The 56,503-nt window shown below is 67.9% G+C and carries 55 protein-coding genes (2 of these 55 running past the window's edge); 33 read left to right on the forward strand and 22 right to left on the reverse strand.

The genetic code is table 11. The annotated features are described in order from the left end of the window. Together J7500_RS07065 and J7500_RS07070 are read right to left on the reverse strand one after the other, a co-directional pair. Positions 1-2,966: the 5' portion of a TonB-dependent siderophore receptor gene (locus J7500_RS07065; protein ID WP_294060934.1), read on the reverse strand. It extends 28 nt beyond the left edge of the window; only the first 2,966 of its 2,994 coding nucleotides appear in the window; the start codon lies at positions 2,964-2,966; its stop codon lies beyond the left edge, outside the window. Between the two features lie 131 nt (positions 2,967-3,097). Further along, complete coding sequence (locus J7500_RS07070; protein WP_294060935.1) at positions 3,098-6,118, reverse strand: glycosyl hydrolase family 28-related protein; 3,021 nt, start codon at positions 6,116-6,118, stop codon at positions 3,098-3,100. Positions 6,119-6,329: 211 nt separating this feature from the next. On the opposite strand from J7500_RS07070, the gene J7500_RS07075 reads away from it, so the two are divergent. Continuing rightward, positions 6,330-6,827 carry a gluconokinase, GntK/IdnK-type gene (locus tag J7500_RS07075; protein WP_294061121.1) on the forward strand — a complete coding sequence of 166 codons (498 nt, stop codon included), beginning with the start codon at positions 6,330-6,332 and terminating at the stop codon, positions 6,825-6,827. On the opposite strand, the gene J7500_RS07080 is transcribed toward J7500_RS07075, so the two are convergent. Beyond that, positions 6,817-7,494 (reverse strand): FadR/GntR family transcriptional regulator, encoded by a 678-nt coding sequence (locus tag J7500_RS07080; RefSeq protein ID WP_294060936.1) that lies wholly within the window; start codon positions 7,492-7,494, stop codon positions 6,817-6,819. The two genes, J7500_RS07075 and J7500_RS07080, sit on opposite strands and share 11 nt — an antisense overlap. A 39-nt stretch (positions 7,495-7,533) precedes the next feature. Then, a complete protein-coding gene (locus J7500_RS07085; RefSeq protein WP_294060937.1) occupies positions 7,534-8,880 on the reverse strand; it encodes a gluconate:H+ symporter in 1,347 nt (448 codons plus the stop codon). 322 nt (positions 8,881-9,202) lie between these two features. On the opposite strand from J7500_RS07085, the gene J7500_RS07090 reads away from it, so the two are divergent. Next, the gene (locus J7500_RS07090) at positions 9,203-9,454 is read left to right on the forward strand and encodes a helix-turn-helix transcriptional regulator (protein WP_294060938.1); all 252 of its coding nucleotides are present in this window, start codon (positions 9,203-9,205) and stop codon (positions 9,452-9,454) included. A 7-nt stretch (positions 9,455-9,461) separates the two neighbouring features. Here the strand turns inward: J7500_RS07090 and J7500_RS07095 are convergent, their stop codons facing one another. Genes J7500_RS07095 through glmU form a run of 4 tightly spaced genes read right to left on the reverse strand, consistent with a single transcriptional unit; the run spans position 9,462 to position 13,723 of the window. Next, positions 9,462-10,178, reverse strand: a complete 717-nt coding sequence (locus tag J7500_RS07095; RefSeq protein ID WP_294061123.1) for an HPP family protein — start codon at positions 10,176-10,178, stop codon at positions 9,462-9,464. A gap of 35 nt (positions 10,179-10,213) precedes the next feature. Continuing rightward, a complete protein-coding gene (gene glmS / locus J7500_RS07100) occupies positions 10,214-12,037 on the reverse strand; it encodes a glutamine--fructose-6-phosphate transaminase (isomerizing) (RefSeq protein WP_294060939.1) in 1,824 nt (607 codons plus the stop codon). Between the two features lie 22 nt (positions 12,038-12,059). Next, positions 12,060-12,371 (reverse strand): hypothetical protein, encoded by a 312-nt coding sequence (locus J7500_RS07105; RefSeq protein WP_294060941.1) that lies wholly within the window; start codon positions 12,369-12,371, stop codon positions 12,060-12,062. After that, positions 12,368-13,723, reverse strand: a complete 1,356-nt coding sequence (glmU, locus tag J7500_RS07110; protein WP_294060942.1) for a bifunctional UDP-N-acetylglucosamine diphosphorylase/glucosamine-1-phosphate N-acetyltransferase GlmU — start codon at positions 13,721-13,723, stop codon at positions 12,368-12,370. Before glmU ends, J7500_RS07105 begins: the two co-directional genes overlap by 4 nt. Before the next feature lie 114 nt (positions 13,724-13,837). Between glmU and J7500_RS07115 the strand changes: the two genes are divergently transcribed. Together J7500_RS07115 and J7500_RS07120 are read left to right on the forward strand one after the other, a co-directional pair. Continuing rightward, on the forward strand, positions 13,838-14,515 hold the full coding sequence (locus J7500_RS07115) for an HAD-IA family hydrolase (RefSeq protein ID WP_294060943.1): 678 nt from the start codon (positions 13,838-13,840) through the stop codon (positions 14,513-14,515). Then, a complete protein-coding gene (locus tag J7500_RS07120) occupies positions 14,512-15,084 on the forward strand; it encodes a manganese efflux pump MntP family protein (RefSeq protein ID WP_294060945.1) in 573 nt (190 codons plus the stop codon). Before J7500_RS07115 ends, J7500_RS07120 begins: the two co-directional genes overlap by 4 nt. On the opposite strand, the gene J7500_RS07125 is transcribed toward J7500_RS07120, so the two are convergent. From J7500_RS07125 to J7500_RS07140, 4 genes are read right to left on the reverse strand one after another with little or no spacing between them, the layout of a single operon-like run. Continuing rightward, positions 15,085-16,092, reverse strand: coding sequence for a nucleotidyltransferase family protein (locus tag J7500_RS07125; protein WP_294060946.1), 1,008 nt, complete (start codon positions 16,090-16,092; stop codon positions 15,085-15,087). Further along, complete coding sequence (locus J7500_RS07130; protein WP_294060947.1) at positions 16,089-16,949, reverse strand: HprK-related kinase A; 861 nt, start codon at positions 16,947-16,949, stop codon at positions 16,089-16,091. The genes J7500_RS07125 and J7500_RS07130 overlap by 4 nt, the downstream gene beginning before the upstream one ends. After that, positions 16,937-17,215, reverse strand: coding sequence for an HPr-rel-A system PqqD family peptide chaperone (locus tag J7500_RS07135; RefSeq protein ID WP_294060948.1), 279 nt, complete (start codon positions 17,213-17,215; stop codon positions 16,937-16,939). The genes J7500_RS07130 and J7500_RS07135 overlap by 13 nt, the downstream gene beginning before the upstream one ends. 4 nt (positions 17,216-17,219) lie before the next feature. Then, positions 17,220-17,609 carry a hypothetical protein gene (locus J7500_RS07140; RefSeq protein ID WP_294060949.1) on the reverse strand — a complete coding sequence of 130 codons (390 nt, stop codon included), beginning with the start codon at positions 17,607-17,609 and terminating at the stop codon, positions 17,220-17,222. Positions 17,610-17,672: 63 nt separating this feature from the next. On the opposite strand from J7500_RS07140, the gene J7500_RS07145 reads away from it, so the two are divergent. From J7500_RS07145 to J7500_RS07195, 11 genes are all read left to right on the forward strand, one after another. After that, positions 17,673-18,872: an ATP-binding protein gene (locus J7500_RS07145; protein ID WP_294060950.1), complete on the forward strand. Its 1,200-nt coding sequence runs from the start codon at positions 17,673-17,675 to the stop codon at positions 18,870-18,872. Positions 18,873-18,957: 85 nt separating this feature from the next. Continuing rightward, positions 18,958-19,992 carry a PstS family phosphate ABC transporter substrate-binding protein gene (locus J7500_RS07150; RefSeq protein WP_294060952.1) on the forward strand — a complete coding sequence of 345 codons (1,035 nt, stop codon included), beginning with the start codon at positions 18,958-18,960 and terminating at the stop codon, positions 19,990-19,992. 16 nt (positions 19,993-20,008) lie between these two features. Beyond that, complete coding sequence (pstC, locus tag J7500_RS07155) at positions 20,009-21,385, forward strand: phosphate ABC transporter permease subunit PstC (RefSeq protein WP_294060954.1); 1,377 nt, start codon at positions 20,009-20,011, stop codon at positions 21,383-21,385. Further along, positions 21,378-22,646 carry a phosphate ABC transporter permease PstA gene (pstA, locus tag J7500_RS07160; protein WP_294060955.1) on the forward strand — a complete coding sequence of 423 codons (1,269 nt, stop codon included), beginning with the start codon at positions 21,378-21,380 and terminating at the stop codon, positions 22,644-22,646. Before pstC ends, pstA begins: the two co-directional genes overlap by 8 nt. Continuing rightward, a complete protein-coding gene (gene pstB / locus J7500_RS07165; protein ID WP_294060956.1) occupies positions 22,646-23,422 on the forward strand; it encodes a phosphate ABC transporter ATP-binding protein PstB in 777 nt (258 codons plus the stop codon). Before pstA ends, pstB begins: the two co-directional genes overlap by 1 nt. Continuing rightward, a complete protein-coding gene (phoU, locus tag J7500_RS07170) occupies positions 23,422-24,123 on the forward strand; it encodes a phosphate signaling complex protein PhoU (protein WP_294060957.1) in 702 nt (233 codons plus the stop codon). The genes pstB and phoU overlap by 1 nt, the downstream gene beginning before the upstream one ends. Before the next feature lie 9 nt (positions 24,124-24,132). After that, positions 24,133-24,825: a phosphate regulon transcriptional regulator PhoB gene (phoB, locus tag J7500_RS07175; protein ID WP_294060958.1), complete on the forward strand. Its 693-nt coding sequence runs from the start codon at positions 24,133-24,135 to the stop codon at positions 24,823-24,825. 85 nt (positions 24,826-24,910) lie between these two features. Further along, complete coding sequence (locus J7500_RS07180; protein WP_294060959.1) at positions 24,911-25,330, forward strand: hypothetical protein; 420 nt, start codon at positions 24,911-24,913, stop codon at positions 25,328-25,330. Between the two features lie 107 nt (positions 25,331-25,437). Continuing rightward, positions 25,438-25,782, forward strand: coding sequence for a hypothetical protein (locus J7500_RS07185; protein WP_294060960.1), 345 nt, complete (start codon positions 25,438-25,440; stop codon positions 25,780-25,782). 91 nt (positions 25,783-25,873) lie between these two features. Beyond that, positions 25,874-26,764 carry an SDR family NAD(P)-dependent oxidoreductase gene (locus J7500_RS07190; protein WP_294060961.1) on the forward strand — a complete coding sequence of 297 codons (891 nt, stop codon included), beginning with the start codon at positions 25,874-25,876 and terminating at the stop codon, positions 26,762-26,764. Positions 26,765-26,837: 73 nt separating this feature from the next. Next, positions 26,838-27,956: a hypothetical protein gene (locus J7500_RS07195; RefSeq protein ID WP_294060962.1), complete on the forward strand. Its 1,119-nt coding sequence runs from the start codon at positions 26,838-26,840 to the stop codon at positions 27,954-27,956. Positions 27,957-28,049: 93 nt separating this feature from the next. Here J7500_RS07195 and J7500_RS07200 read toward each other — a convergent pair whose 3' ends face one another. Both J7500_RS07200 and epsC read right to left on the reverse strand, forming a co-directional pair. After that, entirely contained in the window at positions 28,050-28,388 is a 339-nt protein-coding gene (locus tag J7500_RS07200) for a DUF2794 domain-containing protein (protein WP_294060964.1), read from the reverse strand. A 12-nt stretch (positions 28,389-28,400) separates the two neighbouring features. Next, positions 28,401-29,093, reverse strand: a complete 693-nt coding sequence (gene epsC / locus J7500_RS07205; RefSeq protein WP_294060965.1) for a serine O-acetyltransferase EpsC — start codon at positions 29,091-29,093, stop codon at positions 28,401-28,403. A 154-nt stretch (positions 29,094-29,247) separates the two neighbouring features. Between epsC and J7500_RS07210 the strand changes: the two genes are divergently transcribed. The 4 genes from J7500_RS07210 to J7500_RS07225 all read left to right on the forward strand — a co-directional run bounded on the left by J7500_RS07210 (position 29,248) and on the right by J7500_RS07225 (position 33,546). Beyond that, a complete protein-coding gene (locus J7500_RS07210; RefSeq protein WP_294060966.1) occupies positions 29,248-30,006 on the forward strand; it encodes a sulfite exporter TauE/SafE family protein in 759 nt (252 codons plus the stop codon). Between the two features lie 216 nt (positions 30,007-30,222). Further along, complete coding sequence (gene ahpC / locus J7500_RS07215; RefSeq protein WP_294060967.1) at positions 30,223-30,786, forward strand: alkyl hydroperoxide reductase subunit C; 564 nt, start codon at positions 30,223-30,225, stop codon at positions 30,784-30,786. Between the two features lie 190 nt (positions 30,787-30,976). Then, positions 30,977-32,551, forward strand: coding sequence for an alkyl hydroperoxide reductase subunit F (ahpF, locus tag J7500_RS07220; protein WP_294060969.1), 1,575 nt, complete (start codon positions 30,977-30,979; stop codon positions 32,549-32,551). Positions 32,552-32,646: 95 nt separating this feature from the next. Next, complete coding sequence (locus tag J7500_RS07225) at positions 32,647-33,546, forward strand: hydrogen peroxide-inducible genes activator (protein ID WP_294060970.1); 900 nt, start codon at positions 32,647-32,649, stop codon at positions 33,544-33,546. An 11-nt stretch (positions 33,547-33,557) separates the two neighbouring features. Here the strand turns inward: J7500_RS07225 and J7500_RS07230 are convergent, their stop codons facing one another. Genes J7500_RS07230 through pgsA form a run of 3 tightly spaced genes read right to left on the reverse strand, consistent with a single transcriptional unit; the run spans position 33,558 to position 34,809 of the window. Further along, positions 33,558-34,007 (reverse strand): molybdenum cofactor biosynthesis protein MoaE, encoded by a 450-nt coding sequence (locus tag J7500_RS07230; protein WP_294060971.1) that lies wholly within the window; start codon positions 34,005-34,007, stop codon positions 33,558-33,560. Continuing rightward, the gene (gene moaD / locus J7500_RS07235; RefSeq protein ID WP_294060972.1) at positions 34,004-34,255 is read right to left on the reverse strand and encodes a molybdopterin converting factor subunit 1; all 252 of its coding nucleotides are present in this window, start codon (positions 34,253-34,255) and stop codon (positions 34,004-34,006) included. Before moaD ends, J7500_RS07230 begins: the two co-directional genes overlap by 4 nt. After that, positions 34,255-34,809 (reverse strand): CDP-diacylglycerol--glycerol-3-phosphate 3-phosphatidyltransferase, encoded by a 555-nt coding sequence (gene pgsA, locus J7500_RS07240; RefSeq protein ID WP_294060973.1) that lies wholly within the window; start codon positions 34,807-34,809, stop codon positions 34,255-34,257. The genes moaD and pgsA overlap by 1 nt, the downstream gene beginning before the upstream one ends. A 129-nt stretch (positions 34,810-34,938) precedes the next feature. Between pgsA and J7500_RS07245 the strand changes: the two genes are divergently transcribed. Beyond that, complete coding sequence (locus tag J7500_RS07245) at positions 34,939-36,231, forward strand: MFS transporter (RefSeq protein WP_294060975.1); 1,293 nt, start codon at positions 34,939-34,941, stop codon at positions 36,229-36,231. On the opposite strand, the gene J7500_RS07250 is transcribed toward J7500_RS07245, so the two are convergent. Beyond that, complete coding sequence (locus tag J7500_RS07250; RefSeq protein WP_294060976.1) at positions 36,228-36,395, reverse strand: hypothetical protein; 168 nt, start codon at positions 36,393-36,395, stop codon at positions 36,228-36,230. The genes J7500_RS07245 and J7500_RS07250 overlap by 4 nt on opposite strands. Before the next feature lie 140 nt (positions 36,396-36,535). On the opposite strand from J7500_RS07250, the gene J7500_RS07255 reads away from it, so the two are divergent. Continuing rightward, positions 36,536-38,113 carry a family 43 glycosylhydrolase gene (locus tag J7500_RS07255; RefSeq protein ID WP_294060977.1) on the forward strand — a complete coding sequence of 526 codons (1,578 nt, stop codon included), beginning with the start codon at positions 36,536-36,538 and terminating at the stop codon, positions 38,111-38,113. Between the two features lie 40 nt (positions 38,114-38,153). Here J7500_RS07255 and J7500_RS07260 read toward each other — a convergent pair whose 3' ends face one another. Then, positions 38,154-39,164 (reverse strand): LacI family DNA-binding transcriptional regulator, encoded by a 1,011-nt coding sequence (locus tag J7500_RS07260; RefSeq protein WP_294060979.1) that lies wholly within the window; start codon positions 39,162-39,164, stop codon positions 38,154-38,156. Positions 39,165-39,225: 61 nt separating this feature from the next. Between J7500_RS07260 and J7500_RS07265 the strand changes: the two genes are divergently transcribed. From J7500_RS07265 to J7500_RS07275, 3 genes are read left to right on the forward strand one after another with little or no spacing between them, the layout of a single operon-like run. Further along, positions 39,226-40,065, forward strand: coding sequence for a kinase (locus J7500_RS07265; protein WP_294060980.1), 840 nt, complete (start codon positions 39,226-39,228; stop codon positions 40,063-40,065). Then, complete coding sequence (locus J7500_RS07270; protein ID WP_294060981.1) at positions 40,062-40,589, forward strand: molybdenum cofactor guanylyltransferase; 528 nt, start codon at positions 40,062-40,064, stop codon at positions 40,587-40,589. Before J7500_RS07265 ends, J7500_RS07270 begins: the two co-directional genes overlap by 4 nt. A 40-nt stretch (positions 40,590-40,629) precedes the next feature. Then, the gene (locus J7500_RS07275; RefSeq protein ID WP_294060983.1) at positions 40,630-41,604 is read left to right on the forward strand and encodes a quinone oxidoreductase; all 975 of its coding nucleotides are present in this window, start codon (positions 40,630-40,632) and stop codon (positions 41,602-41,604) included. A gap of 125 nt (positions 41,605-41,729) precedes the next feature. On the opposite strand, the gene J7500_RS07280 is transcribed toward J7500_RS07275, so the two are convergent. The 3 genes from J7500_RS07280 to rhmD are packed head-to-tail and all read right to left on the reverse strand — an operon-like array spanning position 41,730 to position 44,548. Continuing rightward, positions 41,730-42,479, reverse strand: coding sequence for an SDR family NAD(P)-dependent oxidoreductase (locus J7500_RS07280; RefSeq protein WP_294060984.1), 750 nt, complete (start codon positions 42,477-42,479; stop codon positions 41,730-41,732). Further along, positions 42,476-43,333, reverse strand: coding sequence for a fumarylacetoacetate hydrolase family protein (locus J7500_RS07285; protein ID WP_294060986.1), 858 nt, complete (start codon positions 43,331-43,333; stop codon positions 42,476-42,478). The genes J7500_RS07280 and J7500_RS07285 overlap by 4 nt, the downstream gene beginning before the upstream one ends. Before the next feature lie 18 nt (positions 43,334-43,351). Further along, positions 43,352-44,548: an L-rhamnonate dehydratase gene (rhmD, locus tag J7500_RS07290; protein WP_294060988.1), complete on the reverse strand. Its 1,197-nt coding sequence runs from the start codon at positions 44,546-44,548 to the stop codon at positions 43,352-43,354. 204 nt (positions 44,549-44,752) lie between these two features. Between rhmD and J7500_RS07295 the strand changes: the two genes are divergently transcribed. From J7500_RS07295 to J7500_RS07335, 9 genes are all read left to right on the forward strand, one after another. Beyond that, on the forward strand, positions 44,753-45,583 hold the full coding sequence (locus J7500_RS07295; protein ID WP_294060989.1) for an IclR family transcriptional regulator: 831 nt from the start codon (positions 44,753-44,755) through the stop codon (positions 45,581-45,583). 24 nt (positions 45,584-45,607) lie between these two features. Then, positions 45,608-46,372: an SDR family NAD(P)-dependent oxidoreductase gene (locus J7500_RS07300; RefSeq protein WP_294060990.1), complete on the forward strand. Its 765-nt coding sequence runs from the start codon at positions 45,608-45,610 to the stop codon at positions 46,370-46,372. After that, entirely contained in the window at positions 46,369-47,172 is an 804-nt protein-coding gene (locus tag J7500_RS07305; RefSeq protein ID WP_294060992.1) for a rhamnogalacturonan acetylesterase, read from the forward strand. Before J7500_RS07300 ends, J7500_RS07305 begins: the two co-directional genes overlap by 4 nt. Next, the gene (locus J7500_RS07310) at positions 47,169-47,930 is read left to right on the forward strand and encodes a (Fe-S)-binding protein (protein ID WP_294060993.1); all 762 of its coding nucleotides are present in this window, start codon (positions 47,169-47,171) and stop codon (positions 47,928-47,930) included. The genes J7500_RS07305 and J7500_RS07310 overlap by 4 nt, the downstream gene beginning before the upstream one ends. Then, a complete protein-coding gene (locus J7500_RS07315) occupies positions 47,927-49,318 on the forward strand; it encodes a lactate utilization protein B (RefSeq protein ID WP_294060994.1) in 1,392 nt (463 codons plus the stop codon). The genes J7500_RS07310 and J7500_RS07315 overlap by 4 nt, the downstream gene beginning before the upstream one ends. Continuing rightward, positions 49,315-49,923, forward strand: coding sequence for an LUD domain-containing protein (locus tag J7500_RS07320; protein ID WP_294060995.1), 609 nt, complete (start codon positions 49,315-49,317; stop codon positions 49,921-49,923). Before J7500_RS07315 ends, J7500_RS07320 begins: the two co-directional genes overlap by 4 nt. A 142-nt stretch (positions 49,924-50,065) precedes the next feature. Further along, positions 50,066-53,125 carry a TonB-dependent receptor gene (locus J7500_RS07325; RefSeq protein WP_294060996.1) on the forward strand — a complete coding sequence of 1,020 codons (3,060 nt, stop codon included), beginning with the start codon at positions 50,066-50,068 and terminating at the stop codon, positions 53,123-53,125. A gap of 61 nt (positions 53,126-53,186) precedes the next feature. After that, positions 53,187-54,740 carry an alpha-L-arabinofuranosidase C-terminal domain-containing protein gene (locus tag J7500_RS07330; RefSeq protein WP_294060997.1) on the forward strand — a complete coding sequence of 518 codons (1,554 nt, stop codon included), beginning with the start codon at positions 53,187-53,189 and terminating at the stop codon, positions 54,738-54,740. Positions 54,741-54,917: 177 nt separating this feature from the next. Next, positions 54,918-56,503: the 5' portion of a rhamnogalacturonan lyase gene (locus tag J7500_RS07335; RefSeq protein WP_294060998.1), read on the forward strand. 304 nt of this gene lie beyond the right edge of the window; only the first 1,586 of its 1,890 coding nucleotides appear in the window; the start codon lies at positions 54,918-54,920; its stop codon lies beyond the right edge, outside the window.

The raw sequence follows: 56,503 nt of genomic DNA on the forward strand, positions 1-56,503 counted from the left end.
TAGGTGCGACCGATCGTGTCGTAGAGCGCCGGATTGACGTCCAGGCCCGTGTTGGTCTGGGGCGACGGCACTGGATCGACGTTGAACAGATTGTCGATCTTGAAATAGGTCTTGATGCCGGTCGTCAGATTGTACGAGCCGCCGACGTCCACATAGAGGGCACCCTTCATCCGGTTGTAGTCGATCGTCGGGTGGTTGCCGGTCGAGACCGGGCAGGCCGACGTGCAGACGACATATTGGTTGCCGAAGACGCCGTTCGAGAACCAGCGCTCCTGGATGTTGAAGCCGAAGCGGTCGTTCTCGTAGCTCTGCATCGCCAGCACCTTCCAGTGCGGCGTGTTGCCGGTGTTGGCGCCGGCCTGATCGACTTCGTCCACCCCCGCGATGCCTGCGTCGACGAGGAACTCGCGAATGTGCGTGCCGAGCGCGCGGATCGTGAAGGTACCCGGCAGGCCCAGCGGCTGGCGCCACTGGTAGCTCGCCTCGATATCGAAGCCGCTGGTCTTCCACGAAGCGAGATTGAACGGCTGGACGTTGATGAAATTGCCGCCCTGCACCGGGCTGTTCAGCACGAAACCGCCGCAGAAGGCATCGTTGCCCTCGAAGCAGAAGCGCACGATCTGGTCCGCCGTCAGCGTCGAGACCACGCCGTCGAGCTTGATCGTGTAATAGTCGACCGAGAGGTTCAGCCCCGGCGCCCAGGACGGGTTGGCGAGGACGATGCCGACTTCGGTGTTGCGCGCGATCTCAGGCTTCAGATCGGGGTTGCCGATCGTGTTCTGGAAGGCCTGCACCGCGCCGCCGGGCGGGAACGGATTGGCGAAGTTGGGCAGCGTCGTCACGGTCGGCGCCGCGAACAGCTCCGACAGGTTGGGCGCACGCACGTCGCGCGAAGTCACCGCGCGCAGGCGAATGCCGTCGAGCGGCGTATCCCAGGTGCCGCCGATCTTCCACGCCCAGACCGTGCCCGACGTGCTGTAGTGCGTCACGCGCGCGGCTCCGTTGAGGTTCGCGCGGCCGAGGCCGTCGCCATCAAACAGCGGCAGGTTGAGCTCGGCGAAGCCTTCATACACGTCATAGGCGCCGCGGCCGTTCTTGTAGTTGCCCGCGGCCCAGTTGCTGCCCTGCGCCGCGTTGAGCAGCGGATCGGCCGGATAGGCTTCGCTGTTCGGGCTCAGGTCGCTGACGCCGGCACCATAGGGATCGGCGTTCACGCGGTAGAATTCGTGGCGATATTCGCCGCCGAACGCGAGCGTGAGCGGACCCGCCCAGAGGTTGAACAGGTCGCCCGAGAAATTGACGCTGGCGACGTCCTGCGTGAGCTTGGTGTGCTGGAACGGGCCATTAGGCGGCGTGACATAGGCGAGCGCCGCCGACGAAGGCGCGGCGCCGCCGAAGATGTTGATCGGCTGGCATCCCATCGCCCGCGCCTGCGGATCGGCGCAGACGATCGCACCGTTCAGCGTGACGGCGTTGGTCGCGGCGACATAGCGGTTCTGCAGGACGATATCGTTGACGTCGATATCGGAGATGGTGATGCCGTGGGTGTAATAGGCATCATAGTTCCAGTCGCCCCCGCCCACGTCGAACTGGCCCTTGAGCCCCGCGACGAAGCGATACTGGCGCCGATCGGTATAGACCTGGGGATCGGGGAAGTTGCCGTTGCTGGAGCCGAAACTGAAAGAAGTGATTCCTGCAGTGGCGCAGCGGTCGCGGACCAGCTGGGGCAGGAACGGGTTGGCGCACTGCACGGTGAGGCTCGGGCGGTTGTACCCCGGGCTCGGCTGGTTGTGCGTCTTCACCTGCGCGACGTTGACGGTCACGTAGAACTCGTTGTTCGGCGCGAAGTCGAAGCCGATCCGGCCGAAACCGTTGACGCGCTGGAGCGCCGAGACCAGCGACGCGCCCGAGCCGGGCGCGCCCGACAGGTCGCCGCCGACGCAGAAGCTGTTGCCGGGGAAACAGTTGCTCACCCGCCCGTTGCCGAGCGGCTGGCCGTTCGACCCATAGTTGAAGTTGAACGGCGCGCCATTCGCATCGAAGGCGATGCCCTGGAGCGGCCCGTTGTTGATCAGGCCGTAGAGCGCATATTGATAGGGCTGCGCATAGTCGCGGTAGTTGAACTGCGGCAGGCCGTTGTTGGTGACGCCGGTGTTGAGCAGCGTCGAGGCGCGGTACCAGTCGCGGTCGCCCGCGAGGTCGAGACCGAAATTGCCGGGGCCGACGCCCTGGTCATGGGCGTATTCGCCGCTGAGGATCACGTGCAGCGTGTCACCGGCGAAGGCGCCGCCCCAGGCGCCCTGCGCGAGGATCTGCGCATTGTCGCCATAGGTGCTGATGCCGCCCTGCAGATTGGCCTTGAAGCCCTTGAAGCGCGTGTCGGTGATGAAGTTCACCACGCCGCCGACCGCGTCCGAGCCGTAGGAGGCCGAGGCGCCGCCGTTGACGATGTCGACGCGCTTGACGAGCAGCTGCGGGAACAGGCTGATGTCGGGAACGCCCGTCACGTTCGCGCCGACGACGCGCTGGCCGTCGAGCAGCGTCAGCGTGCGGATCGGCTGGAGGCCGCGCAGCGAGAAGGAGCTGAGGCCCTGCTGGCCGCTCGAGGTGCTGAAGGTGCCCGTCGAGGTGCCGGTCGAGCCCTGGAGCGAGGGCAACTGCGCGATCGTGTTGAACAGGTTCGGCTGCGCGGCGGCGGTGATCTGCTCCTCGCCGAGGACCGTCGTCGGCGTCGGCGCAGTGAAGCCGCTGGCGATGATGCGCGAACCGGTGACGACGATTTCGCCTTCCTGCTGGGCAGTCGGCTGCGGAGCTGGCGGCTCCTGCAGCGACGCCGGCGCGGGGTCGGCCGCGGGCGCTGGCGCCGGTGCCGTCTGAGCGTGTGCGGTGCCGGCGAGCGCCATGGCTACCAGGGCCGTCAGGCTCACGCTGCAGCGCTGCCGAGGCAAAGCGAAAATCCCCTCCATCTCCTACCCTCTCCGTCGATTCTTTTCGGATTGACCGTCAGGCGCCGGCTTTTCGCTCTTTGCGCCACTGTCGGACGGTATCGCCCGGCCTGCCCGGCCGCACGTACGACAAAGGTCGTAGCGTCTCCCGATCAGGGCCGGGCGGCGTAGAGCGCGTGGTGCGTGAGGATGAACAGCGTGCGCCGATCGGGCCCGCCGAAGAGGATCTGGAGCGGCCGATCGGGCACGTCGATGCGGCCGATCGCCTTGCCGTCGCTGCCGTAGACGAACACCTGGCCGTTCGCGACGAAGACGCGGCCCTGGCCGTCGACCGCGACGCTCTCGCCGCCGCGATTGCCGAAGGGCTTGAGATCGGCCAGCGTGCCGCCGGCACCCACCGTGCCGCTGTAGGTGATGTTCTCCGAGCCATTGGTCACGAAGATCCGCTCGCCCGGCCGGCCGCTCACCAGCCCGTTGGCATTGAGACCGTTCGACCAGCGCCAGCCGGCATGGTCGATCGGACCCTGCTGCCAGACGCGGAAGGCGGGGAGCGCGATGCTGCCGTCGGGCGAGACATATTCCTGCGCCTTGGGCGTACCGACCTCGCGCGCGAACAGCTCGGCGAGCGTGGTGAACTCGTAGGTCTTGTGGTCGAGCTGGTCGCGGAACTCGCCGTTCTGCCACCAATTGACCGGAAGCAGCGTCCGCGCCCCGCTGCCGGCGCGCACCGGCGTCGGCTGGATCACGGTGAGCTGGTCGGGCGGGCCGGCCGGATCGAAGGAATAGACCGAACCCTTGGGCCCGAGCGACGACAGCACGAGCAGGTGGCCCGACGCATCGACCGCGAGGTTGACCGGATCGAGCGCCTGATCGCGAACCGTCTCCAGACCTTTGGCGTCGGTCCAGCGATGGATGCGCTGGAAGCGCCGGTCGATGAAATAGAGCGCGCCCTTCGCATCGACCGTGGCACCGGAGATCGACCAGAAACCGTCGGCGAGCTTGTCGACCGAAGTCAGGCTGGCGGAGGGCGGTGCGATGGTGCGGCCGGCCGCGCCGATGTCGAGCTGGGCGAACTCGCGCTCGCGGACCACCAGCTTGCGCGACACGTCCTCGATGGCATTGTCGAACGGATATTTGCTCGCGCGCAGGAAGGTGCCGCAGCCTTCGTCGTCGCAGCTCGCATAGCCGCTCTCGGCGTTCACATGCAGGTTGCGGAAGCGGATGTTCTCCGAATTGAACAGCTTCACGGCGCTGCGCTGGGGGGCATAGCTGCGCGTCACGCGATAGCCGTGGTAGTTGGCGAACAGCAGGTTGCGCGAGTTGCGGATCTCCAGCGACACGGCATTCGGGCCGTCGCCCACTTCCTGCTCGGTCTGGGGCGCGAGGAATTCCCAATTCTCGACATTGTCGAGGACGAACTCGTTGCGCGCGTGGTGCTCGACCGACACTTCGTAGATATGGCCCGGCGTGCGGGTGTTGGTGATGGTGAAGCCGGCCGAGGCGAAGGTGTTGGGGCTCCACACGTCGGTGAAGGTGCCGCCGCCACCATCGGTGACCCAGATGCTCGGATATTGCGCGTCCATGCGCCCGTCGGTCACCGGATCGCCGCTGTGCGCCGAGAGGATGCCGAGCGGCTTGCCATCGGCGGTGGGCGTGCCGCCGCCGCCCATGATCTTGACGTCCTCGACCAGGCTGTTCTCGCCCGATCGCCACAGCAATGCGGAGGCGCGCGGGTTCACGCGGCCCGTGAACAGGCCGAGCCCGGACAGGATGTTGTCGCCGCCGGCAGGAGTCTCGAGGATCGGCACCACGGGGCCCAGCCCGCGGTGGAGCGGATTGTCGTCGGGGATGTAGAGCTGCGTCATCGCCGGATGCAGCCCGACCAGCACCGTATCCGGGCGCAGCTTCAGTCGATCGGTGACCTTGTAGAAGCCGGTGGGGAAATAGAGGACGCGGTGTCCGTCGATCGCGCGCTGGAGCGCGGCGGTGTCGTCGGCCTTGCCGTCGCCGACGACGCCGAGGCTGCGGACGTCGACCCATTCGGCCATGTCGGGGAGCGCACGGATCGCGGGCGCGCGGCGCCGGGGCATCGCGGGCAGCGAGCGGATGTCCGCCACGGTCTTGTACTCGCCCGTCCGGCCCAGCTCGGGAACCGCCAGGCCGTAGGAGAAGGATGCGACCTGATACGCCCTGCCCTTGCCGTCGACGGTGCGCCCGGTGTCACGGAAGCGCGCGAAGACCGGGCTGTTGACCGCCAGCGCATTCTCGAAGCCGACCTGAGTGAAGACATTGTTCTCGTTCGAGATGACGACGCCCGCGCGGCTGACGTTCTCGAAGCGGACGTCCTTGCCCCAGAGCGAGTCGGAGTAGCCGCGGTCGATCTCGATCCCGACCGGCGTGTCGCGGATGGCGACGTTGACCAAGGTCAAGTCGACCTCATGCTCGCGGATCGCGGCGTCGCGCTGGCCTGCGAAGCTGGAGTCGATCAGCGTGAACTGCCACGCCGGCGAGGTCTTCTCGGTGACGATGCCGTAGCGCCCGCCCTGGAAGTGGACGTTCTCGATGACGTTGCCCGCCTGATAGACGCCGGCGAAGGCCGAGCCGAGGCGGAAGTCCATGTCGCGGAGGAAGGCGTGCTGGGCCATGCGGAAGCGCACGCCCGCCGCCGCAGGATTGCCCTCGCCGATCTCGATGTCGACGTTGCGCATCGACGAGTAGAAGGTGCCCGAATTGGCGTCGCGCACCACTTTGTCGCGCGGCACGACGGTGGGCACGGGCACCGGCACCTTGCCGACATTGTACTGATCGTCGCCGCCGAAGACGATCATCGTCGAGACGCCCTGCTGGAACCCCGGCGTGTTGGCGCCGAGCAGGATCACCGGGCGCGTGGGGCCGACGCCATAGACGCGGACGCCTGCCGGAACGACCAAAGTGCGCGTGATACGGTATCTGCCCGAGGGCAGGAAAACGAGCCCGTGGTGAGTCTTGCCGACGGCCTGGTCGAGCGCCTTCTGCAGCGCGTCGGTGTCGTCGGCCCTGCCGTCGCCCTTTGCCTGGACGGTCACGGCATCGGGCTCGGCGGGCGGGTGCGGGAAGACCGACGCGCCCTGCGCGAGAACCTGCGCCGGCGCGGTCACTGCCAGCACACCAACCAGAGCGCAGTGCATCCTCATCCAGCCCTCCACCGCCATCAATCAATCCTGATCGCTAACCGACCGTCCCGCCAGAGGCATCTGCTACCAAGGTCGTAGTTTCCAGCCCGCCGGCATCCATCCAAAGGTACGGCCGCATCGGCCCCGGCCATGCCCGACCGGCCTCACCAGTATCGAGGATGTCGCCTTGCCCCCTATTGTTCGTCCTGCGTCGCCGTTCGCCGTGATCGTCATGGGCGTGAGCGGCTGCGGCAAGTCGACGCTGGGCGCGTTGCTCGCCGAGGCGCTCGGTTGCCCCTTCCTCGAAGGCGACGATTTCCATTCGCGCGAGGCGATCGCCAAGATGCGGAGCGGACAGCCGCTGAGCGACGAGGACCGCTGGCCGTGGCTCGACCGGCTGGGCCAGGCGACCGCCCAGTCGATCGCCGAGCATGGCGCGGCGGTCGCCGCCTGCTCGGCGCTGCGGCTGCGCTACCGCGACCGGCTGCGCGCCACGATCGGGCGGCCGGTACAGCTGGTGCTGCTCGAGAACAGCCGCGAGCGGCTGCTCGAGCGGCTGACGGCGCGGCCCGGCCATTTCATGCCGGTGGGGCTGCTCGACAGCCAGCTCGCCACGCTCGAGCGCCCGCAGCCGAACGAAGCGGCGCTGACCCTGGTCACCGAAGAGGCACCCGGCCTGCTGCGCGACCAGGTGCTGGAACGACTGGAGACCGCCCCGCTCAGGGCATGAGGCGGCGGCGGCCCTCGCCGAGGTGCCAGCGCATCGCCAGCGCGGCGCGCTCCGGGTCCTGCATGCGGATCGAATCGACGATCTCCTCATGCTCGTGGAGCATCACCGCGATGACTTCGGGCGGGCGCGACCGCGAGATGTCGACGCCGGCGCGCATCACCTTCTCGACGTCGGACCAGAGCGCGTCGAAGGCATGGAGGAAGGCGGGGTTGCCGGTCGCCTCGGCGATGCAGCGGTGCAGCTCCATGTCCTCGTCGTGCGCCGGGGCGCTCGACAGCAGGGTTTCACGCAACCGCGCCATTGCGTGCTCGAGCCGGTCCATCTGCTCGGCAGTGCGGCGCAGCGCCGCGAGGCGCGCCGCCTCCGCCTCGAGGACGAAGCGGACCTCGTAGCTGCCGAGCGTGGTCGGCAGCTCGACGAGCGGCATGAAGGCGATCAGCCGCTCCGACGGGCGCCCCTTGACGAACGAGCCGGCGCCGCGCCGCGCCTCGGTGATTCCGTCCGAGGCAAGACGAACCAGCGCCTCGCGCACGATCGCGCGCGACACGCCGAACAATTCGGCGAGCTTGGACTCGGACGGAAGGCGCGCGCCCACTTCCAGGTCCTTCGTCTTGATGAACTCGACGATGCCCGCATAGGCCTGATCGGAAAGCCGCACGTGGTTCATCGGAGCAGTCTTCCTTCGTTCGGCATCGCCATCGCCGGGCTATAGTATGGAGCTGCCGAGAAGTACCAGCAGCAAGCCTATGACCGCGATCACGGTTTCCATGATCGACCATGTCTTGAACGTGCCGGGCATGTCGGTGCCCAGATAGCTCTTCACCAGCCAGAAGCCCGGATCGTTGACGTGCGAGAAGAACAGCGATCCCGCGCCGATCGCGAGCACCATCCATTCGGGCGCGACGCCCGAGGCGGCGGCGAGCCCCTTCATCATGCCCGCGGTGGTGATCGTCGCCACGGTCGCCGATCCGGTCGCGAGGCGGATGCACACCGAGACGCTCCAGGCGAGCAGCAGCGGCGAGATCGCGCCGCCGGCGGCGAGGCGCACCAGCATGTCCGAAAGGCCGGCGGAGACCAGCACCTGCTTGAGCGCGCCGCCCGCGCCGATCGCCAGCAGCACGCCCCCGGCGGGGAACATCGCCTCGTTCCAGATCGTGCGCTGGATGCCGGCATCGAGCATGCGGCGGCCGAACAGGAGCGGGAGCGCGGCGAGCGTCGCGACGAGCAGCGCGGAGACGGGGTGGCTCACCAGCCCGAGCCAATGCATCTTGGCCGCGAGATCGGGGGGAAGCAGCGCGACCGCCTGCCCCGCCGCGATCAGCACCACGGGCAGCAGGATCGCGGCGAGCGCGCGGCCGACGGGCGGCGTCGGTGCTTCGACCTTGGCAGGCTCGAGCAAGGGCGGGCTCAGCTTGACGCCGGGCGCTGTGAAGCGCGCCAGCAGCGGGCCGGCGATGATCGCGGTCGGGATGCCGACCAGCAGGCCATAGACGAGGGTCAGCCCCAGGTTTGCCCCGAGCGCGTCGACCGCGAGCAGAGGGCCCGGATGCGGCGGCACCAGCGCGTGGACGACCGACAGGCCGGCGAGCGCGGGCAACATGAGCTGGAGTTTCGCCGCGTCGCCATTGCGGCCGCTCGGCAGCGCGGCGGCTGCCGAGGCGACGATCGGGAGCAGCAGCACCAGCCCGGTCTCGAAGAACAGCGGAAGGCCGATGACGATCGCCGTGACCAGGCTCGCCCAGGGCGCACCCCTGGGCCCGGAGAGACGGAGCGCCGAACGCGCCAGCCCGCCGGCGCCGTCCGAGAGCTGGAGCATCGCGCCGAGCCCCAGGCCGAGCGCGACCACCAGGCCGGTGCCGCCGAGGATGGCCCCCGCGCCTTTCTCGACTGCCTTGGCGGTTTCCTCCATCGGCAGGCCGGCGAGCAGCCCGACGGCGAAGGCGCCGCAGAGCAGCCCGACGAAGGGGTGGAGCCGGCCCCGGATGATCAGCACGATCGAAAGGGCAATGCCGCAAATGGCTGCGGCGACGAGCCGGTAATCGGCCGGCGTCATCGCGCGATTCGCCTGGATACAGGGGCCGGATCATGGCCGCCCGAAAGCGCCTGCTGGAACTGAATGGTCCGCCCCCTCTCCCAAGGATGTCCGGTTTCGTGCGACCGAAACCTGTTGGACAGCTTTTATACGTCAACCACCGAAATGCCAAGGTTTTCGGAGTATGAGCGCCAGTTTGCCCCAAATTTGCGAAGAATCGGCTTGAACCTGTCTAACCAATTCCCCTATGGTACCGTTAACGAGTCCAGGGGCCGGCTTCGGTCGCGGCGCCCGAAAATGGATCGGCAAAAGAGGGAGAGGCACGATGCATCCAGTGGCGGACATGCATGACGATCTCGGCCAGCGCGAACGCAGGGCAGCCGAACCGGACCGGTCGGCGCCGCAGCTGACGCCCACGCAGATGCAGGTGCTGCGCTGCGTTCATTCCGGACTGTTGAACAAACAGATCGCCCATGAGCTGGGCATCGCCGAAGCGACGGTGAAGGTTCACATGACCGCGGTCATGCGCAAGCTCAACGTGCGCAACCGTACCCAGGCCGCGATCGCCGCCAGCCAGTTCCGGCTGGTCGCCTAGCGGAGCGTTACCGCCGCCCGCCCGTGGCCCTGCGCAGGGGCACGACCTTCTCCTGATCGGCCGCGCGGCGCTCGAGCGCATGGATCTCGGCGCGCGAGAGCAGCAGGTCGAGATCCTCGCGGCTGATGTCGAAACTGTCGGGCAGCTCGGCGAGCGCGCGGTCGATGTCCTCCAGGTGCAGCCCCGAAGCCTCGAGCGGCGGCCCCGCCGGAACCGCGACGTGCGGGTAGCTGTGGCCCGACATGCGGTGGAAGAACATGCCGAGCGAGACCAGCGCGATCGAATTGAGCGCCACCGGCGCGAAGGCGAAGGTCAGCCCCGCCATGTGGATGTCCTGCGTGCCGATCACCGCGGTCAGCGCCGCCGCGCCGCCGGGCGGGTGAAGGCAGCGGCACAGCGACATCGCGAGGATCGCCGCGCCCACCGCCACGCCGGCCGCGATGGTGTGATCGGGGATGTACCGGAACGCGAGCACCCCCATGAGCGCGGAGATCGTGTTCCCGCCGACCACCGACCACGGCTGGGCGAGCGGGCTCGACGGCACCGCGAACACCAGCACCGCCGATGCGCCGAGCGGGGCCACGATGATCGGCAGATTGTGCAGCGCCAGCGGAAACTGCGAGCAGACCACGATCGTGAGCGCCAGACAGACAGTCGCGCCGATGCAGGCGACGATACGATCGCCGAGGCGCGCGCCCGCGAGCACTGGACTGAAAACCCTGATGTTCATGATACCCCGGAACGGCCCGACGTCCGCCGCTATTCGACCGTCACCGATTTTGCGAGGTTGCGCGGCTGGTCGACGTCGGTGCCCTTCGCCACGGCCACATGATAGGCGAGCAGCTGCACCGGCACGGCATAGACCAAAGGCGCAATCAGCGGATGGACGCTGGGCATCTCGATGGTCGCGATCGCGTCCTCGCCTGCCTGGGCAAGGCCCTCGGCGTCGGAGATCAGCACCACGCGCGCGCCGCGGGCCTTGGCTTCCTGCATGTTCGACACGGTCTTGTCGAAGAGCGGGCCCGAGGGGGCGAGAACGATCAGCGGCACGCTGTCGTCGATCAGCGCGATCGGCCCGTGCTTCATCTCGCCCGAGGCATAACCTTCGGCGTGGATGTAGCTGATTTCCTTGAGCTTGAGCGCGCCTTCCAGCGCCAGCGGATAATCGGGGCCGCGGCCGAGATAGAGCACGTCGCGCGCCTGGGCGATCGTATGCGCCATCGCTTCGATCTCCGCATCGTGCGCGAGCGCGGCGTTGATGCCGGCGGGCGCCTCGATCAGGTGGCGGACGATCTCGCGCTCTTCGTCCTCGGCGAGCTTGCCCTTGGCGCGCGCGAGATTGACTGCGAGCGCGGCCATCACGGCGAGCTGGCACGTGAAGGCCTTCGTCGAAGCGACGCCGATCTCGGGGCCGGCATGGGTCGAGAGCAGCAGGTCGACTTCGCGCGCCATCGAGCTGGTCGGCACGTTGATGATGCCCGCGGTGGTGACGCCATTGGCCTTCATGTGGCGCAGCGCCGCGAGCGTGTCGGCGGTCTCGCCCGACTGGCTGACCACCACGCCCAGCGTGTTCGGCAGCAGTACGGGATCGCGATAACGGAACTCACTAGCGACATCGACTTCGACCGGCAGGCGGGCGAAGCGCTCGATCCAGTATTTGCCGATCATCCCGACATAGGAGGCGGTGCCGCAGGCGACGATCGCGACGCGCTCGATCTTCCTGAGGTCGAAGTCCATGTCCGGGAGCGCGACCTTCTGCTCGACCGGGCGGACATAGGACTGGAGAGTCTGGGCGACCACGACGGGCTGCTCGTAGATCTCCTTCTGCATGAAATGGCGGTGATTGCCCTTGTCGATCAGCGCAGCCGATGCGCCCGAATGGACGATCGGGCGCTCGACGGCATTGTTCTCTCGATCGAAGATCTCGATCTTCTCGCGCGTCACTACCGCCCAGTCGCCTTCCTCGAGATAGGCGATGCGCTGGGTGAGCGAGGCGAGCGCGTGCGCGTCGGAGCCGAGATAATTCTCGCCCTCGCCATAGCCGACGGTCAGCGGCGCGCCGAGGCGGCCGCAGATCAGCATGTCGGGCTGGTTGCGGAACAGGAAGGCGACCGCGAAGGCGCCGTGGAGCTGGGGCAGCACCGCGGCGACGGCTTCACGCGGGCCGTGTCCGCGCTCGAGCTCGCGCGCGACGAGGTGCGCGACGACTTCGGTGTCGGTCTGGCTGAGGAAAGTGCGCCCTTCGGCGATCAGCTCGTCGCGCAGCGGCTTGAAGTTCTCGATGATGCCGTTGTGGACGATCGAGACGTCGCCGACGATGTGCGGATGGGCATTGTCCTCGGTCGGCGCGCCGTGCGTCGCCCATCGCGTGTGGGCGATGCCGATCGTGCCGGGGAGCGGCTTCTCGGCCAGGCGCTTGCCAAGGTTCAGAAGCTTGCCCTCGGCACGGCGACGCTCGATCCGGCCGTCGTTCAGCGTGGCAATACCCGCCGAGTCATAGCCGCGATATTCGAGCCGCTTGAGCCCCTCGAACAAACGCCCGGCAACGTCCCCGTTCCCAACAATACCGACGATTCCGCACATCTGGATTCGATCCCCTGCCGCATCAGTGCGGAAATTTGGTGTCCACGAAAGTCCGAGTGAATTCGTGCGGATCGGGCTCATGCCCCTGCGCCGCGACGAACCGCACGCGTCCCTTTTCCCACACTTCCCGGATAGCGCCCTGCATCCCCTCGGGGAACTGCATCCGCGATTCGACCATCTCGCGCCAGCTGCCTTCGGCGCCGAGAGTCGCGCGCAGCTGCGGCTCCATCGACGTCAGCGTGGCTGCAGCACTCGAATCAAGATGCCCGATCGCGTCGAGCACATAGCTGTCGACCAATCTGAGGAACGGCTTTCCGGCATAACGATCGGTCACTTGGCTGCCTTTCTTGCCTGCATGCGTTCGCGGAAGCGCTTGGCCCAGCCGGGTTTGGCTTCCTGGCGGGCGCGCGTGAGCCCGAGCGCGTCGGCCTCGACGTCCTGCGTCACCACCGATCCCGCGCCGACGATCGCGCCGTCGCCGATCTTCACCGGAGCGACCAGCGCGCTGTTCGATCCGATGAAGGCGCCGGCGCCGATCTCGGTGCCATATTTGAAATAGCCGTCGTAATTGCAGGTGATCGTACCCGCGCCGATATTGGCGCCCGCCCCAACCTTCGCATCGCCCAAATAGGTGAGGTGGTTGGCCTTGGCGCCCTTGCCCAGCACCGCCTTCTTGATCTCGACGAAATTGCCGACCTTGGCGCCCTCTTCGAGCACCGCGCCGGGGCGCAGTCGCGCATAGGGTCCCACCGCAACGCCGCTGGCGATCCGCGCGCCCTCGATATGACTGAAGGCGTGGATCGTGACCTGGTCGGCGACTTCGACGCCCGGGCCGAACACGACATTGGGCTCCACCGTCACGTCGCGGCCGAGCACCGTGTCATAGGAGAACCACACCGTCTCGGGCGCGATCAGCGTGGCGCCGTCCGCCATAGCGCGGGTGCGGCGCGCCTGCTGCCACTCGGCCTCGAGCGCGGCGAGCTCGCCGCGGCTGTTGACGCCGGTGACCTCGTGCGCGTCGGTCTCGATCACCGCCGAATGGCGGCCCTGGCCGGCGGCGAGCATCACAATGTCGGGGAGGTAATATTCGCCCGCGGCATTGGCGTTGGTCACCTGCGCGAGCAGCCCGAACAAGTCCTTCGCGCCCACCGCCATCAGGCCCGAGTTGCACAGGGTCTCGGCGCGTTCCTCGGCGCTCGCGTCCTTGAACTCGACCATCTTGACGATATGCCCCTGCCCGTCCGCGATCACGCGGCCATAGGCGCCGGGATCGACCGGGCGGAAGCCGAGCACGACCGCGGCGGGATTGTCGGCGCCGTGCAGGCGCTCGAGCATCCGGCGCATCGTCGCAGTCGAGACCAGGGGCACGTCGCCGTAGAGGATCAGCACGTCGCCATCGAAGCCGGCGAGCGCCTCCTCGGCCATGCGCACGGCATGACCGGTGCCGAGCTGCTCCGCCTGGTGGACGGTCTCCGCTCCGTACGGGTGCACGGCCGCCTCGACTTGCTCGCGGCCGGCGCCCACGACTACGACGTTCCGCGCCGGCTCGAGCGCGGCGACGCTGTCGATCAGGTGCAGCAGCATCGGCCGGCCGGCGATCGGATGCAGCACCTTGTGCGTATCGGATTTCATCCGCGTGCCCTTGCCCGCGGCAAGGATGATCGCGGCTATCGGTCGGTCGGACACTCTGATGAACCCCTCGCCCGGCCGCCGCGCGACCGGGACAATCCAGCCCTGAAGCCCCGCCCTGCCACGATTGCCTTGCCAATTCCATAGGGTTGCTGGCACCGGGGCGCCGCAATGACCGGCTTTCCCTTCGACATCGTCGGATTCGACCTCGACGGCACTTTGTTCGACACCAGCGCGGACCTGGCCGCGGCGCTCAACCATGCGCTGGTGGGGCTCGGCCGTACGCCGCTGGCGGTCGAGGCAGTCAAACCGATGATCGGGCGCGGCGGGCGGCACATGCTCCAGCGCGGGCTGGAGGCGACCGGCGGGTTCGATCCCGAGGCGCTCGACCCGATCTATGACGAGATGATCGCCTTTTACGAGGCGAACATCGCGCGCCATACCCGCCCCTTCTCCGGGCTGATCGAAGCGCTCGACGCGCTGGCAGCGCGCGGGGTGAAGCTGGCGATCGTCACCAACAAGCAGGAGCGGCTCGCAGTGAAGCTGGTGGGCGAGCTCGGCCTGGCGGAGCGGTTCGACGCAGTGATCGGGGGCGACACGCTGGGGCCGGGCATGCTCAAGCCCTCGCCCGCGCTGCTCCACGAGATGGCGCGGCGCTGCGGCGGCGGGCGCGCGGCGTTCGTGGGGGATTCGATCTTCGACGTTCAGGCCGCCAAGGCGGCGGGGATGCCGGTGGTCGCGGTGAGCTTCGGCTTTCCGCTGCAGGGCGTGGACACGCTCGCCGCCGACGCTGTGATCGACGACTATAGCCAGCTCGTGCCTGCGCTCGAGCAACTGAGGACAGAATGATCGACTGGGCACATTTCCCCTATTTCTCTCTGGCCGCGCTCTCGATCGGTCTGGCGATGGATGCCTTCGCCGTCTCGGTCGCGCAGGGTGCCTGTTGCCGCCCGGGCATGGGCAACGCCGCGCGGATCGGGCTGGCCTTCGGCGTAGCGCAGGGGCTGATGCCGCTCGGCGGCTGGGCGCTGGGCACGACCTTCGACGAGACGATCCGCGACTTCGACCATTGGGTCGCTTTCGTGCTGCTGGCAGTGCTCGGCGCGAAGATGGTGCGCGAGGGGCTGCACGGCGACGGCGAGGCGCAGCCCTTGTTCGGCTGGGGGCTGTTGAGCGCGGCGGTGGCGACGAGCGTCGATGCTGCGGCGGCCGGAATCACGCTGCCGGTGCTCGGCGCGCCGGTGCTGCTCGCCTGCGCGACGATCGGACTGGTGACGGCCGCGCTCTGCTTCGCGGGCGTGCTGATCGGCGCAGTCTCGGGCGCGCGGATCGGGCGCAAGGCGGAGATCGCGGGCGGGCTGCTGCTGATCGCGATCGGTGCCAAGATCTGGGTGGAGCACCAGTTCTTCGGCGGCTGACTAGGCGGGGACGTGCCCCTTGCGCCATTTGGTCCAGAGGTGGCGCGCGAGCAGATGTGGCGGCATCCGCAGCCAGTGCGAGCGGATGTAGAAGGCCAGCCGGGTGAAGCGGCGCGTCGGCCGGCCCCAGCCGTCGCGTGCGAGCAGGCGGCGTCGGTAGAGCGGATCTGCGCTGTCCCACACCCGCCAGCGCTCGGGGATCGACGTTCCGTAGAGGTCGTTCGCCTGGCGTGCGGCGCGATGCACGGCGGACAGCAAGCCGTGACGCACTGCCCGCGCCTCCAGCCCCTCGATGCCGAACTCGCCGATCAGGCAGTGGATGTCCCACAGGTTGCGCATGCCGCCCGCAAGGTCGCCGTCGGCGAGGAGATGCGCGGCGGCGTGGCAGATCATGTCCGCCGGCGCGAGGATGCGCAGGCCATTCTCCAGCGCCACGCTGTCGGCCAGCAGCCCCTCGGCGTCGGGGGTGATCCGGGCGGTGAGCGGCAGGATCGTGTGGTGGACGTCGATCATCCGGTCACGCTCGCGGTGGATCAACGGCGGAAGCTCGTGCATCCAGCGCCGGTAATAGGCGTCGTCATAGGGATCGGGCTTCACCCATTCCCAACCCGCCGCGAGCAGCGCGGCCTCGGCCTCGTCGATACGCGCCCGGGGCACGAGGATGTCGAGGTCGCCGATCGAGCGGCCGGTGGCGGCGGCGAACCCGGCGGCGGCGTAGGCGGTGCCCTTGAGCAGGACCACCGGGATGTTCGTGCCCGCGAGCGCGCGGCGCGCCATCTCGGCTTCCCAGAGCGCTGCGACCCTGCCCTGCTCCACCGAGGCGCGCGCATCCTCCAGTACGCGCGTGGCGGCCGAGGGGATCGCGAGCCCTTGCACGCGGTGCGCGAGCGTGCCGATCAGCTGCTCGGCACGCGCCACGGCGAGCAGCGCGGTCCAGCCGGCGGAATCGAGCGCGAGCACCGAGGCGGGATCGCGCAGCGCACGGGCGAGGACGGCCGCGGGGTTCACAGTGCCCCCCACAGCCGCTCGACCTGCGCCAGCGCGGTTTCGGTATCGGGATAGTCGATCGCCTGCGCGGCGATGCTGCGCACAAGGCTGGTCAGCGCATCGAAGCCGCGCTCACCGAGCGCGACGTAATTGGTCGATGCCTGAGTGAGCCGAACGAAGCATTCGCTCGGCAGTACCGGGCGCTCGGCGGCCGCGAAGCCAAAGCTGGGGAACAGGATCAGCGCGGGCCGTGCGGGCTCGGCCATGGCGGCGACTGCGCGAGTGTCCGGGACGAGATGGCGGATTCGGCCCTTTGGCGTGCCTTCGAGCACTGGGCCGAAGCGCGCCTTGGGCAGTGCCTGCTCGACCACGGGAATCGCCTCGTTCTTGAGGCTCACCAGCCGCGGGAAGCCGTGGACCAGTCCGGTCGCCGGGTCGACCAGCGCGAATTCGTCACCCATCAGGCGCCAGCCGCGCGCCATCAGCAGCGCCGCAAGCGTCGACTTCCCTGCGCCCGACATGCCGGTCATCAGCAGCACGCGCCCGTCGCGCTCGACGGCCGAGGCGTGGAGCAGCAGATAGCGCCGCTGCCCCAGCGCCATCTGCAGGTTCATCCCCATCTCGGCCGCGAGCAGCCCCTGGGCGAGCGGCAGCGGCGCAGCGTCGGGGATGACGAAATCACCGCCGATATGCACCGACGGCCGCACCCAGCGCCGCCACGGCCGGGCGGCGAAGAGATGGAGGTTGAAATCGGGAATGCCGTCCTCGGGCGCAGGATAGTCGCGGTAGAGATCGCGGAGCACGGCGATCGGGCGGGCCCAGTCGCAGCCGATGCGGAAGCCGATGCTGCCGATGCGCAGGCTGGTCACATTGCGCATAGCCGCTCCACCAGCCCGGCGGCGGCCAGCTCGTCGAGCCGCACGGCCAGCGCGAGCGGATCGGGATCGGCGAGCTCGAACCGCTCGGCCAGCGCCGCCAGCAGTGCCTCGACCGAAAGCGGGCCCTGCCCCAGTGCCTCGAGTATCTCGGGCACCGGCGCGTCGACGACATGGGTGATGCCCGAGGCGCGGTGATAGACCAGAGTCAGCGCGTCGAGCGGCACGATGCGGAGCGTCGCCGGGGGCGCGGCGCGATAGAGCGTCACGGCTTCAGCCGCGCGGCATCTGCAGCGATGCGAAGCAGGTGAAGCCGCTCGTCCCCGACTGAAGGCGGCGGATGTAGTTGGTATAGGCCCGGCTGCTCTCGTAATCGGCGCCCGGCAGCGTGCCGCCTGCCATCGCGCGCTTCACGTCCTCGGCCTTGAACGGTGCCGCCGGCGGCGGAAAGGCGCCCGGCGTGCCCGCCGGCACGAGCTGGCCGTCGGCGGCGATATAGCTGCCGGCGCGGCCAGGATCGGGCACCGGGATCTCGCAGTGCATCACCGACGCGCTGGTCTGGGCGAGCGCAGGCCGGATCGAGACGATCGCCGACGCGCCCGCGGCGCCCAGCATCAATGCCCGGCGGCGGCTCGCCTGCGGTCCCTGATTTTCGTCGGCCATAACGGCACCTTCCTGCGGCCATGTGCCTTTCGCAATCGTAAATCGCCGCCTAAAGAGGGGCATATGCCTCTCTTCGGCACGCGTACCCTCCTTGCGCTCGGCGTCGCCGCGCTTGCGGCCATCGCCGCGCTGCTGATCACCGGCGACGTGCAGGCGTGCCTGGCGGTGCTGGTCTGCACCACCGCGGCGGTGCTGATCGCGGCCGGCGCCGGGGAGGCCGAACCCAGCCCGGCGGCCGCGCCCGCAGCCGGGCATTATGGCGAGCCACCCCTCGACGAGATCCTCGAAGCCGTGGCCGAGCCGCTGCTGGTGATCGGCGAAAACCATGTCGCCGCCGCGAACGGCGCGGCGCGCGAGCTGCTCGGTCAGCACATATTGGGCGAGGACGTGCGCGTCGCGATCCGCCACCCGGCCGCCGCCGAGCGGCTGATGAACCCGGGCGAAGGGGCGCCGGGCGCGCCGATCCACCTCGTCGGTCTGGGCACCCGCGACCAGCGCTGGGAGATGCGCGTGCGCGGGCTCGAGGACGGTCGGCAGATCGTCCATCTCGTCGACCGCACCGGCAGCTACGCGGCCGAGCGGATGCGCGTCGACTTCGTCGCCAACGCCAGCCACGAGCTGCGCACCCCGCTCGCTTCGCTGCTCGGCTATGTCGAGACGCTGCTCGACGACGCCGGCGACGATCCCGACACCCGTCGCCGCTTCCTCAAGATCATGAACGACGAGGCGCGGCGGATGCAGCGGCTGGTCGACGACCTGATTTCGCTCAGCCGGATCGAAGCCGAGAAATATCGCGCGCCCGATCAGTCGGTCGATCTCGCGCGACTGATCGAGGAAGTCAGGCTCGAACTTTCGGGAAGCGCGCGCGCCGCCGATCTGGTCACTCATGTAGCGGACGTGGCGCCGGTGCGCGGCGACCGCACCCAGCTCAGCCAGCTGCTCCACAACGTCATCGGCAATGCGATGAAATATGGGCGCGAGGGCACGCCGGTGACACTCGTGCTCGCCCCCGAGGGCGACTCGATGGTGCGGTTCGCGGTCTCCGACGAAGGCGAGGGCATTCCGCCCGCGCATCTTCCCCGCCTCACCGAGCGATTCTACCGTGTCGATTCGGGACGCAGCCGCTCGCTCGGCGGAACGGGACTCGGGCTGGCGATCGTCAAGCATGTGGTCGAGCGGCACCGCGGCCGGCTCGACATCGCGAGCACCGTCGGCAAGGGCACCACGGTCACGATCCTGCTCCCGGCGCAGCGCGTGTCATAAAAGCGCAACGGTCCTGTAACAGGGGCGGCTTGGCGGAGGGATAGCTCCTCCGCAACGAATCGCTCTGACTTACGAAGGAACTCCGATGCTGCGCAGCATTCTCCTGGTGACGGCCGCGGCCGCCGCGCTCGCCGGTTGCCAGGATACCGGCGCCTCGCGCGATCAGATCAAGATCGTCGGCTCCTCGACGGTCTATCCCTTCACCACCGCCGTGGCCGAGGCCTTCGTCAACCGCGATTCGTCGCGCAAGGCCCCTGTGGTCGAATCGACCGGCACCGGTGCGGGCATGAAGCTTTTCTGCGCGGGCGTGGGCTCGCAGCACCCGGACATCGTCAACGCCTCGCGCCGGATCAAGAAGTCCGAATACGACACCTGCCAGTCGAATGGTGTCGGCGAGATCCAGGAAATCCAGATCGGCATCGACGGCATCGCGCTGGCCGAGAACAAGAACGGCCCGGGCCTGCACCTCACTCGCAAGGACGTCTATCTGGCGCTGGCGGCGAACCCGGGCGGCAAGCCCAACACCGCCAGGACCTGGAAGGACGTCAACCCGGCGCTGCCCGCGGTGCCGATCCAGATCTATGGTCCGCCCTCGACCAGCGGCACGCGCGACGCCTTCATCGAGCTGATCATGACTCCCGGCTGCGAGGCGGCGACGCCCGAGGTCAAGGCGTTCAAGGACAGCGACAAGGAAAAGTTCGAGGCGCAGTGCGGCCGGCTTCGCGAGGACGGCGTCTATGTCGACAAGGGCGAGAACGACAATCTGATCGTCCAGAATCTTTCGACCAACCCGAATGCGATCGGGCTGTTCGGCTTTTCCTATCTGGAGGAGAATGCCGACAAGCTGGTCGGCGCGCCGGTGGACGGCGTGACGCCCACCTATCAGACGATCGTCGACGGCAGCTATCCGGGCGCGCGGCCGCTGTTCATCTATGTGAAGAAGCGGCATCTGAAGGCCGTGCCGGGGTTGTCCGAGTTCCTCGGCCAATATGTCGAGATGTGGGGCCCGAACGGCGAGTTGGTGAAGCGCGGGCTGATCGCGGCGCCGGACGCCATCCGCGCCGCCTCCGCCGCGATCGTTGAGAAGGGCACGCCGCTCGACCCGGCGACGCTGCACTGATCGCGGAACCGCCGGCGTGAACCCGAGCACTCTCCTCTTCCTGGTCGCGGGCCTGGGCCTGATCGGCTGGCTCGTGGGCCGCGCCCGCGCCACGCGCTTCGTCGCGACCGGCGCGGCGCGGCGGCACTCGCTGCCGGGCCAGCACGGCGTCTATGTCGCGATCTGGACGATCGTGCCGCCGCTGCTGTTCCTGCTCGCCTGGTCGATCCTCAGCCCGCAGCTGGTGACCCAGGCCGTGATGCGCGAGCCGGCCGCGATGGCACTGCCCGACTTCGGCTTCGAGCGCGCGGCGGCGCTGGCCGAGGCGCGCGTGCTCGCCGACGATCCGACGCGCGGCGCGTTCAACCCCGTCGCCGAGGAGCTCGCGCCCGCGATGCGATCGGCGCAGAATTTCTACGGCTGGATCGGCGCGATCGCAGCGATCGCCCTCGCCTTCGCCGGCGGCGCCTTCGCCTTCACCCGCGTCAAGCCCGCCTTCCGCGCGCGCAACCGCGTCGAGCGATCGGTGATGGTGCTGCTGCTCGTCGCGTCGCTGATCGCGATCCTCACCACGCTGGGCATCTTCCTGTCGCTGCTGTGGGAATCGCTGCGCTTCTTCTCGATCGTCTCGCCGATCGACTTCCTGTTCGGCACCCATTGGAGCCCGCAGGTGATCAGCGCCACCGATCCCGGCGCGTCGCTGGGCGCAGTGCCGCTGTTCTGGGGCACCTTCTTCATCGGCGCCGTGATCGCGATGATCGTCGCCATCCCGTTCGGGCTGATGAGCGCGATCTACCTGACGCAATATGCCCGCCCGGCGGTGCGCAGCTGGATGAAGCCGATCCTCGAGATCCTCGCCGGCGTGCCGACCGTGGTCTATGGCTATTTCGCCGCGCTCACCGTCGCGCCGGCGATCCGCGACCTGGCGGTGAGCCTGGGCTACACCTATGCCTCGTCGGACAGCGCGCTCGCCGCCGGCTTGGTGATGGGCGTAATGATCATCCCCTTCGTCTCCTCGATGGCAGACGATTCGCTGGCCGCGGTGCCGCAGGCGATGCGCGACGGCAGCCTGGCGATGGGCGCCACCAAGTCCGAGACGATCTCCAAGGTGCTGGTTCCCGCGGCGCTCCCCGGCGTGGTCGCCGGCGTGCTGCTCGCGGTCAGCCGCGCGATCGGCGAGACGATGATCGTGGTGATGGCCGCCTCCGGCGCCGCCAACATCACGCTCAATCCCTTCGAGAGCACAACCACGGTCACCAAGCAGATCGTCGACCTGCTCACCGGCGAGGCCGAGTTCGACAGCCCGAAGACGCTCGCCGCCTTCGCGCTGGGGCTCACGCTGTTCGTCGTCACCCTTCTCCTCAACATCGTCGCGCTCACCGTGGTGAAGCGCTACCGCGAGGCCTATGAGTAAGATCGTCCCCCTCGATCGCGCGCCGACCGACTGGAAGACGGAGGCGATGCAGCGGCGCATCCGCAAGCGCTATCGGCGCGAGCGGGTGTTCCATCTGCTCGGCATGGGCGCGGTGGTGCTCTCCGCCGCCTTCCTCGCCTTCCTGATCATCACCATGGTGATCAGCGGCGCGCGCGGCTTCATGCGCACCGAAGTCGCGCTGCCGATCAATCTCGCGAGCGCCGGAATCAAGGTGCAGGCCGAGCAGCTCCACACGCGCGGCGCCGATCTGGCGCTCGCCGGCGCGGGCCTCGAGAACAGCGTCAAGGCGGCCGCCGTCCAGGCGTTCGGCGAGGGCGGCGAGGAAGTGATCTCGGACAAGGCCTGGCTGGTCGTGCGCGACGCGATCAAGAACGATCCCAGCCTGCTGCGCCGCGCCGCAACGATCGACGTGCCGGTCTCGACCAAGATCGACCAGGCCGCACGCGGCGACGGCACGCCCGAGGCCGAAGCGATCGTGGCGCGGCTCCAGAAGGGCGGCGCGCTGCGATCGGGCTTCAACCCCGACTTCCTGCGCAATGCCGATTCGACCGACCCGACCGCCGTGGGCATCTGGGGCGCGCTCAAGGGCTCGCTGCTGACGATGCTCGTCACGCTGCTGATCGCCTTCCCCGTGGGCGTGCTCTCGGCGATCTACCTCGAGGAATATGCGCCCAAGAACCGCTGGACCGACCTGATCGAAGTATCGATCAACAACCTGGCGGCGGTGCCCTCGATCATCTTCGGTCTGCTCGGCCTGGCGGTGTTCCTGAGCTTCATGAACCTGCCGCGCTCGGCGCCTTTGGTGGGCGGGCTCACGCTCGCGCTGATGATCATGCCGGTGATCGTCATCGCCGGGCGCAACGCGATCAAGGCCGTGCCGCCGTCGATCCGCGACGCGGCGCTGGGCATCGGCGCGAGCCGCATCCAGGTGGTGTTCCACCACGTGCTGCCGCTCGCGCTGCCGGGCATCCTCACCGGCACGATCATCGGCATGGCCCGCGCGCTGGGCGAGACGGCGCCGCTGCTGCTGATCGGCATGCGCGCCTTCATCGTCACGCCGCCGGGCGGGCTGATGGACCCCGCCACCGTACTCCCGGTCCAGATCTTCCTCTGGTCCGACGAAGTCAGCCGCGGCTTCATCGAGAAGACGAGCGCCGCGATCATCGTGCTGCTGGCGTTCCTGCTCGCCATGAACGGGCTCGCCATCTACCTCCGCAACAAATTCGAGACCCGTTGGTGATGAACGACACCACTTCCCCCCAGCACAAGATGTCGGCGCGCGACGTGAGCGTCTTCTACGGCCAGAAACAGGCCGTGAAGAACGTCTCGATCGACATCGACATGGACAAGGTCACTGCCTTCATCGGCCCGTCGGGCTGCGGCAAATCGACCTTCCTGCGCACGCTCAACCGCATGAACGACACCATCTCGAGCGCACGCGTCGAGGGTGAGATCACGCTGGACGGCGAGGACATCTACTCGCCCGACATGGACGTGGTGCAGCTGCGCGCGCGCGTGGGCATGGTGTTCCAGAAGCCGAACCCCTTCCCCAAGTCGATCTACGAAAACGTCGCCTATGGCCCGCGCATCCACGGGCTTGCGGGGTCCAAGTCCGACCTCGACGGCATCGTCGAGCGTTCGCTCAAGCGCGCGGGACTGTGGGACGAAGTCAAGGATCGGCTGAGCGACAGCGGCACTGCGCTTTCGGGCGGCCAGCAGCAGCGGCTGTGTATTGCGCGCGCGATCGCGGTCGATCCCGAAGTGATCCTGATGGACGAGCCCGCATCGGCGCTCGACCCGATCGCAACCGCCAAGATCGAGGAGCTGATCCACGAGCTGCGCGGCCGCTATGCGATCGTGATCGTCACCCACAACATGCAGCAGGCGGCACGCGTGTCGCAGCGCACGGCCTTTTTCCACCTGGGCAATCTGGTGGAATATGGCGACACCGATAATATCTTCACCGCGCCCCGTGAGGAGCGCACGAAAGACTATATCACCGGAAGGTACGGCTGATGACGAGCGGCCATGAGCATACGGTCAAGGCATTCGACCAGGACATTGGCCAGCTCCGCGGGCTTATCTCGCAGATGGGCGGGCTCGCCGAACAGGCCATCCAGGAGGCGATGCAGGCGCTCCAGCGCGGCGACACCACGCTCGCCAAGCAGGTCCGCAGCGACGACAAGCGCATCGATGCGATCGAGGCGGAGATCGAGAAGCTGGTCGTCCGGCTGATCGCGCTCCGCGCGCCGATGGCGGACGATCTTCGGGAAGTGATTGCAGCGCTTAAGATTGCGGCGGTGATCGAGCGGATCGGCGACTATGCCAAGAACATCGCCAAGCGCGTGCCGATGATCCACACCGAAGGCGAGGACCGGATCGAGGCGATCTCGCTCCTGCCTGCGATGGCGCAGCTCGCCAGCGACATGGTGCACGACGCGCTCAACGCCTTTTCGGCGCGCGATGCGGCGGCCGCGGACGCGGTGTGCAAGCGCGACAAGTCGCTCGACGATTTCTACGACAGCATCTTCCGTTCGCTCGTGACCTTCATGGTCGAGAACCCGCGCACGATCAGCCAGGTCGCGCACCTGCTGTTCGTCGCCAAGAACCTGGAGAGGATCGGCGACCACGCGACCAACGTCGCCGAGATGGTCTATTTCGCCGCCACCGGCCGCTATCTCGCCGACAGCGAGCCCGGCGACATCCAGGAAAGCTGAGGAGCAGATATGGCCCGAGTGAAGATGCTGCTGGTCGAGGACGACCCCGCGATCGCCGAGCTCGTCACCTGGCACTTCAAGCGCGAGGACTACGAGGTCAAGCACACCCCCGACGGCGAGGAAGCGCTGCTGCTCGCCAAGGAAGCGACTCCCGACATCGTGCTGCTCGACTGGATGGTCGAGGGGCTTTCGGGGATCGAAGTGTGCCGGCGCCTGCGCCGCATGACCGAGACCGCCAATATCCCGATCATCATGCTCACCGCACGCGGCGAGGAAGAGGATCGCGTGCGCGGGCTCGAGACCGGCGCGGACGATTACGTCACCAAGCCCTTCAGCCCGCGCGAGCTGGTGGCGCGCGTCGGCGCGGTGCTGCGGCGCGTGCGCCCGGCGCTGGCCGGCGAGGCGCTGACCTATGCCGACATCGAGATGGACACGGTCGGCCACAAGGTGCGGCGCGGCGGCGACGTGATCTCGCTCGGGCCCACCGAGTTCCGGCTGCTCAAGCACTTCCTCGAGCATCCCGGCTGGGTCTTCTCCCGCGAGCGGCTGCTCGACGCCGTCTGGGGGCATGATTCGGACATCGAATCGCGCACCGTCGACGTCCACATCCGCCGGCTGCGCAAGGCGATCAACCACGGCGACCGGCCCGACATCATCCGCACGGTCCGCTCGGCGGGCTACGCGCTCGATTCGGGTAACTGACGCCGTCAGGAGAAAAACCGGGGCTCCTGCGTTGCCAACACGCGCGCGAACGAAGCGCACGTACAGCAATTCGGGAGACCAACCGATGAAGCTCATTGCCTTGGCGGCCGCGCTTGCGATCAGCGGCACTGCGATTGCGCAGGAAACGCCGCAGCAGACCCCGCCGCCCGCCGAGCCGACCACTCCGGGCCAGGACACCACCCAGCCCGAGACCGGCACCACCGGCGCCGGAACCGCTACCGACCCCGGAGCGACGCCTCCGGCGATGCCCACGACCACCCAGGCGCCGACGGCCGCGGCTCCGGGCGAGACGCCGCGCGGCGGCTTCGCCCCGACCTGGTCGCCGTTCAGCACCGGCGCGCCGCCGGCACCCGGCCAGCAGGTGATCTTCGCGCCGTCGAAGTCGCCGAACGAGGCCTTCCCGCCCCCGGCGCCGCTCGCTCACTATCCGTACTGCAAGCGCGGCCAGTACACCGGCTGCATGCAGCGCGGCGAACGGCGCTGAGACGAAAGCCTTCGCCAGCAAGGCGAACCGTGCCGGGAGCGCAACATCTCTCCCGGCACGGGCGTTGATGCGTGTGCAGGGGATGGCACTCGCACAAGGATACGCGAATGAAATGGATGATCATGGCGGCGGCGCTCGCGATCGGCGGCACTGCCGCGGCGCAGGACGTGCCCGCCACGCAGGACCAGCAGACGCCCCCTACCGAAACGACGACGCCTCCGCCGGCTGACCCTGCGGCGCCGCCGGCACCGGCCGATCCGGCGACGCAGGCCACTCCGCCCGCAGCCCCCGACGCGGCGCCGCCCGCGACTCCGCCGGCACCGCCGCCTCCGCCCCCGGCTCCGGACGCCACTGCGGCCACGTCCCCGGCCCCGCCGCTTCCGGCGCCGCACGACTATCCGCCCTGCTCCAAGACCGTGAAGGACCAGTGCCGCCAGCGCGGCGGCCGCTGATCCCCGGCCGACCCGGCGGAGGCGCTTTGCCGCTTCCGCCGGAGCCCTTCCCGCCCTAGGGATCTCCGGGGATTTGCCGGGAGGGCCTTGAATGACCATCAGTTTCCAGGATCGCGTGGCGATCGTCACCGGCGCGGGCGGCGGGATCGGCCGCGGCTATGCGCTCGAGCTGGCGCGGCGCGGTGCGCGCGTGGTGGTCAACGATCTGGGCGGCGCGCGCGACGGCACCGGCCAGTCCGATGCCGCGCTCAAGGTGGTCGAGGAAATCGAAGCCGCCGGCGGCGAGGCGATGGCCGATGGCGGCAACGTCACCGACTATGGCCAGATGGTCGCGATGGTCGAGGCCGCCAAGGCGCGCTGGGGCCGAGTGGATATCCTGATCAACAACGCCGGCGTGCTGCGCGACAAGAGCTTCGCCAAGATGGAGCCCGAGGACTTCGAATTCGTCGTCCGGGTGCACCTGATCGGCTCGGCCAATGCGACGCGCGCCGTGTGGGAGACGATGCGCGCGCAGAATTACGGCCGCATCCTGATGACCGCCTCCTCGACCGGGCTCTACGGCAATTTCGGGCAGGCGAATTACGGCGCGGCCAAGCTGGGACTGGCGGGGCTCGCCAAGACGCTTCACCTCGAGGGCGCGAAATACGGCATCCGCGTCAACACCATCGCGCCGGTGGCCGGCACGCGCATGACCGAGGACATCTTCCCCGAGGCCGCCTTCGCGGTGTTCAAGCCCGAGAGCGTGGCGCCGGCCGCGCTGTTCCTGGTCTCCGAGGATGCGCCGAGCAACATGATCCTGGGCGCGGGCGGCGGCGTGGTGCAGGCCGCCTATGTGACGCTCACCGCCGGCGCGAAGCTCGACGAGCTCACGCCCGAGAGCGTCGCGGCGCAGTGGAGCGAGATTATCGATCGCAGCGGCGAGACCGTGCCGGGATCGGGGGCGGAGCAGACCATGGCGATCCTCCAGCGGCTGCAGCGCTAGCCGATCCGTCTTACCGTATTGCATCAATAATACACTGGTGCTAGCCTCCCCGGCAACAGGAGGAGGATTGCGCATGTACAGCGAAAGCGACCTGGCGAATGCCGTGGAGGCGGGAGTGCTCTCCCCCGACGCCGCAGCCGCGTTCCGCAACCATGTGGCGGCAGGGCGATCGACGCCCACCGTCGACGAGGAGCATTTCCGGCTGCTCACCGGGTTCAACGACATCTTCGTCGCGATCGCCGCGGCGCTGATTCTGGTCGCCATGGGCTGGATCGGCTTCTACATCGGCGCGAAGATCATGGATCTCGACGCGATCCAGGGCCCGCGCCAGGTAGGCGTGGCGACGGCGATCGGCGGCTTCATGGTCGCAGGCACGAGCTGGCTGCTCGCCGAATATTTCACCAAGCGCCGCCGCATGGCGCTGCCGAGCATATTGCTGCTGATCGGCTTCGCAGGCGGCTTCTTCGCCGGGCTGGGTGCTGTGTTCGGCGCCAATGCGCCCTGGCTCGCCGAGCTGTTCGGCGCGACCACCGAGCTGCAGGAGCGCCAGCTCGCCGGCGCCTGCGCCGCGATCGTCGGCGTGGCGACGGCGGGCGTGACCTGGCTCCACTGGCGGCGCTTCATGGTGCCGATCACCGTCGCGGTGGGCGCGCTGTCGCTCGTCGCAGTCGGCGTGGGGCTGGTCACGGCGCTCGTGCCGGCCTCGCAGGAGCTGGTCAATCCGATGCTGCTGGCATGCGGCGTGCTGGTCTTCGCCTTCGCGATGCACTGGGACATGTCGGACCGCGAGCGCCGGACGCGCCGCTCGGACGTCGCCTTCTGGCTGCACCTGGGCGCCGCACCGCTGATCGCGCACCCGGTCTTCCACATGCTCGGCGTGTTCGAGGGCCAGATCGGCGCGCCGATGGCCGCGCTGGTGCTCGCGCTCTACGTCGCCTTCGCCTTCGTGGCGCTGGCGGTCGACCGGCGCGCGCTGCTCGTGTCGAGCCTCGTCTATGTGCTCTGGGCGATGTACGCGCTGTTCGAGAAGAGCGGCGCGGTGGAGCTGGCGGCGGCGCTCACTGCGCTGGTGATCGGATCGGCGCTGCTCACCCTCTCGGCCTTCTGGCAGCCGATGCGGCGGAGCGTGGTGGGGCTGCTCGGCAGCTTCGAGGATCGCCTGCCGCCGACGCGGCAAGTGGCGGTGGCCTGAACCCGAAAGGCTTCCCCCGCTGGGGGGCAGCCGGGGAGGGGTCGACGCCCCTCGGCCTCTCCCCTGCCCCTCCCGCTTGCGGGAGGGGTTTTGCTATTCCCCGACCAGTTTGAGCAGGCGTCGCTCGACCGGGGCGAGCACCGGGCCGAGCTCATGGCCGCGCTTGAGGATCATGCCCGCCTCGTTCACCAGCGCCCACATGCCCTGGCGGTTGCGCAGCGCGGGGCGCTTCTCGATCCGGTATTCGGGACGCTCGGCGGTGCGGCGGAAGGCGGCGAAGATCGCGGCATCCTGGCCGAGCTGGATCGCGTAATCCCTCCAGTGGCCGGCCGCGACCATGCGGCCGTAGAGGTCGAGGATGCGCGTGAGCTCGATGCGCTCGAAACCGACCTGCGACGGGCGGCCGATCGGGAACGGGGTGACGGTTCCCATCAGGCTGGCGACTTACCGACGGCCACGCCGTTCGGCCTCATGCGCCTCGCGTTCCTGGATCATCGTGTCGAGCCGCTTGCGCAGCGTCTCGAGCTCGCAGCGCATGATCTCCAGCTTCTGCGTCGCCGGATCGAAGATCTCGCTGCATGGCGTGCCATAGGGCACGAAGTCCTTCTGCCAGGTCTCGGCCTGGACGAGCGTGGGCTTGGCCGGGATGCCGACCATCACCGCGCCCTCGGGCACGTCCCTGGTGACGACGGCATTGGCGCCGATCCGCGCGCGCTCGCCGACGGTGATCGGACCCAGCACCTGCGCGCCCGAGCCGATGATCACGCCGTCGAGCAGCGTCGGGTGGCGCTTGCCCGCGACGCCATTGTCGGGGCTCGTGCCGCCCAGCGTCACGCATTGGTAGATCGTGACGTTGTCGCCGATCTGGGCGGTCTCGCCGATCACGACGAAACCATGGTCGATGAAGAAGTTGCGCCCGATCGTCGCGCCCGGATGGATGTCGATCGCCGTCACGAAACGCGACCAGTGGTTCACCGCGCGCGCGGCGAAGAACCAGCCATTGCGATAGAATCGATTCGCGATCCGATGATAGGCGAGCGCCCAGACGCCCGGATAAAGAAGAATCTCCGCACGACTCCGTGGCGCCGGGTCGCGCGCGCGGATCGAATCGAGATACGTCTTCAGACGCTGGAACATGGCCGGCTCCCCTTTCAGCGCCATTTAGTGCGCCGAGGAGAATTTTTCCAGAACGCCCCTGCCCGAACCTTGTCGCGCCTAAACACTATGTATCTTGTGGGAATTCGGCGGGCACGGCATTCCTGTCACCGCAAACGGCGAGTGAAGGGCGCGGATGATCTTCGGAATTGACCTGCTAGCGTTCCTTCCCTTCGTCCTGGTCGGATTCGCCGCGCAGATGGTCGACGGCGCACTGGGGATGGCCTTCGGGGTCATCTCCAACACGCTGCTGCTGAGCCTGGGCGTGCCCCCGGCGATGGCCTCCGCAGGCGTGCACACGGTGGAGACCTTCACCACCGCGGTGTCGGGAATCAGCCACGCGATGCATCGCAACGTGAACTGGAAGCTGTTCCTGCGCATCGCGATCCCGGGCGTGATCGGCGGCGCGCTGGGCGCCTTCGTGCTCTCGAACATCAACGCGGCCACCGCCAAGCCGTTCATCCTCGCCTATCTGACCGGCATCGGCCTCTATCTGCTGTGGCGCGCGCAGCATTATCCGCCGCACGAGCGCAGCCCCAAGATCGTCGAGCCGCTGGGCCTCGCCGGCGGCTTCCTCGACGCCGCGGGCGGCGGCGGCTGGGGACCGGTGGTGACTTCGAACCTGCTCGTCCAGGGATCGAGCCCCCGGATGACGATCGGCACGGTCAACACCGCCGAATTCTTCGTCACCACCACGATCTCGGCCACCTTCATCACCCAGCTCGGCTGGGAGGCATTCACGCTCGCGACGGTCGGCCTGCTGGTCGGCGGCGTGATCGCGGCGCCGCTGGGCGCGATGCTGGCCAAGCGCGTGCCGGCCAAGGCGCTGATGCTGATGGTCGGCGTGGTGCTGACGCTCACCAGCCTCTACAATCTCTACCTCGCGCTGCGCTGAGCTATCTGCCGCGCTGCGGAAAACCGCGTCGCGGCCCCATATCCCGCAGACTCCTTCGCAAGAGCGATCCGCAAGGCACTGCATGCACGTTCGATTAGTGCGCACCGATTAAGTGACGCAATCGATCACTGCCAGCGACCCTTCCCGTTTTGCATTGCGGTGCAGCGCGCATATATCCCGCGTCGCAACAACAACCGCCTTTGGAGGAAATTTCGCATGGCGCTCATCGGAAGCACGATCAAGCCGTTCACCGCTCAGGCTTACAAGGAAGGCAAGTTCGTGACCGTCACCGACGCCGACGTGAAGGGCAAGTGGGCGGTCTTCTTCTTCTATCCGGCGGACTTCACCTTCGTGTGCCCGACCGAGCTCGAGGACCTGGCGGACGTCTATCCGCAGCTCCAGAAGATGGGCGTGGAAGTCTATTCGGTCTCGACCGACACGCACTTCAGCCACAAGGCCTGGCACGACACCTCGCCCGCGATCGGCAAGATCAACTATTACATGCTGGGCGACCAGAACCACGTGCTGTCGACCAACTTCGACGTGCTCCGTGAAGGCCAGGGCCTGGCCGACCGCGGTACCTTCGTGGTCGATCCCGAGGGCGTGATCCAGCTCGTCGAGATCACGTCGGAAGGCGTGGGCCGCAACGCCGCCGAGCTGCTCCGCAAGATCAAGGCCGCGCAGTATATCGCTGCGAACCCCGGCCAGGTCTGCCCGGCCAAGTGGGAAGAAGGCGCCGAGACGCTCGCGCCGTCGCTCGACCTCGTCGGCAAGATCTAAGCACCCCCAGCCCCCTTGGGGTGCTTAGTGGCCCGGGGCGACTCCCCCTCGCCCCGGGCCATTTGTTTGAGGTTCCCCTGGGACCTCGTCTGTCCGCGTTCGTCCATGCCCTCCGGCGCCTCCCCCCTCTCGGCGCCACGGACGGACGTGGGCAGGCACTTTCTCCAGCGTGCAACAGGAACCGCTTTCCATGCTCGACGCCAATCTGACGCAGCAGCTCAAGGCCTATCTGGTCAACATCCGCGAGCCGATCGAACTCGTCGCGAGCCTGGGCGACGACGCCAAGAGCCGCGAGCTCGAGACGCTGCTGAACGAAATCGCCGCGCTTTCGGACAAGATCGCGGTCGTCCGCGAAGACGATGCGCGCAAGCCCAGCTTCCTCATCCGCCGCACCGGCACCGCCATCGGCGTGCGCTTCGCGGGGCTGCCGATGGGGCATGAGTTCACGTCGCTGGTGCTCGCGCTGCTCCAGGTCGGCGGCCACCCCTCCAAGGCCGCGCAGGAGCTGATCGAGCAGATCAAGGACCTCGACGGCGACTTCGCCTTCGAGACCTATTTCTCGCTCTCGTGCCAGAACTGCCCGGACGTGGTGCAGGCGCTCAACCTGATGGCCGTGCTCAACCCGCGGATCAGCCATGTCGCGATCGACGGCGCGCTGTTCCAGGACGAAGTCGAGACCCGGAAAGTGATGGCGGTGCCGACCGTCTATCTGAACGGCGAAGTGTTCGGCCAGGGCCGCATGGAGCTGGAGCAGATCGTCGCGAAGATCGACAGCGGCGCCGAGAAGCGCGCCGCCGAGAAGATCGGCAAGAAGGAGCCGTTCGACGTGCTCGTGGTCGGCGGCGGCCCCGCCGGCGCGGCGGCGGCGATCTATGCCGCGCGCAAGGGCATCCGCACCGGCGTTGCGGCCGAGCGCTTCGGCGGCCAGGTGCTCGACACGATGGCGATCGAGAACTTCATCTCGGTGCCGCACACCGAAGGTCCCAAGCTCGCCGCGCATCTCGAGCAGCACGTCAAGGACTATGACGTCGACGTGATGAACCTCCAGCGCGCCGAGAAGCTGATCCCGGCGGCGCAAGAGGGCGGGCTGCACGAGCTGGTGCTGGCGAACGGCGCGAGCCTGAAGGCGCGGACGCTGATCCTCTCCACCGGCGCGCGCTGGCGGACGATGGGCGTGCCGGGCGAGGACGAATATCGCAACAAGGGCGTGGCCTATTGCCCGCACTGCGACGGCCCGCTGTTCAAGGGCAAGCGCGTCGCGGTGATCGGCGGCGGCAACTCGGGCGTCGAGGCCGCGATCGACCTGGCCGGCATCGTCGCGCACGTGACGCTGATCGAGTACGACAGCCAGCTCCGCGCCGATGCGGTGCTCCAGCGCAAGCTCGCCAGCCTGCCCAACGTCAAGATCATCACTTCGGCGCTCACCACCCGCGTCGACGGCGACGGCGAGAAGGTGACGGGCCTGGTCTACAAGGACCGCAACCACGGCACCGAGCACGAGGTCGCGCTCGAAGGCATTTTCGTCCAGATCGGGCTGGTGCCCAACACCGAGTGGCTGAAGGACACGATCGCCCTCTCGCCGCGCGGCGAGATCGAGATCGACGATCGCGGCGCCACTTCGCAGCCGGGCATCTTCGCGGCGGGCGACTGCACGACCGTGCCGTACAAGCAGATCGTGATCGCGATGGGCGCGGGCTCGACTGCCTCGCTCTCGGCCTTCGACTATCTGATCCGCCTGCCGGCCGAGCTCGAACAGGCGGCCTGATTTTCGATCCTCCCTGGCGCTTCAGGGCTCCGGGGAGGATTGTAATAATCGGCTAAATCACTATATACCGCCCCGACAATCGACAGGGGCGATAAGTGGCGCAGACCTACCTCCCGACGCTCAAGCAGCTCCAATATCTGGTGGCGCTGCACGACGCGGGGCATTTCGGCCGCGCGGCCGAGGCGTGCTTCGTCACCCAGTCCACCCTTTCCGCAGGCATTCGCGAGCTCGAGACGCTGATCGGCGTGGTGCTGGTCGAGCGCACGCGGCGGGTGGTGCGCTTCACGCCGCTGGGCGAGCGGATCGTCGAAAAGGCGCGCCGCGTGCTGCGCGAGGCCGATGAGCTGGGCGATCTCGCCCGCGCCGCCGGCCGGCCGCTTTCGGGCGAGATGCGGATGAGCGTGATCCCGACGATCGCCCCCTTCCTGCTGCCGCGCATCCTGCCGCGGCTGCGGCGCGACTATCCCGACCTCAAGCTCTACCTGCGCGAGGAGACGAGCGGCCAGGCGTGCGAAGGCCTCCACCACGGCCGCACCGATTGCGTGCTGCTCGCGCTTCCCTTTGCCTGCGGCGAAGTCGAGGCGGCGCCGCTGTTCGACGACAGGCTCTATGTCGCTTTCCGTGATGGCGAGATGGACCCGTCGAACGCCGTCAAGCCCGCGGACATCGACGAGACGCGGCTGCTGATGCTCGAGGACGGGCATTGCCTGAAGGACCATGCGCTCGCCGCGTGCAACCGCCCCGAGCTGCGCGCGGAGGCGACGATGCTCGGTACGTCGCTCCACACCATGGTGCAGATGGTCGACAATGGCCTGGGCGTGACGATGCTGCCCGAGATGGCAGTCGACGCCGGCATCCTCGACCATACCCAGGTGACTGCGCGCCCGCTCGAGGCGGACAATGCCGCGCGCCACATTGCGCTGGTGTGGCGCAAGGCCTCCCCACGCGAACGCGACTTCCGGCTGCTCGCTGACGTGCTGGCAGACGCGCGCTAGACCGAAGGGCCCTAGTCGCCGATCCCGCTCCACCGCTGCGCCGCAGCCTCGTCCGAATGCCGCGCCTCGACCCAGCGGGTCGCGCCGCCACGATGCTCGCGCTTCCAGAAAGGCGCGTCGGTCTTGAGCCGGTCGATCAGGAAGGCGCACGCATCGAGCGCCTCGCGGCGGTGGTGTGCGGCGGTGCCGAGGAAGACGATCCGCTCGCCGACCGCCATCGCGCCGACGCGGTGCACGATGGTGACGCCGAGCAGATCCCAGCGCGCCATTGCCGCCTCGGCGAGCGCGACGAGCGAGGCCTCGGTCATGCCGGGATAATGTTCGAGCTCGAGCGCGGTCACGCCGTCGTCGCCACGGACGATGCCGGTGAAGGTCGCCACGCCGCCGGCGCCCCGCGCCTCGAGCGCGGCGACTTCGACCGCGAGCTCGATCGGCGCCGGGTCGACCGAGACGCGGATCATCCGCCCGTCACCGGCGGGAAGATCGCCACTTCGCGCGCGGAGCCGAGTGCGGCGTCGAGCGGCACGAACTGCTGGTCGATCGCGGCACGCAGCCGGGCCGGTTCGCGGAATGCCTCGGCATGGCCGGGGCTGCGCGTCGCGAGCCAATCGATCAGCGCGGCGATGGTCTCCACCCCCGCGGGCGGCTCCACTGTCTCCTGCCCCGTGCCCACTGCCTCGCGCACCCAGGCGAAGTAGAGCAGGTCCATTACGTGTCCATGTGCTTGAGACCGACGCGCAGATAGTCCCAGCCGGTGATGAGGGTGAGCGCCGCCGCGCTCCACAGCGCCGCGAGGCCCGCGATCCAGATCCAGTGCCAGTCGGGCAGCGCGCCGGCGAGGATCAGCGCGCCGAGCGAGACGAGTTGCAGCGCCGTCTTCCACTTGGCGAGGCGCGAGACGGGGAGCGAGACGCGCAGCCCGCCGAGGAACTCGCGCAGGCCCGAGACCGCGATCTCACGCACCAGGATCACCAGCGCGGCGATGATGTGCAGGTCGGCGATGATGCCCTTGCCCACCAGGATCAGGATCACCGCGGCGACCATGATCTTGTCCGCGATCGGATCGAGGAAGATGCCGAGCTTCGAGACGGTGCCCTTCGCGCGCGCCAGATAGCCGTCGAAATAATCGGTGATGCCCATCAGGCAATAGAGACCGAAGGCCACGCCATAGCCCGCCCGCCATTCGGGCCACCAGAGGAAGGCGGCGAGCAGGGGTACGGCCAGAATGCGCGAGAGCGTCAGGATATTGGGCAGCGTCAGCATCTGGGCTCCGCATTAGCACCGCCCGCGAACGAGCGGGAGGGAATTTCCGTTGCCGCTTCAACCCCGCCTCGGCTATGCGGACGCGTCGTTCGGGCGGGTTCGTCCGCCGCATCAGGGGTTTCGCAGGATATGATCGGTGCGCTCGGGCTGATGAAGGAGCGCCGCTTCCTCCCCCTGTTCGTCACGCAGTTCCTCGGCGCGTTCAACGACAATCTGTTCAAGAACGCGATGATCTTCTTCGCGACCTACCAGATCTTCAACTCGGTCGAGCAGGAGACGCAGTTCAGCGCGATCGCGACCGGCATCTTCATTCTTCCCTTCTTCCTCTTCTCCGCGCTCGCCGGCCAGCTGGCCGACACCTATGACAAGGCGCGGATCATGCGGATCATCAAGGCCGCCGAGGTGGCGATCATGCTGGTCGGCGCCGCGGGCATCTTCCTCAAGAGCCTGGAGCTGATGCTGGTCGCGCTGGTCGGCATGGGCGTGCATTCGACGTTCTTCGGGCCAATCAAATACGCAGTGCTGCCGCAGCATCTGCGGCACGAGGAAGTGCTGGGCGGCACGGGCCTGGTCGAGGCTGGCACCTATATCGCGATCCTGTGCGGCACGATCGCCGGCGGCTTGATCAGCCCCAATGTCGCGGCGATCGCAGTGATCTGCGTCGCGTTGGCGGGCTGGCTCTCCTCGCTCAAGATTCCCCCCGCCCCGCCGCTCACCAAGCTCGAGCTCGACTTCAACATCTTCCGCTCGTCCTACCGGCTGATCGCCGCGACGATGCACATCAAGCGGCTCTATCTCGCGATCGTCGCAATCAGCGTGTTCTGGACGATCGCCGCGGTGCTGGGCGTGCTCTTTCCGCCGCTGGTCAAGAACGTCTTCCATGCCCAGAAGGACGTGGCGAGCGTGTTCCTGGCGATCTTCTCGATCGGCATCGCGATCGGATCGGTGGTGATCAACCGGCTGCTCAAGGGCGAGGTCTCGGCGCGCTACGCGGTGGCTTCGGTGCTCGCGATGGCGGTGTTCGTGATCGACTTTCACTTCGCCGCGGTCTTCTGGCCGGTCAACGACGGGCCACTGCTCGATACGCGCGACTTCATCGCCCTGTCGGCCGCGTGGCACGTGCTGTTCGACCTGGGGATGATCGCCGTCACCGGCGGCATGTTCGTCGTGCCGCTCTACGCCTTCCTCACCACCACCGTGGAGAAATCCCAGACCGCGCGGACCGTGGCGGCGAACAACATCGTCAATTCGGGCGCAATGGTCGCCGGCTCGGTCGGCATATTGGGCGTGACGCAGATCCCCGGCGTGAGCGTGGAGGATTCGATTTGGGTCGTGGTGGCGCTGTGCTTCGCCTCCGCCTTCTGCGCCTGGCTGCTGCACAAGGCCGAGCGGGAGCCGCACGGCCCGGACATGCTGCCCTAAAGGATGAAGGTGTAGAAGCAGACGAAGAAGGCGGCGAAGCTCATCGCAAAGAGCTTCACGTCGCTGTCGTCGCGCACCTTCTGCTGGACCGCCGCGGCGCGACGGACATGGGCTCGGATCGGATGGCGGCGGGGAACACCCGCGATCAGGATCGGGCTTTGCATAGCGAAACCGTTAACGTTTCATTTACGATTTAGCCCCCGAAACTGATGGTTAACGGCTGTCCGGCCGTGGGACGCTACCATTTTTACAATGCGCACGTCCGCTGGGTTGAGCGAAACGCGCTTCACGGTAAACCGGTGTCATGAGCATGAACCGACGCACCGCACTCGGCACCGCGCTTGCCGCCGGCCTCCCCCTCACCCCCGCTTCGGCCCAGTCCCGCCCGGCAACGACGTGGCGCCGCGGGTTCGACAACCAGCGCGTGCCCGACCTTGGCGACGGCACTTTCCTCAACCCGCTGGTTGCCGGCGACCATCCCGATCCGAGCATCCTGAAGGACGGGCGCGACTATTATCTGACCTTCTCGACCTTCGATTCCTATCCGGGGCTGGTCATCTGGCATTCGCGCGACCTGGTGAACTGGCGGCCGGTCACCGCCACGCTGCGCCAGAACATCGGATCGGTCTGGGCGCCCGAGCTCTGCAAGCACGGCAGCCGCTATTACATCTACATTCCGGTCAAGGCCTCGCCCAACACCATCCATGTGATCTGGGCGGACAAGATCGAGGGGCCGTGGAGCGATCCGATCGACCTCCAGCTCCCCAACCATATCGACCCCGGCCATGCGGTGGCTGAGGACGGATCGCGCTGGCTGTTCCTTTCGGGCGGCGACCGGGTGCGGCTCTCCGACGACGGCCTGTCACGGATCGGCGAGCCCGAGCACGTCTACGATCCCTGGCATTATCCGAACGATTGGGACGTGGAGGGCTTCTCGCCCGAAGGCCCCAAGGTCATGCGCCACGGCGGCTATTACTACATGATCACTGCGGTCGGCGGCACCGCGGGCCCGCCCACCGGCCATATGGTGATCGCGGCGCGCTCAAAATCGCTCGCCGGCCCATGGGAGAATTGCCCGCACAACCCGCTGGTGCGCACCACCTCGCTCGACGAACGCTGGTGGTCGCGCGGCCATGCGACGCTGGTCGAAGGACCCGATGGGAGCTGGTGGGCGGTCTACCACGGCTATGAGAACGGGTATTGGACGCTCGGTCGCCAGACGCTGCTCGATCCGGTCGAATGGACCGCCGACGGCTGGTTCCGGATGAAGGGCGGCGATCTCTCCAGGCCGATCGCCAAGCCGAAAGGCGGGAGCGCCCAGCCGCACGGCTTCGCACTGTCCGACGATTTCTCCACCCTGGCGCTCGGCAGCAAGTGGAATTTCTTCAAGCCCGCCGCCGACGAGGCAGCCCGCGCCCGCGTCGAGAAGAACACGCTGCTGCTCGACGCGCGCGGCAAAGCGCCGAGCGATTCCGCCCCGCTGCTGCTCGTCGCCGGCGACCAGGCCTATCAGTTCGAATGCGACATCGAGATCGCGCCCGGCGGCACCGCGGGGCTGATCCTCTTCTATGACGAGAAGCTCTATGCCGGGCTCGGCTTCGACGAGAAGCGCTTCGTCACGCACCAGTACGGCATCGAGCGCGGCCGCCCCGCCAACCCGCACGGCCGCTGCATGCGGATGCGGGTGACCAACAACCGGCACATCGTCTCCTTCCACACCAGCGACGACGATGGGAAGACCTGGGCGCGCTTCGACCGGGGGATGGAAGTCTCTGGCTACCACCACAATGTCCGCGGCGGCTTCCTGATGCTGCGGCCGGGGCTCTATTCGGCCGGGGCGGGAACGGCGAAGTTCCGGGATTTCAAGTTCCGGGCGCTCTGAGGCGATCCCAATCCTCCCCCACCGGCAGGATTGTTCTCGGCTACGCCTTCGGCGCCGGCCCCGTGGTCGCGCGGACGATCAGCTCGTGCGCGAGCGTTACCTGCGGCGCTTCGGCATTGCCGGCCAGCATCAGCTCGGCGGCGGCATAGGCGAGTTCGCGGACCGGCTGGCGCATCGTGGTGAGCGGCGGCCAGACCGCCTTGGCAAGGTCCGAATCGTCGAAGCCGACGATCGAGAGCTGATCGGGCACGGCGATGTCCATCTCGTGCGCCACGGCGAGCGCGCCTGCGGCCATGTCGTCGTTGCCGGCGAAGATCGCGGTCGGGCGGTCCTTGCGCTGGAGCAGCTTGCGCGCGCCCTCGACGCCCGAGGCGAAGCTGTAGTCGCCCGCCACCACCAGCTCGGGATCGAAGGCGATGCCATTCGCCTCCAGCTCGGCGCGATGCCCGGCGAGGCGGTCGGAGGAGGAGACGTGGCTCTCGGGGCCCCTGAGGATGCCGATCGAGCGATGGCCGAGGCCGACGAGGTGGCGCGTGATCTCGCGCGCGGCGGCGATGTCGTCCATCGTCGCGGCAAGGCCGGCGCCCTTGCGGATGCCCGGCGCGATCCGGACGTAGGCGATTTCGCGCCGATCGAGCTCGTCGAGCAGGCCGGTCGCCTCGGTCACCGGCGGCGAGAGGATCAGTCCGTCGAGATGCGTCTCGTCGATCAGCGCGAGCACGTTGGAGACCAGATCGGGGGACTGGCTGTCGACCGGCTGGAGCAGCAGCCGGAAGCCCAGCTCGGTGCAGCGCTGCTGCGCGCCGGCCTGGATGTGGTAGACGTAATAGGGGCTGGGATTGTCGTAGAGCAGCGCCACCTGGAACGAGCGCCGCCCCGCGAGCGTGCGCGCGGCATGGCTCGGCCGGAAGTTGAGCTGCGCGACGACTTCCTCGACGCGCTTGCGGGTTTCCTCGCTGACGTGCTTCTCGTTGTTGAGCACGCGTGAGACGGTCTTGAACGAGACCCCCGCGATCCTCGACACTTCCTTGATAGTGGGACGACCCGCCATCGCTTTCCCCTGCCGTGAACGGATGCACGGCCGCGCAGGCATATTTGACAGCGCTATCACGATGCAAGCACCTTGTTTCGCTTCCATCACGCTGCACAAGGACGGGATGCTGCAGGCCGATACCGCCGAAACGATCCTCGCCGCGCTCGACGAGCGGCTGGCGCAGGCTGGTGCCCTTCCGTTCGTGCTCGGGATCGCCGGGGCGCAGGGCAGCGGCAAGTCGACCGTGGCGGCGCAGCTGGCGGAGCGGCTTCGCGCGCGCGGGCTGCGCGCGGCGCTGCTCTCGCTCGACGATCTATACCTGGATGGGGCGCAGCGGGCGGTGCTCGCCGCATCGGTGCATCCGCTGCTGCGCACGCGCGGCGTGCCGGGGACGCATGACGTGGCGCTGGGGCTCGAGGTGATCGGGGCGCTCGGACGCGAAGGGCACACGCTGCTGCCGCGATTCGACAAGGGGCGCGACGAGCCCGGCGAATGGGAAGGCTTCGATGGGCCTGCCGATGTGCTGATCTTCGAGGGCTGGTGCGTCGGCGCGCGGCCGCAGGATGACGCCGAACTGGCAGCGCCGGTCAACGCGCTCGAGCGCGATCGCGACGCCGACGGACGCTGGCGGGGCTTCGTCAACGCGCAGCTCGCCGGGCCCTATGCGGCGCTGTTCGCGCGGATCGACATGCTGGTGTTGCTGGCGGCACCGGGGTTCGAGGTCGTGGCCGACTGGCGGATCGAGCAGGAGCAGGCGCTGCGCCGGCAGGGTGCCGGGGCGATGGACGACGAGCAGGTCCGCGCCTTCGTGCTCCACTATCAGCGGCTGACCGAGCATATGCTCCGCCACGGCGCCGACTGGCCCAATCTTACGATCCGGCTCGACGCCGCGCGGCGCCCTGTGGAGATACTGGCATGAAAACACTCGGCGCCATTCTCGCCGGCGGCAAGGCGCGGCGCTTCGGGTCGGACAAGGCCGAGGCGCTGCTCCACGGGCGGCCGCTGATCGAGCATGCTTTCGAGGCGCTGCGGCCGCATTGCGATGCGCTGGTGATCGTGGGGCGCAGCTCGCCGCTCGCGCCTTCGGTGGAGGATTGGCCCGGCCCGGACATGGGGCCATTGGGCGGCATCGGCGGTGCGCTCGACCATGCGCTGCGTCACGGCTTCGACCTGTTGCTGACCAGCCCGGTCGATTGCGTGCGCCTGCCCGCGGAGCTGCGCGCAATGCTCGATCCCGCCCCCGCCTGCCTCGCCGACCAGCCGGTGATCGGGCTGTGGCCCGCACGCGCCGCCGGTGCGCTCGAAGAGCTGCTGTTCAGCAGCGCGCGCCATTCGGTCTACGGCTTCGCCGAACGGATCGGGGCGAGGATGGTCGAGACCGGCGAGCGCCCGGTCAACATCAACACGCCCGAGGACCTGAAGGGGCTGGAACGCCGCGGCTGACGCACTACTTGCCCTGCACGTTTCACCGCAGGGGAAGATCATGGCACTTATCGCACAAATCACGCGCACCGGCGGACCCGAGGTGATCGAATGGGTCGATCGTGACCTGCCCCCGCCCGGCCCCGGCGAAGTGCGGATGCGCACCACCGCGGCGGGGCTCAACTTCATCGACACCTATCACCGCTCGGGCCTCTATACCGTGCCGCTCCCCAGCGGGCTGGGCATGGAGGCCGCCGGCGTGGTGGAGGCGGTGGGACCAGGCGTCGAGAGCCTTGCGGCCGGCGACCGCGTCGGCACCTGGGCCGCGGGCCTCGGCGCCTATGCGACCGAGCGCAACCTGGCTGCGGCGAGCCTCTATCGCCTGCCCGACGCGATCGACGACGAGACCGCGGCCGCATCGCTGCTCAAGGGCTGCACGGTCGAGTTCCTCGTCGAGCGCTGCGCGCGCGTGCAGCCCGGCTGGACGGTGCTGGTGCATGCCGCGGCGGGCGGCGTGGGGCTGCTGCTCGTGCAATGGCTCAAGCATGTCGGGGCGACGGTGATCGGCACGGTGGGGAGCGACGCCAAGGCCGAGCGCGCACGGACAGCGGGCGCGGACCATGTCCTGCTCTCACGCCAGGACGACATCGCAGCGCGCGTGCGCGAGATCACCGGCGGCGAAGGCGTCTCCGTGTCGTTCGACGGCGTCGGCGCGGCGACCTGGCAGGCCTCGCTCGGCGCCACGCGGCGGCGCGGGCTGATCATCAGCTACGGCAATGCCAGCGGGCCGGTGGAGGGCGTGAAGCTCGCCGAGCTCAACCAGCACGGGTCGCTGTTCGTCACGCGCCCCACGATGCATCATTACTATGCCACGCCCGAGGAGCATGAAGCGGGCTCCGCGCGCGTGTTCGAGCTGCTGACGGCGGGTGTGCTGCGGCCCGAGATCGGCCAGCGATTCGCGCTGGAGGATGTGGCCGAGGCGCATCGCCGGCTCGAAGCGGGCGAGACGCAGGGGTCTACGGTGCTGGTGCCCTAGCGAATATTAGCCCCTCCCCTTCAGGGAAGGGGTTGGGGTGGGGGCTATCGGCAGCTAGGTCGGTCTCGGTGAGACACCTGCCCCACCCCAGACCCCTCCCCTGAAGGGGAGGGGCTTAGGTTAGCCTAGTACGTCGTGCGCCCGCCCGAGGTGTCGAAGGTCGACGCCGTGGTGAAGCTGCACTCTTCGCTCGCCATGAACAGGATCATGGCGGCGCTCTCCTCGGCCTCGCCGAGGCGGCCCATCGGGATCTTCGAGCGCATGTAATCGACCTGGCTCTGCGGGAGCTGGTCGAGGATCGGGCTCTCGAAGGTCGCCGGCGTCAGCCCGTTGACGATCACGCCCTTCCCCGCCAGCTCCTTGCCGAGCGACTTGGTGAGGCCGATCACGCCCGCCTTCGACGCCGAATAGGCCGAGGCGTTGGGATTGCCTTCCTTGCCCGCGACCGACGAGACGTTGACGATGCGGCCATAGCCGTTCGCCAGCATGTGCGGGATCACCGAGCGGCAGCAGTAGAACAGGCCGTTGAGATTGATGTCGACGACGCGCTGCCAGCTGTCGATCGGATATTCATGCACGGGCGCAGTCGCGCCGGTGATGCCAGCCGAGCATACCAAGATGTCGAGCCGCCCGAGCGCCGCCGCGCTTTCGTCCGCGGCGCGCTGGACCGCAGCCGCATCGGCTACGTCGAGCTGCGCGGTGTGAGTCGCGCCCACTTCGGCAGCGGCCTCGGCGAGTGCGTCAGCGTTGACATCCCACAGCGCGACCTTGCCGCCCTCGGCGACCAGCCGCTTGGCGACCGCGCGCCCCAGGCCGGACGCGCCGCCGGTGATGACCGCGGTGCGCCCCGCGAAGCGATCGGCGTAAAGGCTCACCCGAGCACCTCGTCACCCAGGTTGCGCCACGCGACGACCTGCTGCTGCTGCTCGCCCAGCTTGGCGATTCCCAGCCGCATCGTGTCACCGGCCTTGAGGAAGATGGCGTTGGGCTTCTTGCCCTCGCCCACGCCCGGCGGGGTGCCGGTGATCAGCAGGTCGCCCGGGTAGAGAGTGATGTACTGGCTGACGTAGGCGATGATCTGCTTCACGTCGAAGATCATCGTGCGCGTGTTGCCGGTCTGCATCCGCTCGCCGTTGACGTCGAGGAACATGTCGAGGTCCTGCGGGTCGCCGACTTCGTCCGGCGTCACCAGCCAGGGGCCGACCGGACAGAAGGTATCGTGGCCCTTGCCCTTGCTCCACTGCGAGCCGCGCTGCTTCTGGTTGAAGCGCTCGGACACGTCGTTGGCGACCGTGTAGCCGGCGACGTGCGACAGCGCGTCGGCCTCGTCGACGTAGCGCGCGGTCTTGCCGATCACCACGCCCAGCTCGACTTCCCAGTCGCTATGGGTCGAATCCTTGGGGATCATGACCTCGTCGTTCGGGCCGGTCAGGCTCGACAGCGCCTTCATGAACATCACCGGCTCGGTCGGAATCGGCAGGTTCGATTCGATCGCGTGATCCTCATAGTTGAGGCCGATCGCGACGATCTTGCCGATGCCCTTCACCGGCACGCCGTAGCGCACTTCGCCTTCGACCACGGGAAGCGTCTCCGCGTCGATCGCGCCGAGCGATGCGATCGCCGCGACAGTGAGGTCGTCGATCTTGCCGGACAAGTCGCGGATCGCGCCCTGGGCGTCGATCAGGCCGGGCTTTTCCTGTCCGCGGGGGCCGTAACGGCAGAATTTCATATTTGCTCTTCTCTCGGCTCAGTGGGTGTAGGGGCGGTGCATCGGCAGGTCGCGGTTCAATTCGACGCCGAAACCGGGATTGTCGAGGGCGGTGGCCTTCAGGCGCCCGTTCTGGGGCACCGGCTCGCCGATCAGCTGCGGGTAGAACATCGGCACGACCTCGGTCGGGCCAGGATGCATCATCAGGAACTCGGCGAAGGGCGAGTTGTGGCGCGTGATCACGAAATGATAGCTGTAGACCGACGAGCCGTGCGGCACGACCAGCTTGCCGCGCGCATCGGCCAGCGCCGAGATCTTGAGCAGCTCGGTCACGCCGCCGCACCAGCCCACGTCGGGCTGGATGATGTCGCAGCAGTCCATCTCCATGAGCATGCGGAAACCCCAGCGGGTCGCCTCATGCTCGCCGGTGGTGACCAGCAGGCCCTTGGGGGCGTTGCGCTTCAGCTCGGCATAGCCCCAGTAATCGTCGGGGCTGATTGCCTCCTCGATCCACTTGAGGCCGCACTCGTTGTAGGCGCGGTGCGCGAGACGCGTCGCGTAGTCGACGTCAAGCGCCATCCAGCAGTCGTACATCAGCCAGAAGTCGTCGCCGACCTTGCTGCGCATGTCGGCGAGCAGGTCGATGTTCTTCTGCATCCCCTCCAGCCCCTCGGCCGGGCCGTGGTGGAGCGGCAGCTTGCCGCCGATGAAGCCCAGTTCCTTGGCGACGTCGGGGCGTGCGCCGGTAGCGTAGAATTGCAGCTCGTCGCGCACCGCGCCGCCGAGCATCTGATAGACGGGCTCGCCGCGCAGCTTGCCGAGCAGGTCCCACAGCGCAAGGTCGACGCCCGAGATGGCGTTCACCACCAGCCCCTTGCGGCCGTAATACTGGGTCGAGAAGTACATCTGGTCCCAGATCTTCTCATACTCGGTCGGGCTGCGGCCCTCGAGGAAACGGGCGAGGTGCTTCTCGACGATGAACGCCGCGGGCTCGCCGCCGGTGGTCACCGCAAAGCCGATCGTGCCGTCCTCGGCCTCGATCTCCACCACCAGCGTGCCGAGCACGTTGATGCCGAAGCTCTGCCGCGACTGGCGATATTCGGGATATTTGGACATCGGAGTGGCGATGTGATCGTCGATCCAGTGACCACCCCCCTGGTCATGATAGTCGGCGCCGCCACCGCGCACCGTAAAGGCGCGAACTTGCTTGATCCTGGAAAGCCCGGCTGAAGCCACTCTACTCGTCCCCTTCTTCGCGCCCGGTCCCAGATTGCCGGACACCACTTTACAATATGAAAAATGCCAAGCACTCGATACCACCATATGATATCGTTTGCCGACATGGGCTGATGATTGGGATCAACCTGAACCGAGACGTCCAGCCGCCTTCAACCTCTCCGATGCTTTACTTTCTCACTTTATGGGATAGGATGTTACTTGATGAGACGAGACACGTCAAACGCTGATTCAGACGCGGCAGAGGGAAAAGCCGCGCCCAAGGTCCAGGGGAGCCAGACGCTCGTCCGGGGGCTCGACATGCTCGACAAGGTGATCGACGGGCCGGTCAAGCTCGCCGAACTGTCGCAGCGGATGGGGCTCACGCGCTCGACCACCCACCGGCTGGCCAACGCGCTGATCGACCGCGGTTTCCTCACTTATCTGCCGCGCGACGGCTACCAGCTCGGCCCAAAGCTCATCCAGCTGGGCTTCCTCGCGCAGAGCCAGGCCGACATCGTCCAGATCGCGCGCCCGCGCATGGAGGATCTCGCCGCGCGCACCGAGGATACCGTGCACCTCGGCCGCCTCGACGGCGATCTGGCGCTCTACCTCGACAAGATACCGGGTCGTCGCCGCGTCGACATCTCGAGCCGCATCGGCGACCGCCAGCCGCTCACTTCGACCGGTCTCGGCAAGGCGCTGCTGATCGACGCCAGCGAGGGCGAGTGGGAGCGGCTGTTCCGCGCCGACCAGGCGCATGGCGCGCCCAAGGCCGACCGCGAGATCTGGTTCGAGCGGATGCGCGATTATTCCGAGGCGGGCCATGCCTTCGACCTCGAGGAGAATGAGGATCTGATCCGCTGCGTCGCGGCGCCGATCCGCGACGTCTCGGGCAAGATCGTCGCGGCGATCAGCGTCTCGAGCGCGGCGCAATATATGGACGACGGCCGCATGGACGAGCTCAGCGGCGAAGTGCGCGAGACGGCGCAGCGGATCAGCAGCGATCTGGGCTGGAGCCCGGACGTCCGGCCACCCCGGCGCGCGCGGCGATAATATTGCGATCATAGGGAGAGCGAAGTGAAGCTTCTGGAAGGCAAGACCGTGCTCGTCACGGGCGCATCGACGGGTATCGGCCGCGCGGCCGCCGTGGGCGCGGCCAAGGCGGGCGCGGACGTGGTGATCAACTATCACAGCCGCGACGACGACGCCGCTGCCTGCGTCGCCGAGATCGAGGCGGCCGGCCAGCGCGGGCTGGCGGTTAAGGGCGACGTCGCGTCGCCCGAGACCGCGACCGAGTTCGTGGCGAAAGCCGTCGAGGCCTTCGGCAAGGTCGACGTGATGGTCTCCAACGCCGGCATCTGCCCCTTCCACAGCTTCCTCGACATGCCGGTCGAGACGGTGCAGCGCACGGTGCAGGTCAATCTGCTCGGCGGCTATTTCATGTGCCAGGCGGCGGCCAACCAGATGGTCAAGCAGGGGCATGGCGGCGCGCTCGTGGCGGTGTCGTCGATCTCGGCGCTGGTCGGCGGCGAGTATCAGACGCACTACACGCCGACCAAGGCGGGGCTCCATTCGCTGATGCAGTCGACCGCGATCGCGCTCGGCAAGCACAAGATCCGCTGCAATTCGGTCCTCCCGGGCACGATCCTCACCGAGATCAACAAGGAGGACCTCGCCGACGTCGAGAAGCGCAAGTACATGGAAGGCCGCATCCCGCTCGGCCGGCTCGGCCAGGCCGAGGATCTCGCCGGTCCGATCGTGTTCCTCGCTTCGGACATGGCCGCCTATGTCACCGGCGCGGCGCTGCTGGTCGATGGTGGCGCCTTCGTGAACCTGCAATGAGGGCGCTCGCCGCGGCGGCGGCGGGGCTGCTCGCGCTGGCCGGCCCCGCGTCGGCGGGCCAGACGCCGGCGGGCCAGCGCATCTTCATCGCGAGCGATTCGACGGCGCAGTTCTACGGTCCCGAGCGCTATCCGCAGACCGGCTGGGGGCAGTTCCTCAAGTGCGGACTGACGCCCGACGTCCAAGTCGAGAACCGCGCGATCGGCGGGCGCAGCACGCGGACCTTCCTCTCCGAAGGCCGGTGGGACAAGCTGCTCGGGGACGCCGCGCCGGGAGACCTGGTGCTGATCCAGTTCGGGCACAACGACGCCAGCAGCAACAAGCCCGAACGCTATGCGCCCGCCGCGACCGTCTACCGCGACAATCTGCTGCGCATGATCTGGGAAGCGCGCGGGCACGGGCTGGTGCCGGTGCTCGTCACGCCGCCGATGCGCCGCAACTTCGAGGGCGGCCACGCCAAGGCCGATTTCGCCGCCTATAGCCAGGTGATGCGAGAGCTGGTCGTCACCACCAACACGCCGCTGATCGACCTCGAGGCGCGTTCGCAGGCGATGCTCGACCGGCTCGGCGAGCAAGGCGCGCGCAAGCTCTACCTCCACTACACGCCGCAGAACGGCGCACCGGGCTTTCCCAAGGGCGTGGACGACGACACGCACTTCAGCGAGCTCGGCGGCCGCGCCATGGCCGATCTGGTCGCGCAGGAACTGAAGGGGCTGAAGCAGCCGGTCGCCGGGAAGGTGCTCGCCGAGCGTCCCGACCTGACGCGCAAGACGCCGCTGGGCAGCGCGGCCTGCCGATGAGCGAGCGTCGCCAGGTCGCGCTGTTCGTCACTTGCCTGGTGGATGCGATGCGTCCCCGGATCGGTTTCGCCGCGATCGACGTGCTCGAAGCGGCGGGTTGCGACGTGGCGGTGCCGCGGGCGCAGACCTGCTGCGGCCAGCCCGCGCTCAATTCGGGCGACCAGAAGGATGCCGCTGCGATCGCGCGTGCGACGATCGAGGCGCTCGAAGGCCATCCCTATGTCATCGTCCCCAGCGGCTCGTGCGCGGGGACGATCCGCGTCCATTATCCCGAGATCTTCGCCGACGACCCCGTCTGGCTGCCGCGCGCGCAGGCGCTGGCGGCGAAGACCTGGGAGATCCTCGCCTTCCTCGACGAAGTCTGCGGCTGGCGGCCCGAGGGCGTGTCGCTCCCCGTCACCGCCACCTATCACGACAGCTGCTCGGGGCTGCGCGAGCTTGGCATCAAGGCACAGCCGCGCCGGCTGCTGCGCGAAGTCGAGGGGCTGTCGCTCGCACCGCTTGCCGGCGAAGAGACCTGCTGCGGCTTCGGCGGCACCTTCTGCGTCAAATATCCCGCCATCTCCAACGCCATCGCCGATGAAAAGGCGACGGCGATCGAGGCGAGCGGTGCCGACCTGCTGCTCGCGGGCGATCTCGGCTGCCTGATGAACATGGCCGGCAAGCTCCATCGGCGCGGTTCGGCGGTACGCGCTATGCACACCGTCGAAGTGCTCGCCGGAATGGGCGACGGCCCCGCGATCGGCGAGGAAGGATGAGCGGCTTCAAGGATCGCGCGGCGGCGGCGCTTGCCGATCCGGTGCTCAAGACTGCGGTCGAGCGCACCGCGGGCACCGCCGAAGCCAAGCGCGCGCTCGCGGTAGCGGCATTCCACGACTTCGAGGCGGCGCGGACGCGCGCGGCGGCGATCAAGGACCATGTGATCGCCCATCTCGGTCATTATCTCGAGCAGTTCGAGGCCAATGCGATCGCCGCCGGTGCGCAGGTCCATTGGGCCGAGACCGCCGACGAGGCATGCCGCATCGTGGCCGACATCTGTCGCCGCGCCGGGGCGAAGTCGGCCGCGCGCTCCAAGTCGATGCTTGGCGAGGAGATCGGCCTGCCGCACGCGCTGGCCGAAGCGGGGATCGAGCGCATCGAGACCGATCTCGCCGAGCACATCATCCAGCTCGCCGACGAGCGGCCCTCGCACATCGTCTGGCCGGCGATGCACAAGACGCGCGACCAAGTCTCCGCGCTGTTCCGCGCACGCCATGCCGAGCCGCACGTCGAGGAAACGATCGCGGCGATGGCCGAGAGCGCGCGGCGGCATCTGCGCGCGGCTATGCTCGGGGCCGACGTCGGCATTTCGGGCGCGAACTTTCTGATCGCGGATTCGGGCAGCGTCTGCACGGTCACCAACGAAGGCAATGCCGAGCTCTCGGTCGTGCCCCCGCGCGTCCATATCGTCACCGCGGGGATCGAGAAGCTCGTCCCCTCGATGGACCATGCCGTGCACATGCTGCGCATGCTCGCGCGCTCGGCGACCGGGGCGACGCTGACGCAGTACACCAGCTTCTACACCGGCCCGAAGCGCGCCGGCGACCTCGACGGGCCCGAGGAGATGCACATCGTGCTGGTCGACAATGGCCGCACCAAGATGCGCGCCGAAGGACTCGCCGAGATGCTCCGCTGCATCCGCTGCGGCGCGTGCATGAACCATTGCGTGGTATTCCGGCAGATCGGCGGCCATGCCTATGGCGGCACCTATCCGGGGCCGATGGGTGCGGTGCTCACCCCCGTGCTCGACGGGCTCGCCGCCAGCCGCAACTTGCCCAACGCCTGCACGATGAACGGCAAGTGCCAGGAAGTCTGCCCGGTCAAGATCCCCCTCCCCACGCTGCTGCGCGGGTGGCGCGAGAAGAGCTGGCGCGAGGGGCTGGAACCGACGGGGACGCGCGGCGCCGTGCGGCTCTGGGCCTGGGCCGCCCGCCATCCCAGGCTCTATCGGCTGGGCAGTGCCATGGCGGTGCGCGCGATGCGGCTGTTCGGACGCGGCTGGATCGCCTCGATCCCCCTCGCCGGCGGCTGGACTCGCCACCGCGATCTGCCCGCGCCGCAGGGTCGCACCTTCATGGAGCTCTACGCCAAGGGGAAACGGACATGAGCGCGCGCGAGGCGATCCTGCGCCGGCTTTCCGGCGGCCCAGCAGGAGATATCCGCGCCGAGGCCGATGCGCTGCTGCGCGGCCCCGAGCGGCCCGCGATCGATCGTGCTGGCCTGGTCGAGGCTTTCGCGGACCGGCTCGCCGGGCCCAGCGTCTCGGCCACGCTCGACCGCGTCGCGCGGCTCGAGGACGTGCCCGGGGTCGTCCGCCGCTATCTGGAGGAAGCGGGGATGGCGGGCCTGTACTTGCCCCCCAATCCGTTGCTCGCTTCGCTCGACTGGAGCGGCCTGCAAATCGAATCGCGCTGCGCCATCGACGGCGGCGCGGCGCTGGCGGTGGCGAGCGCCGCGGTGGCCGAAACGGGGACGCTGGTGCTCGACACCACCCCGACGGCACCGATGCTCCCCAATTTTTTGGCGCTCCACCACATCGTGCTCGTGCGCCGCGAGACGCTGGTCGTGCACCTGGAGGATGTTCCCCCGCCCGCCGGCTGGCCCCGCGCAAGATATTGGATCACGGGCGTTTCGGGCACCACCGACATCGAAGGCCAATATGTCCGCGGCGCGCATGGCCCGCGCTTCCTGCACGTGCTGCTGATCGGCTGATCCCCGCAACTTTCGAATAGTCGTACAAATTCGAAAAAATGGATTGTTGCGGACCCGTGATTGAGTCATACATGTTGGGACAGAATAACAAAAAATGAGAGCGAGCCCCATGCGGCCGCCCAGAATTCAAAGGAGGGGAAGAATGACACGCAAGGGTTTTGTTCGTGCCGGCTTTTCGACTCAGTTCGGGATCTCGGGAGCGGCACTCGCCGTAGCGCTTGCCTGGAGCGCCCCGGCACTGGCGCAGGAAACGCCCGCCGCCGATCCGGCCGCCGCGGCGCAGGCCGACGAGCCGGAGATCGTCGTCTCGGGCTTCCGCGCCTCGCTGAACACTGCGCTCAACCAGAAGCGCAACGAGACCGCCGCGGTCGACAGCATCGTTGCCGAGGACATCGGCAAGTTCCCCGACAGCAACCTCGCCGAATCGATGCAGCGCGTCCCGGGCATCGCGCTCTCGCGCGGTGACGGCGGCGAAGGCCGCAACATCTCGGTCCGCGGCCTCGGCGCCGGCTTCACGCGCGTGCGCATCAACGGGATGGAAGGCACGTCGCAGACGGGCTCGTCGGACATCTACGGCGCGGGCAACTCGGGCCGCAGCTTCGACTTCAACGTCTTCCCGTCCGAAATCTTCTCGGCGCTGTCGGTCCGCAAGACCACGTCCGCCGATGTGGAGGAAGGCTCGCTGGGCGCGACGGTCGACCTGAAGGCGCCCAAGCCGCTCGATTTCGACAAGGATTTCACGCTCTCCGCCACCGCACGCGGCGTGTACAACGAGATCAGCAAGAAGGTGGACCCGCGCGCGTCGCTGCTGGTCTCCAAGAAGTTCGCCGACGGCACCTTCGGCATCCTCGGCTCCTTCGCCTATCAGAAGCGCCACATCCGCGAAGTCGGCTATTCGGCGGTGGACATCCTGGCCTCCAACACCAACGGCCTTGCCCAGCCCCTGCTCGGCGCGCCGGCGGGCTCGACCATTTCCTTCCCGTTCTGCACTCCGGTCGGAGGCTTCACATACAACGGGAACGTCTACAACAGCCCGATCATCGGCCTCGCCGGCAAGGGCGCGACGGCTGCCAATTGCAGCACGGGCAATCCGCGTGCCAGCGACCCCGCCGCCTTCGCCGACGTGTTCAACCACGGGGTGACCGTTACCACCAACCCGAGAACCGGCGCCATCACCGTCGTCGGCGGCACCCAGGCCTTCCTGCCGCGCCTGCCGCGCTACGTGAACTCGGAGCAGGACACCGAGCGGCTCGGCGGGACGCTAACGCTGCAGTTCTCGCCCGATGACGACACCGATATCAGTGTCGACGCGCTCTATTCGCGCTACGACGTCACGCGCCGCGACAACTACATCGCCGGCATCTCATTCGGCCGCAGCGTCACCAACAACGGCCAGCCGATGACGTCGGTGCGCGACGTCGAGTTCGATCAGAACGGCTCGCTCGTCTATGGCCTGTTCGACGGCGTCGACGTGCGCTCCGAAGGGCTGGTCGACCACTGGATCTCGGACTTCAAGCAGGGCAACCTGAACTTCCGTCACCGGTTCAACGACAGCCTCGAGCTGACCATGTTCTTCGGCATGAACCAGTCGGTCTGGTGGGGTCCGAAGCGCTTCCAGACCTTCATCGACGCGATCGACACCGACAATTTCTCGATCGACTTCCGCGATGGCGGTTCGGTCCCGAAGCTTGGGTTCGGATTCGACGTCGCCAACCCGGCCAACTTCAGCTACGCGCCTGCGCTTTCGGATGGCACCGTGCTGGGCGGCTTCAGCTTCCAGGGCAAGCCGTCGAAGAACCAGACCGACAATCTGACGGCCGAGGTGAACACCGACTGGAACGTCACCCAGGGCGTCAAGCTCAAGGTCGGTGCCCAGTACCGCCGGAGCGACTATTCGGCCTGGAATTCGTCGCCCTACAGTGCCGACACGATCGTCCGCGCGCTGCCTGCGGGTACCACTTTGGCGGACATCACCACCACGATCGACGGGCTCGACAAGCTCTTCGGCAGCGGCGCTCCGGCAAGCTGGGTCGCGGTGGACCCGGACAAGTGGGACCAGGTGTTCGACTTCGACTCGGTCCGCTTCTGCCGCGTCGAGTGCGGCGCCGGGGCGTCGCGCATCCGCGAGGACGTCAAGAGCCTCTACGCGATGACGACCTTCGACACCGGCGAGGACTTCTTCCTGCACATGCGCGGCGACATCGGCGTGCGCTATGTCCGCACCGACATGCTCGCATCGGGCTATATCGCGGTGTCCGCGCCGGCAGGGTCGACGCCGACCAACCTGCGCGGCCAATATGCCCAGGTGCTGCGCGGCTATGACGACTGGCTGCCCTCGGGCAACGTCGCCATCGATCTGACGCCGGACCTGCTGCTGCGCCTCTCGGCCGCCAAGGTGCTGGCGCGGCCCGAGCTGGGCCAGCTGGCGCCGACCAGCGGCATCACCGCGACGACGCGTACCGGCAACATCAACAACCCGTATCTCGATCCCATCCGCGCCGACACGTTCGACGCGGCGCTCGAATGGTATTTCAAGCCGGGATCGCTGCTCTCGGTCGCCTACTTCAAGAAGGACATCAAGAGCTTCGTCCAGCGCGTCACCAGCCAGATTCCGTTCAACGAGCTCGGCCTGCCCGTGGAGTTGCTGGACAACACCAACACGGCGCCGACCGAGACCTTCACGATCGGCCAGCCGGTGAACACGCCGGGCGGTCCGCTGGAGGGCGTGGAAGTCAACGCGCAGGTCCAGCTCGACTTCCTGCCGGGCTTCCTGAGCCACTTCGGCGTGCTGGCCAACTACACGCACGTCACCTCGACCATCGAGTACATCCTGGCGAGCGCCAATGGCGTACCGACGGTCACGACCACGGCGGATCTGATCGGCCTGTCGAAGAACACCGCCAGCGGCACGCTGTTCTACGAGGACAAGAAGTTCAGCATCCGTGCCACGGCGAGCTATCGTGATCGCTATATCCGCGGCATCCCGGCCTCGACGGGCAGCGACCTGCAGGGCAATTCGCCCAACATGTTCGTCGATGCCTCCGCGTCCTACGCCTTCAACGATCACATTAAGGTGATCCTGGAAGCGCAGAACCTCACCGACGAGCGCAATAACCTCTACATCGACAGCACGCGCCGCGACACGCTGTTCCAGACCAGGATTGGGCGTACGATCAACTTTGGCGTCAACTTCCAGTTCTAAGTCCGTCTCTCCAACCGGGCCGCCCTCACCGGCGGCCCGTATCTTTTTTGCGAGGATTCCCATGCGCAACCTGCTGTTCGCCGTCGCCCTGGCCACCTCCACTGCCTGCCTCCCCGCCACCGCGCTGGCGCAGCAGGCGGCACCTGCGGCAACGCTCACCCTGCGCGCCGACGCGCCCGGCCCCAAGATCGACCGCCGGATCTTCAGCCAGTTCGCCGAGCACCTCGGCTCGGGCATCTATGGCGGCATCTGGGTCGGGCCCAATTCGAAGATCCCCAACACCCGCGGCTATCGCAACGACGTGGTCGCCGCGCTCAAGGACCTGAGGGTGCCGGTGGTGCGCTGGCCCGGCGGCTGCTTCGCCGACGAATACCACTGGCGCGAGGGCATCGGGCCCCGCAACAAACGCCCGATCAAGGTCAACAACCACTGGGGCGGCGTCACCGAGCCCAATAGCTTCGGCACGCACGAGTTCATGGACTTCGCCGAGCTGATCGGCGCCGAGGCCTATGTCTCCGGCAATGTCGGCAACGGCACGCCGCAGGAAATGGCCGAGTGGGTCGAGTACATGACCGCGCCCGCCGGCATGCTCGCCGAGCAACGCGCCAAGAACGGCCGCAAGGAGCCGTGGAAGCTCCCCTATTTCGGCATCGGCAACGAGCTGTGGGGCTGCGGCGGCAGCATGCGCCCCGAATATGCCGCGGACCTGACGCGCCGCTACGGCGAATTCATCAAGGCGCCGCAGGGCAACCGTCCCGCCAAGATGGCCAGCGGCGCGAACAGCGACGACTATAACTGGACCGAAGTGATGATGCGCGAGGCCGGCCGCAAGATCGACGGCATCGGCGTCCATTACTACACCGTCCCCGGCACCTGGCAGCAAAAGGGCTCGGCGACTGCCTTCGACGAGGAGGAATACGCCCGCACGCTCTCCAAGACGCTCAAGATGGAAGAGCTGATCACCAAGCACGGCGCGATCATGGACAAATATGATCCCACCAAGCGCGTGAACATGGCCGTGGACGAATGGGGCACCTGGTACGATGTCGAGCCAGGCACCAATCCGGGCTTCCTCTACCAGCAGAACACGATGCGCGACGCGATCGTGGCGGCGCTCAACATCAACATCTTCACCCGCCACGCCGATCGCGTGCGCATGACCAACATCGCGCAGATGGTGAACGTCCTTCAGGCGATGATCCTGACCGACGGGCCGAAGATGGTGCTGACACCCACCTACCACGTCTTCCACATGTACAAGCCGTTCCAGGACGCGACCTTCCTGCCGATCGACATCAAGTCGAGCTGGTACAACAAGGAGCAGTGGGTGGTGCCCTCGGTCAGCGCCACCGCCGCCCGCGGCACCGACGGGCTGGTCCATGTCGCGCTGGTCAACACCGACCCCAACCGCCCCGCGACGGTGAGCGCCGCGCTCTCGGGCGTGAGCGCGACCACGGTCGATGGCGAGGTGCTCACCGCGCCGATCCAGGCGCACAACAGCTTCGACGCGCCCGAGACGGTGAAGCCCGCGCCCTTCACCGGCGCGACGCTGGCCAACGGTTCGCTGTCGGCGACGCTGCCGGCCGCATCGGTGGTGGTGCTGACGCTGCGCTGACATTCCCCGGCCGAGGCAAGGCGGGCCGCGATCTCCCGGGGGATCGCGGCCCTTCTTTTTGCCTGCAGGAAATACTCCCGCAATGTAAGCGCGCGTATCATTTAATGGGAAACAATTGACTCGCACGAGGCGCCGGAGCAGCATCGCGCCCAACGAGTCAGGGGAGAGGGACAGGATATGCTGGGGACGCTCATCATCGCGGCAATGAGCCCGGCTGCGGCGCAGGCCGCGCCCGCCATTGCGGGCCGGCAAGTCGAGCAGCTCGACCGCGGGCTGGTCGCGGTCCCGGTGGCCGAGGGCGGCAGCAACCACGTCGCGTGGCGGCTGCTCGGCACCGACGCCAAGAGCACGCGCTTCACGCTCTATCGTGACGGCAAGGCGATCGCGCGCGTGAGCGGCACCGGCGCGACCAGCGTGCTCGACAAGCAGGGCAAGCCGAACTCGCGCTACACGCTCGCCGTCGGCAACGGCAAACCGGGCGCCGCAGTGACTCCCTGGGCCGGCGGCTATCTCGCCATCCCGCTCGACAAGCCCGCCGACCGCACCACGCCCGACGGCGAGACGTACGGCTACACGCTCAACGATGCCTCGGCCGGCGACCTCGATGGCGACGGGCGCTACGAGCTGATCGTCAAATGGTATCCGACGATCGCCAAGGACAATGCCTTTGCCGGCTATACCGGCGAGACGCTGATCGACGCCTATACGCTCGACGGCAAGAAGCTGTGGCGGATCGACCTGGGCCGCAACATCCGCTCGGGCGCGCACTACACCCAGTTCATGGTCTATGACCTCGACGGCGACGGCCGCGCCGAAGTCGCGATGAAGACCGCCGACGGCACCGTCGACGGCACTGGTACCGTGATCGGGGACGCCAATGCCGACTGGCGCAGCAAGGGCGGCGAAGTCGCCTCGACCGACCGCACCGGATCGGCCACCAATGCCGAGGGCAAGATGGTGGCGCGCACGCTCGGCCGTATCCTCTCGGGTCCCGAATATCTGACCGTCTTCGACGGCCGCACGGGCAAGGCGCTGGCGACCGCGCCCTATTCGCCCCCGCTCGTCGCCGGCACCGCCACGCCGACGCAGGAACAGATGGCGGCGAGCTGGGGCGACGGATACGGCAACCGCTCCGAACGCTATCTCGCTGGCGTCGCCTATCTCGACGGGCACCGGCCCAGCCTGGTCTTCGGCCGCGGCTATTATGCGCGCTCGACGATCGCGGCGTGGGACTGGCGCGACGGCAAGCTGACGCAGCGCTGGCTGTTCGACAGCGCGACGCCGGGCAACGAGAAGTTCGGCGGCAACGGCAATCACCAGCTCTCGATCGCCGACGTCGACGGCGACGGGCGCGACGAGGTCTTCTACGGATCGATGGTGGTCGACGACAACGGCAAGGGGCTGTGGTCGTCGGGCCTGGGCCACGGCGATGCGATGCACGTCTCGGACCTCGATCCCACCCGCCCGGGCCTCGAGAAGTTCGGCGTGCACGAGAACATGCGGATGAGCGGCAACCGCGGCGCGGCGATGCTCGACGCGCGCACCGGCGCCCTCCTCTGGTCGACGCCGGCGGACAAGGACACCGGTCGCGGCATCGCGATCGACATCGATCCCCGCCATCCCGGCGCCGAGGCCTGGGCAAGCAATTCGCGCGAGCTCTACGACGTGAAGGGCAATATCATCCCGGGCGGCCACCCGCGTGCGGCCAATTCGGGCATCTGGTGGGACGGCGACCGCTTGCGCGAGCTGCTCGACGGCAAGAA

The organism is Sphingomonas sp. (genome assembly GCF_017744835.1).
Classification (GTDB): Bacteria; Pseudomonadota; Alphaproteobacteria; order Sphingomonadales; family Sphingomonadaceae; genus Sphingomonas.

Coding starts and splice junctions, on each gene's coding strand:
- J7500_RS07275 (WP_294060983.1), top strand. CDS start 40,630: ATGGCACTTATCGCACAAATCACGCGCACCGGCGGACCCGAGGTGATC.
- ahpC (WP_294060967.1), top strand. CDS start 30,223: ATGGCGCTCATCGGAAGCACGATCAAGCCGTTCACCGCTCAGGCTTAC.
- J7500_RS07085 (WP_294060937.1), bottom strand. CDS start 8,880: ATGACGCCGGCCGATTACCGGCTCGTCGCCGCAGCCATTTGCGGCATT.
- J7500_RS07145 (WP_294060950.1), top strand. CDS start 17,673: ATGCCTCTCTTCGGCACGCGTACCCTCCTTGCGCTCGGCGTCGCCGCG.
- pgsA (WP_294060973.1), bottom strand. CDS start 34,809: ATGCTGACGCTGCCCAATATCCTGACGCTCTCGCGCATTCTGGCCGTA.
- J7500_RS07285 (WP_294060986.1), bottom strand. CDS start 43,333: ATGAAATTCTGCCGTTACGGCCCCCGCGGACAGGAAAAGCCCGGCCTG.
- J7500_RS07150 (WP_294060952.1), top strand. CDS start 18,958: ATGCTGCGCAGCATTCTCCTGGTGACGGCCGCGGCCGCCGCGCTCGCC.
- J7500_RS07140 (WP_294060949.1), bottom strand. CDS start 17,609: ATGGCCGACGAAAATCAGGGACCGCAGGCGAGCCGCCGCCGGGCATTG.
- J7500_RS07200 (WP_294060964.1), bottom strand. CDS start 28,388: ATGGGAACCGTCACCCCGTTCCCGATCGGCCGCCCGTCGCAGGTCGGT.
- phoU (WP_294060957.1), top strand. CDS start 23,422: ATGACGAGCGGCCATGAGCATACGGTCAAGGCATTCGACCAGGACATT.
- J7500_RS07295 (WP_294060989.1), top strand. CDS start 44,753: ATGAGACGAGACACGTCAAACGCTGATTCAGACGCGGCAGAGGGAAAA.
- J7500_RS07070 (WP_294060935.1), bottom strand. CDS start 6,118: ATGAGGATGCACTGCGCTCTGGTTGGTGTGCTGGCAGTGACCGCGCCG.
- J7500_RS07130 (WP_294060947.1), bottom strand. CDS start 16,949: ATGCGCAATGTGACCAGCCTGCGCATCGGCAGCATCGGCTTCCGCATC.
- epsC (WP_294060965.1), bottom strand. CDS start 29,093: ATGTTCCAGCGTCTGAAGACGTATCTCGATTCGATCCGCGCGCGCGAC.
- J7500_RS07075 (WP_294061121.1), top strand. CDS start 6,330: ATGGGCGTGAGCGGCTGCGGCAAGTCGACGCTGGGCGCGTTGCTCGCC.
- J7500_RS07195 (WP_294060962.1), top strand. CDS start 26,838: ATGTACAGCGAAAGCGACCTGGCGAATGCCGTGGAGGCGGGAGTGCTC.
- J7500_RS07120 (WP_294060945.1), top strand. CDS start 14,512: ATGATCGACTGGGCACATTTCCCCTATTTCTCTCTGGCCGCGCTCTCG.
- J7500_RS07325 (WP_294060996.1), top strand. CDS start 50,066: ATGACACGCAAGGGTTTTGTTCGTGCCGGCTTTTCGACTCAGTTCGGG.
- J7500_RS07270 (WP_294060981.1), top strand. CDS start 40,062: ATGAAAACACTCGGCGCCATTCTCGCCGGCGGCAAGGCGCGGCGCTTC.
- J7500_RS07315 (WP_294060994.1), top strand. CDS start 47,927: ATGAGCGGCTTCAAGGATCGCGCGGCGGCGGCGCTTGCCGATCCGGTG.
- J7500_RS07320 (WP_294060995.1), top strand. CDS start 49,315: ATGAGCGCGCGCGAGGCGATCCTGCGCCGGCTTTCCGGCGGCCCAGCA.
- J7500_RS07080 (WP_294060936.1), bottom strand. CDS start 7,494: ATGAACCACGTGCGGCTTTCCGATCAGGCCTATGCGGGCATCGTCGAG.
- J7500_RS07250 (WP_294060976.1), bottom strand. CDS start 36,395: ATGCAAAGCCCGATCCTGATCGCGGGTGTTCCCCGCCGCCATCCGATC.
- J7500_RS07330 (WP_294060997.1), top strand. CDS start 53,187: ATGCGCAACCTGCTGTTCGCCGTCGCCCTGGCCACCTCCACTGCCTGC.
- J7500_RS07230 (WP_294060971.1), bottom strand. CDS start 34,007: ATGATCCGCGTCTCGGTCGACCCGGCGCCGATCGAGCTCGCGGTCGAA.
- moaD (WP_294060972.1), bottom strand. CDS start 34,255: ATGGACCTGCTCTACTTCGCCTGGGTGCGCGAGGCAGTGGGCACGGGG.
- J7500_RS07260 (WP_294060979.1), bottom strand. CDS start 39,164: ATGGCGGGTCGTCCCACTATCAAGGAAGTGTCGAGGATCGCGGGGGTC.
- J7500_RS07115 (WP_294060943.1), top strand. CDS start 13,838: ATGACCGGCTTTCCCTTCGACATCGTCGGATTCGACCTCGACGGCACT.
- J7500_RS07180 (WP_294060959.1), top strand. CDS start 24,911: ATGAAGCTCATTGCCTTGGCGGCCGCGCTTGCGATCAGCGGCACTGCG.
- J7500_RS07190 (WP_294060961.1), top strand. CDS start 25,874: ATGACCATCAGTTTCCAGGATCGCGTGGCGATCGTCACCGGCGCGGGC.
- ahpF (WP_294060969.1), top strand. CDS start 30,977: ATGCTCGACGCCAATCTGACGCAGCAGCTCAAGGCCTATCTGGTCAAC.
- pstA (WP_294060955.1), top strand. CDS start 21,378: ATGAGTAAGATCGTCCCCCTCGATCGCGCGCCGACCGACTGGAAGACG.
- J7500_RS07245 (WP_294060975.1), top strand. CDS start 34,939: ATGATCGGTGCGCTCGGGCTGATGAAGGAGCGCCGCTTCCTCCCCCTG.
- J7500_RS07255 (WP_294060977.1), top strand. CDS start 36,536: ATGAGCATGAACCGACGCACCGCACTCGGCACCGCGCTTGCCGCCGGC.
- J7500_RS07305 (WP_294060992.1), top strand. CDS start 46,369: ATGAGGGCGCTCGCCGCGGCGGCGGCGGGGCTGCTCGCGCTGGCCGGC.
- J7500_RS07310 (WP_294060993.1), top strand. CDS start 47,169: ATGAGCGAGCGTCGCCAGGTCGCGCTGTTCGTCACTTGCCTGGTGGAT.
- glmS (WP_294060939.1), bottom strand. CDS start 12,037: ATGTGCGGAATCGTCGGTATTGTTGGGAACGGGGACGTTGCCGGGCGT.
- J7500_RS07210 (WP_294060966.1), top strand. CDS start 29,248: ATGATCTTCGGAATTGACCTGCTAGCGTTCCTTCCCTTCGTCCTGGTC.
- J7500_RS07265 (WP_294060980.1), top strand. CDS start 39,226: ATGCAAGCACCTTGTTTCGCTTCCATCACGCTGCACAAGGACGGGATG.
- phoB (WP_294060958.1), top strand. CDS start 24,133: ATGGCCCGAGTGAAGATGCTGCTGGTCGAGGACGACCCCGCGATCGCC.
- pstB (WP_294060956.1), top strand. CDS start 22,646: ATGAACGACACCACTTCCCCCCAGCACAAGATGTCGGCGCGCGACGTG.
- J7500_RS07185 (WP_294060960.1), top strand. CDS start 25,438: ATGAAATGGATGATCATGGCGGCGGCGCTCGCGATCGGCGGCACTGCC.
- J7500_RS07090 (WP_294060938.1), top strand. CDS start 9,203: ATGCATGACGATCTCGGCCAGCGCGAACGCAGGGCAGCCGAACCGGAC.